The following is a 57,671-nucleotide window of genomic DNA, read 5'->3' on the forward strand; positions in this document are numbered from 1 at the left end:
GAACCGCTTGAATAAGCAATTTCCTACACTTTAATTTCATATTTCAGCTTATTTCATTCATTTTAAATCTCGACAGCGTAAAACAAACAAAAACAAAAAAACTTGTTTTTCATATACATAGAGAGGAATTCTTAATCTATTGAATTTAATATTCAAAAAAATGAATTCTTCACTGATTTTAAAGGGAGGGATACCAAGATAAATAGTCATAACCGGATCGCTCGCTGAATAATCCTCTTCTTGTCCCAGATCATGGCATTGTGCCAGACCCGCCAGCACAGGCCTGTGCCGCAAGCTGTCAGTGACATACCTTTTATATGGATATGCACAAAACCAGCATCTTGGTCATGCATTTTTCACCGACCCTGCCACACCCTCTTTTCAAACTTTTTTCATTAGTTGAATTTATTTCGCAACCTTGCGTCACAGGCCGACTCGACTTAACTCAGAAAGTGATCCGGATCACGCCCTGTTCTGTCACCAAGGAGATAGTCATGAAGATCAAGTCCCTGTTTCTGCTTGCCGCCCTGGTTCTGCCCGCAACACCGTCACTGGTCAGCGCGCAAGGCGCCCCCGCCATCCCCATGGTGGTCTGCCATGTGGACAAGGCCCCCCAGATGCTGGTCCCCGAGTATGTGTGTCAGTGGTACGGAGGTCGTCAGCACTACTGAGTGTGACAGCCAGGAGGAGCCCGGCTCCTCCTGGCTTGTCATGCATCAACCCCCTCCTATACTCAAGGCAGCTATTTTTCATAGGGATAGGGGACTGTCATGATCCTGCTGGTCGGTGGTGAGAAGGGTGGGAGCGGCAAGAGTTGCCTGGCTCAGAATCTGGCAGTCGACCTCAGAACCCGGTTTCATGGCGAAGTGTTATTGGTCGATTGTTACCCCCAGCGCACCACCTCCGACTGGATCCAGGAGCGCAATGACAACCCGGATCTCCCCCAGATCAACTGCGTGCAGCTCTACGGCAACATTCGCAACGACCTGCTCAGCCTGAAGAACCGCTACGACTACGTCATCGTCGACTGCGGTGGTCAGGATAACCGGGCTCTGCGCTCCACCATGGCGGTGGCCACCCATGCCCTGATCCCGCTTAGACCCAAGCGCCGCGACCTCAAGACGTTGCCGCACATGGAAGACCTCATCACCACCTGCAAGATGGTCAATCCCACCCTCAAGGCTGCCGTTGTACTGACCCAGTGCCCTGCTCTGCCCAACCAAGTAAAACGCATTCTGGAGGCCAAGGAGGTCTGCTCCTCGTTCGGGGTCGATGTACTGAACGCCATCACCTACAGCCGCAACGTCTATGACGACAGTGAAGAGAAGGGCCTCTCCGTCATGGAGATCGAGCCAGATGGCAAATCGGCCGAAGAGATCCGGACCATCGCCAAGGAGTTTTTGGAGCTGGAGGTGTGAAATGGGCCTTGCCGACCTGAAGAAGAAGCACAATCTGCATCATCAGAAGAAATTCACCATCGACGAGTTTATCGAGGATGCGGATTTCTACGCCAAGGGCAAACCCAAAGTAGTCAGTCTTGAGCTGAGCCTGCATCGGGATGAAGCCCTGACGGCGCTCGCCTTTATCGAGCGTGGCGAACACCTGAAACCCAGCTATAAAAAGGCAACTTTCTCCCTGAGTACAGCGGCCATCGACGAGCTGGGCAACCTGACCCAGCAGGACGGCATGAACAAATCCCTGCTGTTGCGCCTGTTCACCCACTATTTCTCCTCTCTTAGCCCGGAAGAGCGCCAAACCATCTATGAGCGGCTGCAAGAGCACAACTGAATCTCACCGTATTGGCAGCCATTCTCATCCCCCTGCTCCCCTTTAATGACTCCCTCTCCACTTCCGGAACCCGAGTTAAATGGAGTGTGAGACATTCGCCGTTGTCTGCGTAAGCCAGGCGCCTGAAAAGACCCCGCGATAGTCGGAAGACAGGATCGAAAAACCTGAACAATAAATTACTAAAATAATGATTTTAAAAACAAAAAAACCATAAAGGTTTCCTTCGTAACCAGATCGGTAGAAACGTTTTTCACACTGCCGTTGTCGTCCCTCCTGAAATCCTTATAGTTACTCTTGCACGGACGCAATGAAGTCGGTCAGGAAGACTGGCTGCCAGGGTTGGGCAAATGGACTCACCACAGGATGTGGTAAAGGACACCTCCCGGGACGGAGAAAGTGCGACGGGAACGGATGACTCGTCAGGCCATGATGGCTAATGGACACCCCAAAGGATTGGGAAGGGGAAACCTAAAGGAAGAGGTATAGTCAGGGATTGCAGGGAGCAACTTCGTTCAAGGATATGAGCGATAAGACTATCGGGGGCGACGCAAGTCGCCCCCATCTTTTTTGGCTTTTTTTTACCTCGGCCACACCATACCGCTATTACGCCAGTCGGAAGTGCCCCACGATTTCTCTCAGCCGATCATAAGTCTTCTGCATCGACGCCGAGCTTGCCACCGTCTCTTCCCCGTTGCTGGTCAACTGACGGATCACCTCGGCAATGGCACTCATGTTGCGATTGATCTCTTCCGCTACCGCACTCTGCTGCTCGGCCGCCGTTGCAATGTGGCTGATGAGATCGTTGATCTCCACCACTTCGCCCGCCATCAAGTCCAGCGACTCGTTTACCTTGGTGGTGTTTTCGGCCGCCCCCTGACAACTCTGCTTGGTGTTGCTCATGGCATCCACCACAGTCTGAGTTCCCCGCTGCAAGCTGGCCAGCATGGTCTGGATTTCGGCCGTGCTCTTCTGGGTGCGAGCCGCCAGCGAGCGCACCTCGTCCGCCACCACCGCAAAACCCCGTCCCTGTTCACCGGCGCGAGCCGCCTCTATGGCAGCGTTGAGCGCCAACAGGTTGGTTTGTTCGGCAATGCTGCCAATTACCCCAAGCACTGAACCAATCTGCTGTACATCCTGCTGCATGGCTTCGATGGATCGCGCCGTCGCCGCCACCTCGTCCACCAGCGCCATCACGCTGGCCATGGCCTGATCGACTACCTGACGGGATTGATCCGCCAGCTGCTGGCTCTGGCCAGTGAGCTGGGCCGTGCTGGCGGCACTCTCCGAGACGGAAACCGCAGTGCGACTCATCTCGTTGATGGCCGTCACCACCTGTTCGGTCTCGCGCACATGATCCGCCAGCAAGGATTGAGCGGCACCGGTCTGGTTGGCCAATCCTTCGATGCCGGTATTGAGCTGGCCACTCGCCCCCTGCACCTCTCTCATCATCTCCTGCAGACGCTCGATGAAGCGGTTGATGCCGGCCGAGATCTGGCCCAGGTCATCCTTGCTCGTCACCGCCAGTCGGCGGGTCAGGTCGCCGCTGCCGCGAGAAAGCTCCAGCACCAGATCCCGCAACGAGAGGATGGGACGATAGGCCACATTGAGCGCCAGCATGGCCAGCACCAGCACCAGTACAGCCACCGCCAGCAGGGCCATGACAATCTTGCCGTTGAGTGCCTGGGTCATGGCGCGGATATAGTCGAGATCGACATAACCGGTCAGGGTCCAGCTGCTGCCACGAATATCCAGCTGATTGGGGCGAGACTCGCTCTCTCCCTGCGGCTTGCTGCTGTAGAGCACATTGCCCTGACCGTCAGCAAGGGAGAAGTAGCGCCCTTCCCCGCTCACTTTCTCCAGCAGACGCTTGAACTCGCTCATGTCGAGGTAATAAAGGTAGGCAGAATCGGCACCGCGCGGCACCAGTATGGTAATGACCGGCTTGCCATCCACCTGTTGTAACGGGCTGATGGTGATCTGGTTGTTGGCTTCGGGGATCAGCTTGCGCAGGGCATCCACCTTGGCCGCATCGTTGATGACACCGCCTACGTCGAATGCCATGTCGCCAATCACCTTGACGATGTTGTGAAATCCGGTCTCTTGCAGGGTCTTCTTGACGTTGGTCACACCGAAGTTGAGGTTGGCCGCCAGCAGGATTTTCTGATTGATGTCTCCCGCCAGCTTCTCTTTGACGAGCGCTATCTGTTCATTGATGTTCTGGGTGGACTGGGTTCGAATGTAACCACTTATAAAGTGATTCACACTGAACCAGGCGGTGCCGATGGTGACCAGAATGGCCAATAGCAGCAAGAGGTAAATCTTGACCTTGAATGGCATGGGTTCCCTCCAGAAGGGAGGGCCGGCATTGCCAACCCTCCCTGCCAATTGTTATTTCTTCTTGGCGTACTTCATGGAGTCCAGAGCCACCGCCAGTATGATGATGCCGCCCTTGATGATGAACTGCCAGTAAGGGCTGACTCCAATATAGGTCAGGCCGTAGTTGATCAGGGTGAAGATAAGCACCCCTGTGATCACGCCGGCAACCGTCCCCACACCACCGGCGAACGAAACCCCACCCACCACGCAGGCTGCGATGGCATCCAGCTCGTACATGAAGCCCAGGTTGTTGGTGGCACTGCCTACACGGCCCGCTTCCAGCATGCCGCCGAAGGCGTAGAAGACACCGGCCAGGGCATAGATCATGACCAGGTTGACCGCCACATTGACGCCGGAAACCTTGGCCGCCTCGGGGTTGCCACCGATGGCGAAGATGTTTTTGCCAAAGCGGGTCTTGTTCCACAGCACCCAGACAAAGACGCTGGCGATGGCCGCATAGAAGGTGAGATACGAAAGCTTGAACCCTCCTATCCGGATAAAGCCCTATGCGAAACTCGAGAAGCGGGGGTCAAAACCGGCCACCGGCGAGGCACCCACGGAGTCAAAATAGAGGGAGTTGATGCCGTAGACGATGATCATGGTGCCCAGGGTGGTAATGAACGGGGTTACGTTCAGATAGGCCACGATCAGACCGTTAACCAGCCCGATCAACGCCCCCACGGCACACACCAGCAGGATCACCACGGGAATAGGCACTTCCCCCAGGCTGGGAAACACCTTGTTGACGTTGGTCAGCGCCTGCAACATGGTCGCCGCGATCAGCGCCGCCAAACCGACCTGACGACCGGCCGAGAGATCCGTCCCCTGGGTGATGATAATGCCCGCCACCCCCAGCGCTATGATGACCCGCACCGAAGACTGGGTCAGGATGTTGCTGAAGTTGGTGAGGCTCAGGAAGGAGGGCTCCTGGATCACTATGACCATGAGCAGCACCAGCAGCACCAAATAGATGGCGTTTTCCTTGAGCGCCTGCATCAGATTGAAATTTTTAGCCGACTCCATAAATGTCTTCCTGTCTCTAGAGGTACAGAGATGCCAGGCGCAATATCTCGCTCTGGTCAGTTTCTTTGGTGTTGACGATCCCGGCGACCCGGCCATTGCTCATCACCATGATGCGATCCGTGATCCCGAGCAGCTCGGGCATTTCAGACGAGATGATGATGATGCCCTTGTCCTTCTTCGCCAGCTCCAGGATGAGCTGGTAGATCTCGAACTTGGCCCCCACGTCGATGCCGCGGGTCGGTTCATCCAGCATCAGGATCTCCGGCTGGGTCAGCAGCCAGCGGCCGATAATGACCTTCTGCTGGTTGCCACCGGAGAGGGAGCCGATCTGCGTCTGCTGGGTCGGCGTCTTGACCCGCATGGCGTCGATGACCCACTGGGTGTCGCTCTTCATCTTGTTGTTGCTGAGCAGCCCCATGGAGCCCTTGTAGCTGTCCATATTGGCGATCAGGGAGTTGAAGGCGATATCGAGGCGCGAATAGATGCCGGTGGAGCGGCGCTCTTCCGTCACCAGGGCGAAACCGTTCAAGATGGCCTCGTGCGCCGTATGATTCGCCACCACCTTGCCGTGCAGCTTGATGGCACCCGCACTGTGATCGCGAATACCGAACAGGGTTTCTACTATGTCGGTGCGCTTGGCCCCCACCAGCCCGGCGATGCCGAGGATCTCCCCCTTGTGCAGGTTGAAGGTCACGTCCTGGATGGAGGGCTGGTTTTTGGCCGTCAGATGTTCGACCTCGAGGATCACCTCTTTGGGCTGGTTGGTTTTTTCCGGGAAGCGCTGGGTCAGCTCGCGACCGACCATCATGCCGATGATCTGATCCATGGTCATGCCCTTGAGCGGCTGGGTTGCCACCCACTGACCATCCCGCAATATGGTGATCTCGTCACACAACTGGAAGATCTCTTCCATCTTGTGGGAGATATAGACGATGCCGCAGCCCTTCTCTTTCAGCTTGTTGATGATCTTGAAGAGGTGGTTTACCTCTTTCTCGGTCAGGGAGGAGGTAGGTTCGTCCATGATGACGATCTTGGCGTCATAGGAGAATGCCTTGGCGATCTCGATCATCTGCATCTGGTACACGGAGAGCGTGCCCACCTTGACCTTGGGATCGATATCGATATCCAGCTCGTCAAAGATGCGCTTGGTATCGTCATACATCTTGCCGTGGTCGACAAACCAGCCCTTGGTGGGATAGCGACCTAGCCACATGTTGTCCATCACGGTGCGCTGCAATACCAGGTTGAGTTCCTGATGCACCATGGAGACGCCATTTTCCAGCGCCTCTTTGGAGGAGGTGAAATTGACCTCCTGCCCCTTGAAGAAAATCTTGCCCTGATCCTTTTCATAGATGCCGAACAGGCACTTGAGCAGCGTGGATTTCCCTGCCCCGTTCTCGCCCATCAACGCATGCACAGAATGAGGACGGACCCGTAAATTGACATTATCGAGTGCCTTGACGCCGGGAAAGCTTTTACTGACGTCAATCATCTCCAACAGCCATTCTGATTGTTGCTGTGTTGTCATATCAGCCATCACATCTGGTTGAAAAAAGGGCAAGGGGATCTCCCTTGCCCTGGAGGAGGGAGTTACTCGAATTGAGACAGGTTGTCTTTATCCACACCCACGTAGGCAACACGTACGACCTTGTCGACGATAGTCCACTGGGTACCTTCACCGGCCGGCTTGCCTTCAGCCAGATTCTTGGTCAGCTCGAAGGTGGCCTTGGCCTGGTTGGCTGCATCGTTCAGCACTGTACCCGCCATGGCACCGCTCTTGACCATGGCCAGCGCCTCGGGCAGCGCATCGACGCCGAACACCGGAATGGCGGTCTTGCCCTGGGCTTTCAGTGACTCGACGGCGCCCATTGCCATGCCGTCATTGTTGGCAATGACCACTTCAATCTTGTTGGCGTTGGGGCCGGAGATCCAGGCATCCATCTTGTCCTTGGCCATGGCGGTATCCCACATACCTGTATCCATGTGCAGCTGCTCCGTCTTGAGACCGCCATCGTTCAGGGTCTTGACGACGTAGGAGGTGCGGGCTTCGGCATCCGGGTGGCCCGGCTCGCCCTTGAGCAGCACGAACTGGATGACGCCATCCTTGTTCAGATCCCACTCGGGATGAGCTTTCCAGTGTTTGGCGATCAGCTGACCCTGAATGATGCCTGACTCCTTGGAGTCGGTACCCACGTAGTAAGCCTTCTCATAGCTGGCCAGATCGGCAGTGCTCGGCTCCTTGTTGTAGAAGACGACCGGAATATCTTCGCCACGGGCCTTCTCAATCACGACAGGGGCAGCCGCCGGGTCAACCAGGTTGATCGCCAGGGCCTTCACGCCCTTGGCCAGCAGCACGTCGATCTGATCGTTCTGCTTGGACTGGTCATTCTGGGAGTCATTCATCAGCAGCTCCACACCCGGGTTTGCCGCTGCTTCCTTCTCGATGGCCTTGCGTACCACAGCCATAAAGTTGTCGTCGTACTTGTAGACGGTAACCCCCAAACGGGTTTCGGCATGGGCAGTGGCCCCTGCCATCAGGCTCATCAGTACGGCGGCAACTGTCGTGATTTTTTTCATTGTTATGCTCCGATCTCTCTATCTGTTTTTGTAGGGAATGCTGTACACCAATTGAACTGGCGCCAGCCTAATGTAATCAGTTTGTTGTATGTCGGTCTGTGATCATGGCAACAAAATGAAAACGTTTACACTCTGTTACATAGCAATAAATTCATTAAAAATCATGGTGTTGAAGTTAAACCCGCTTGGTGGGGACCTGAACGTGCCTTTTCGCTACCTATAAGCAGGTCAGATTCAGCGTAGAACACAGTTCCAATAGTAGCTCCCTGGCTGCAACCAATATTCCGGTCGCACGCTCTGGCTCCAGGAGTCATCGCCACCCACCCCCATATGAAAACTATCGAGACAGAGGTGCAGGCCTCCCTGCGCCACCAGATCGGTCTGATGGCGCGCCAGGGTCAACTGCTGCTGACTGTAGCGACTGACGCTGAAGTGGAACTGCCCTTCGAACGTCAGGTCCCCCAGCAACAGTTGGCGGGTCTCACAACGCAGTCCGTTGTCGGTCGGGAACACATAAGGGGTGTGCAGAGCCGCCAGAGGCAACTGCCAGCAACCGAGATCTGCGCCAAGCAGGCGATCCGGATAGTTCTCATGGGGGCCGCGGCCCAGCCAGCTCACCTCATTGAACTCATGGTTCACTCCTTCATCCAGCCAGAGCCTGGCACCGATGCGGGGCAGCGATGGCATGTCTGCGGCGACCTCCACCCTGATGGTGAGTCCCATGGCACCATCGGCGCCAAAGCTGTGCTGCCAGTGGGTCGATAGCTTGAGCGCCTCGTTGACGAAGTAACCGTGAGTGACCACCACACAGCCCTGATGAGCATTGACCTCCAACCCGAGACAGCGATGCTGCAGATGGTTGAGCCCTGCCCTTTCCCAACGGGCAATCCAGGCGTCGGGATCGGCGTGATCCGCTTCGCTGGTGCCTATGTCGTTGTCCAGCGGCGCGCGATAGAAGTGATCGGCAATAGCCCCCCGCAGTCGTTCGCGGCCATGTTTCTGCCAACTACGGATGCGGCCGCTGCTTTTGTCCAGTTGCCACTCGCTGCCAGCCGCACAGACAAGCCAGTGATCCGGCAGCTCGCTTATCGCGGCAGGGTTAAACGCCGCCGGAATAGCCATGGGCGTTGGCAGCATAAATTGCTGGTGCGCCACCTCATGCTCCGGCTCGGCCCAGGCCGTAGCTGCGGGTTGCACTATGGCCAGCTCCAGCCAGGCTGGGGGAGCCTGCCGCAAAGGCTGGCAGCGTATCCAGCAAGGTCAGCGCCACACTGGCCCGAGGCGCGAGTGTGAGTGGGCATTCCCCCTGCAGCACGACAACCCCGTTCTCGCACAGTCGCCAGCGCAGCAATTCGTTATCCGTGGTACGGAACAGGTATTCACTGTCGATCCCCACCACCAGGGGATGCTGGCTCAGCAATGTCAGCTCGAAAAATTGCTGGGCCCGCTTTGCCTCGAACAGGGCGGGATGGGGCGTCCTGTCCGGAAACAGCAGGCCGTTGCAGCAGAACTGGCGATCGTTGGGCTGGTCGCCGAAGTCACCGCCATAAGCCCAATAGTGGCGGCCATCGCCGGTCTGCTTGTCGAGTCCCTGATCCACCCAATCCCACACGAAGCCACCCTGCAGCCTGGGATGATCGCGAAACGCCTGCCAATAGTGGGCAAAGCCCCCCAGGCTGTTACCCATGGCATGGGCGTATTCACACAGGATGAGTGGCCGGGTCTCGCCCGGCAGGCCGATCCACTTGGCCAGCGCCCACTTGGGCACGGCCGGGAAGGCTTGATCCTGATGGGTACGGGCATACATGGGGCAGATGATGTCGGTAGCGGCCGTGTCTGCCCCGCCCCCTTCGTACTGGACCGGACGACTCGGATCACTGCGCTTGAGCCAGCCATACATGGCGTCGTGGGCAGGGCCATAGCCGGATTCGTTGCCCAGTGACCAGATGATGATGGAGGGGTGGTTGAAGTCGCGCGCCACCATGCGGGTGACCCGCTCCAGAAACGCGCCACTCCAGGCGGGATCCTGCGCCAGTCGCCCCATGGGCACCATGCCGTGGGTCTCCAGGTTCGCCTCGTCCACCACGTAGAGACCGAGCCGATCGCACAGGCGATAAAAGTCAGGATGATTGGGGTAGTGTGAGCAGCGCACCGCGTTGAAGTTGTGCTGTTTCATCAACCGCAGATCCTGCTCCATGGCGGCAGGGGTCATCACATGGCCCAGGGCTGAGTCGTGCTCGTGGCGGTTGGCGCCGCGAATGAGCAGAGACTGGCCATTGACCCGCAGCAGACCGTCACGGATCTCCACCGCCCGGAAGCCCACGTCATGGGCCTCGCTCTCGATGGGCTCGCCCTGTTCATCCAGCAGGGTCAGTCGATAAAGGTGGGGCGTCTCGGCGCTCCACTTGTGCGGCGTCGCTACCTCCAGCCATAGCTCGGCTCTGTCTGTGTAAGCGCCCTTCTCGTCGATGGCGTCTGTGCCCAGCAGCTGGCGCCGGTCGGCGATCAGCGTCTCACTGAAATAGAGCTTGGCCTCCACCGCCAGCCCGGTGCCCTCATTGACTTGCAACTCCACCTTGAGGCGAGCATCCCGATAACAGGCATCCAGCACGGGTGTCAGCCGCACGTCCATCAGATGGCGCTCGGGTTTGTGCAGCAGGCTGACGGAACGGAAAATCCCGCCGAGGCGCCACATGTCCTGATCTTCCAGATAGGAGCCATCAGACCAGCGCAGCACCAGCACCGCCAACCGGTTGCGACCGACATTGAGGTATGGGCTCAGATCGAATTCGGCAGGCAGCCGGCTGTCTTGGGAATAACCGATCCAGCGGCCGTTGCAGAACAGGTAGAAGGCGCTGTCCACCCCGTCGAAGATGATGCGGGTCTGGCCGCTGACCAGCCAGTCGGCGGGCAACTCGAACTCGCGGGAGTAACAGCCGGTTGGATTGTCTGCCGGTACCCTGGGCGGATCACAGGGGAAGGGATACTTGATATTGGTGTAGATGGGGCCGTCAGTGGCGGGACGCGACGCCGGATAGGCGGCATCCAGCTGCCAGTTACCGGGCACTGAGATGGCACAGGCATCCGCCAGATCCTGCTCTAGCCACTGCTCAGGCACGAACTCCGGTGCCTCGAAGAAGGAGAAACGCCATTCGCCATCCAGCAGCAACCGTGACGGTGAGGCGAGAGCGGCACGGGCATCCGCCTCGCTGCGCCAGCTGAACAAAGGGGTATGAGCAGCCAGACGATTCACCGATGTAATCGCCTGGGTCTGCCAATCCTGACGGGCCACTATCTCCCTGAGCATCTTTTTCTCTCCCTGCATCGACGCTGAAAACCTATGCAGTGTAGGGGAGTTTTGCCTGGGGATCGGCGATCTTGCTCACACAGATCTAAACGATTACACCAATTGTGTTAAGTAAAGCAGGGTAAAAAATCGCTAAATGAAGGTAAAAATGAGCGCAGCCGGATCGCCCACCTGAAAAAGGGCGATCCGGGATAGGAAACTGACGGAAACAGGAGGGATCAGGCTCGAACGGGTGCCACAGAGTGACGATTGATAAGCGTCGGGGTGTAAATGCGGCTCTGCACAGCTTCACTTTCACCCGCCGCCAGCTGCAACGCCAGCTTGGCTGCCTGGGCCGCCATCAGCTCGATGGGATAACGCATGGTGGAAAGCTTGGGCCTCAGGTATCGGGCGTAGATGATGTCATCGAAGCCCACCACCGAGACCTCCTCAGGCACCTTGAGGCCGTTGTCAGCCAGCACGGAGATGGCCCCCGCAGCCATGGCATCGTTGTAGGCAACCACGGCCGTGATGGGCTGCCCTTTGGCCAGCAGGTTGAGCATGGCGCGCTCCCCCCCCTCCTCGTTGGGCATGCCGCTCTCGACCAGCTCGGGATCGGCGCGCAGCCCAGCCTCGGTCAACGCATCCTGGTAACCCTGCAACCGCAAGGTAGCATCCTCGATGGCGTGGTCCGAGCTGAGAAAAGCGATATGCCGGTGGCCCAGCTCCAGTAGATGCCGGGTCGCAGTGGCGGCCCCCTGTCGATTATTGAGAGCGATGCAGCGCCCCTTCAAGGCAGGAATATCGCGATTGATCAGCACCATGCCGGGCACCCGCAGGGCGTAATCGATCAACTCCTCGTCACTCAACGCCTTGCTGTGTACCACCAGCGCCTCGCACCGCTTGCCGATCAGCAAGTCGATGGACTCGCGCTCTTGCTGCGCCCTGTGAAAACCATTACCCATCAGCAGGTGCAATCCCTGCTCCACCGCCACCGCAGCGACCCCCTTGATCAGGGCACCGAAGAAGGGATCTGCCACGTCACCCACCAGCACGCCCATGGTGTCACAGGTCTTGCTGACCAGTGCTCGGGCGTTGGCGTTGGGGGTATAGCCCAACTCGGCCATGGCTTTTTGTACCACCTCGCGAGAAGCAGCACTGGCCTTGGGTGAGTTGTTCATCACCCGTGAAACCGTTGCCACAGATACATTGGCCAAACGGGCGACATCCTTGATGGTACTCATGCTGTTTTCACTTATTTCACAGTTCAAGACGGAGCCATTATACCGGGCATCATCAGTGATGACAGGGGAAAAAGCCAAGTCGTGTCATTTATGACCACACGCGCAAGTGTAATCGTTTACACGCTTTTGTTAAGCAGTTCACAGTTTGCTCGTCAGAGGCTCGGCTAAACTCCTTCACAGGCTTTTTTCAGCATGGAGAAGAGGATGAAAGTACTGGTCACCGGCGGCTGCGGCTATATTGGCAGCCACACCTGCCTGGCCCTGCAGACCGCAGGGATGGAGCCTGTAGTGGTGGATAATCTCTGCAACAGCAAGGTGGGCGTGCTGGCCCGCATCGCCGCCATCAGCGGGCGTGCCCCCCTCTTCTATCAGGGGGACATACGTGACCCAGCACTGCTGGATCGCATCTTCGCCGAACAGCAGATAGCCGCCGTGATCCATTTTGCCGCCCTCAAGGCGGTCGGTGAATCGACTCGCCTTCCCCTCGAGTACTATGAAAACAACCTCGCTGGCACCCTCACCCTGTTGCAGGCGATGAAACGCGCGGGGGTCAACAGCCTGGTCTTCAGCTCCTCGGCCACCGTCTATGGTGATCCGGCCAGCACGCCCATCCGGGAAGATTTCCCCCGCAGCGCCACCAATCCCTATGGTCGATCAAAACTGATCATCGAAGAGATCCTCGAGGATCTGCAACGAGCCGAACCGCACTGGAGCATAACGCTGCTGCGCTACTTCAACCCGGTCGGGGCCCACGAGTCCGGCACCATGGGGGAAGATCCCCAGGGTATCCCCAACAATCTGATGCCCTTTCTGACCCAGGTCGCCATCGGTCGTCGTGACTGTCTCTCTGTCTTTGGAAACGATTACCCCACCATAGATGGCACTGGCGTGCGCGATTACATCCATGTGATGGATGTCGCCGAGGGGCATGTCAAAGCACTGCAGCATTGCGCCCGACAGGGCGGCGTACATATCTACAACCTGGGCACGGGCCAGGGCCAGAGCGTACTGCAGATGATCGCGGCGTTCGAAGCCGCCTCCGGTCAACCGCTACCCTGCCGCATCGAACCAAGACGCCCTGGCGACATCGCCGAGTGCTGGGCCGACCCGAGCAAAGCAGAGCGCGAGCTGAACTGGCGCGCCAACCGGGATCTCGCAACCATGTGCGCCGACAGTTGGCGCTGGCAATCCAGAAATCCACAGGGGTACGAGGCGTAAGCATGCACAGCGCCGCTCGCCCTCTCTTCCAGGCCCCCGTTGGCGGCCACCCCATCCATTTCATCAGGTAATGAGGAGTGATGATGTTCAACCCTGTTGATCACCCCCACCGTCGTTTCAACCCGCTGACCGGTCAATATGTGCTGGTCTCCCCCCACAGGGCCAAGCGCCCCTGGCAGGGTCAGGTCGAGAAGGTCAGTCAGGCGCCGAGCCAATCCCACGATCCGGATTGTTTCCTCTGCGCGGGCAACCAGCGCGTCACCGGCGACAAGAACCCGGACTATCAGGGCACCTTCGTCTTCACCAACGACTTCGCCGCCCTGATGCAAGACACACCGGCCACCCGCGGCGACCAGGACCCCCTGCTGAAACTGGAAGCCGCCCGCGGCACCAGCCGGGTCATCTGCTTCTCGCCGGATCACGGCAAGACACTGCCCGAGCTGCCGCGGCCCGCCATAGAGGCAGTGATCACCACCTGGATGGAACAGGTGGCCGAGCTGTCGAGCCAGTGGCAATGGGTGCAGGTGTTTGAAAACAAGGGTGCCGTCATGGGCTGCTCCAACCCCCATCCCCATGGCCAGCTCTGGGGCAGCGACTTTCTGCCCAACGAGATCGCCCGCGAAGAGCAGCACCAGCGCGACTGGCTGGCCGAGCACGGCCGCCCGCTGCTGGTCGAATATGTGGAGCGGGAGCTGGCAGATCGCAGCCGCATCGTAGTGGAAACAGCACACTGGCTGGCAGTCGTTCCTTTCTGGGCCGCCTGGCCGTTCGAAACTCTGCTGCTGCCCAAGACCCATGTGCCCTCCCTGCTGAGCCTCACCCCCGAGCTGCAGCAGGATCTGGCGGTGGCGCTCAAGGAGCTCACCAGCCGTTACGACAATCTGTTCGAGTGCAGCTTTCCCTACTCCATGGGCTGGCACTTCGCCCCGCCCCATTCAGACTGCCCCGAGGCCTGGCAACTGCATGCCCACTTCTATCCGCCGCTGCTGCGCTCCGCCACAGTGCGCAAATTTATGGTGGGCTTCGAGATGCTGGCAGAGACCCAGCGCGATCTGACGCCGGAACAAGCGGCAGAACGACTTCGCGCACTCAGTCCAATCCACTACAAACACACCAGCCAAGCCAATGAGGAGGCCCTATGACCCCCAGCCAACGCGTCAGCGCCGTTTTTGTCGAGCAGTTCGAACAGCAACCTGACCTGCTGGTGCGCGCCCCCGGCCGCGTCAATCTCATCGGCGAGCACACCGACTACAACGACGGTTTCGTACTGCCCTGCGCCATCGACTACGAGACCTGCGTCGCCATCGGCCTGCGCAACGACAGTCAGGTGCAGGTGATCGCCGCCGATTACGACAACCAGCGCGACCGGTTCGACCTGCACCAGCCCATAGAGCACCACCCCAGCCAACGCTGGAGCGACTATGTACGCGGTGTGGTGAAGTACCTGCAGGAGCGCGGCCAGGCCTTGCACGGCCTTAATCTGGTGGTCTCGGGCAATGTGCCGCAGGGGGCAGGCCTTTCATCGTCCGCCTCGCTGGAAGTGGCCATAGGCCAGGCTTTCAAGGAGGCGCTGGGGCTTCACATCAGCCAAGCCGAGATTGCCCTCAACGGTCAGCAGGCGGAGAACCAGTTCGTCGGTTGCAACTGCGGCATCATGGATCAAATGATCTCCGCCAGCGGCAAGCAGGATCATGCCCTGCTGATCGACTGCCGCTCGCTCGAAACCCGCCTCATCCCCATGCCATCCGATCTGGCGGTGCTGATCGTCAACTCCAACGTGCGCCGCGGTCTGGTGGACAGCGAGTACAACACCCGCCGCCAGCAGTGTGAAACCGCCGCCCGCCACTACGGGGTCAAGGCACTGCGGGATCTGGACTTGACTGCACTGGAAGCAGGCAAAGCCGGGCTGGATGAGGTCTGCTACCGCCGCGCCCGCCACGTGGTGGGCGACAATACCCGTACTCTGGCCGCCGCCGATGCGCTGGAGTCCGGCGACCTGGTACGCCTCGGCCAACTGATGGCCGAGTCCCACGCCGCCATGCGCGATGACTTCGAAATCACCGTGCCCCCCATCGACGGTCTGGTGGAGATCATCAAAGCCAGGCTTGGCCGCGAGGGCGGTGTGCGGATGACAGGTGGCGGCTTCGGTGGCTGCGTGGTTGCCCTGCTCCGCCCGGCGCAGGTCGCCGAGGTGATTGCCGCCGTCGACGCCGAGTACCCGGCCCGCTTCGGCATCAAGGCCGACAGCTATGTCTGTCGCGCCAGTGCAGGAGCGGGCAAGCTATGACAGCCTTCACACACCATGACGGCATGCACCCGATCATCACGACTGACAGTCATGTCTGCCGTACCCATACAAGCACAGGAGCGGGCAAGCCATGACACCATTCGAGTTGGAAAATGAAGAAGGGCTGCGCCTGCGCGGCCTCGATTTTGGCGCCACCCTCACCTCCCTCACCCTGCCGGTGGCAGGCTCAAGGCGTGAAGTGCTGCTGGGCTGCGCCGATGAAGCCTATCCCGCACAACAGGTGTGGCTGGGCGCCGTCGCGGGCCGTTTTGCCAACCGCATCGGCGGGGCAGAGCTGGTGCATGATGGCCAGCACTGGGCTCTGGATGCCAATCAACCGCCTCACTGCCTGCACGGTGGACAGGAGGGGTTTCATCACAGGATCTGGCAGATCAAGGAACAGGAATCGGATCGGGTCAAACTCGTCCTGCTGTCAAAGGCAGGGGATCAGGGCTTTCCCGGCAACTTGCGGGTGACGATGGAGTATCGACTGGAACAGTACGACCTAGTGGTGGAGTTCAGAGCCAGCACCGATGCCCCTACTCCGATCAGCCTCACCAGCCACGCCTATTTCAATCTGGATGGGGGCAGCAAGGGCGGCGATGTGCGCGACCATGCCATCAGTCTCAATGCCGACTACTTCCTGCCTACCGACGGCAGCGGCCTGCCGCTGGCCATTGCGCCAGTGGAAGGTCCCTTCGATCTGCGGGTTGCACGCCCCATGGGCCTGGATTGGCTGAGCCACCCCCAGCAACGGCAGGCCAAGGGGTACGATCACGCTTTTCTCCTCAATGGTCCTGAACAGGGGCGAGCAGCGCAGGTGGTGTCGGGGGATAAACAGCTGACGATGGAGGTCTATACCAACCAGCCTTCGTTGCAGTTCTACACCGGCAACTGGCTGGCCAGCACGCCGAACCGCAGCGGTCAGCCCCATCAGGATTACGACGGCTTCTGCCTTGAAGCGCAGCAGCTGCCAGACAGTCCCAACCGGCCAGCGCTTGGTGATCCCTGGCTGCTGCCGGGCCAGCACTATCATCACCAGACCCGTTACCGTTTTATCCCCGCAGACTAAAACAGGTGCTGGTGGCGTCATTCTCCCGACCTCCCCTCTGACAACGAGGCGCTTTGTTTGCGCCCTTTCTTCCGACAAGGGTGGGGGCTTTGGCCAACGACACCGGGCATGACAGCACACTGACAGTTATCGAGCCGATTCAGGAGTCTTTATGGATGACAACTACCTAGCCGCCCCCGACCGTTACCAGCGCCAACCCTATCGATCCGTCGGCCGCCACGGCCTGCGCCTGCCCAGCATAGGGCTGGGGCTGGGGCACAACTTCGGCGAGGGGAGCGATCCCGCCAGGGTGAAAGCCATGGTGCATCAGGCATTCGATCTTGGCATCACCCACTTCGATCTCGCCAACAACTACGGGCCGCCCCCCGGCTCTGCCGAGACCTGCTTCGGCGGCGTGCTCAAACGCAGTCTGGCTCCTTACAGAGACGAGCTGATCATCGCCAGCAAGGCGGGTTATGTGATGTGGGACGGCCCCTACGGCGACGGCGGCAGCGCCAAGTATCTGTTTGCCAGCCTGCATCAGAGTCTGCGCCGGCTCGGACTCGACTACCTGGACATCTTCTATCACCACAGGCCGGATCCCCGCACCCCGCTGGAGGAAACCTGCCAGGTACTGGCGCTCATGGTGCGTCAGGGCAAGGCGCTCTATGTCGGCCTTTCCAACTATCCGGCCGAACTGGCCGCCCGGGCGGCGAACCGGCTGGCCGAACTCGGGACCCCCTGCCTGGTCAATCAGCTCAAATACTCACTGTTCCAGCGGGAAATAGAGGCCGAAACCCTGCCGGTCTGCCGCGAGCAAGGCGTTGGCGTGGTGGCCTTTTCGCCACTGGCTGGCGGCCTGCTCAGCGACCGTTATCTGGCGGGCATACCGGCGGATTCCCGTGCCGCCAGCGGTAGCCCCTTTCTCAAGCCGGAACAAATCACTCCGGACAAGCTGGCCAGGATCCGGGCCCTGCACACCCTGGCGCAGCAGCGAGGACAGGATCTGTCACAACTGGCGCTGCAGTGGGTGCTGCGCGATCCCGTGGTGAGCTGCGCCCTGATTGGCGCCAGCAGCCCCGAGCAGATAGTGAACGCTGTCGATGCCCTCGCCTTACCCCCGCTGGATGAGCCGTTGCAACGGCAGATAGAGACGACCCTGGCCTGACTCTCTCGCGCCGCCGCTCTTGCAAGGGGGAGGAGCCACTGTTGCATCGGCGTGGACAAGAGGGGCGTGACAGCGGCACCTTCCCCGAGATATGGGCCCCCTCCCCTGGCAAAGGGATCTGGCAACCCTGTATGACGACAGTCCCTCACAGCGCCCCAATATTTTCTGGTTGCCTGCCCGGTTTTCCTCCATCATTGGCCACCCCGACCCAGCTCGGGGTTGACCTTATCCGGACCAATCAACCAAGAGATCTGAACCATGACAGAGTCTTACGCCCTGTTTGTCGCCTTTGTGCTGGGCATAGTAGAGGGCCTGACCGAGTTTCTGCCCGTTTCCTCGACCGGCCACATGATCATCGTCGGCCACCTGCTGGGCTTCGAAGGGCCCAAGGCCGCCACCTTCGAAGTGGTGATCCAGATGGGCTCCATTCTCGCTGTCGTGGCCGTCTTCTGGCGCCGCCTGTTTGGCTTGATTGGCATCCACTTTGGCCAGAAACCACCTCAGGATCACGCCACCCTCTCCCTGGTGCACATCATCCTCGGCATGCTGCCCGCCGTGATCATCGGCTTGGGAATTCACAGCTGGATCAAGGCCAACCTGTTCGGACCGGAAACCGTGATGTACGCCCTGGTTGCCGGCGGCATCTTGCTGATCATCGCCGAGAAGTTTCGTCCGACGGTACGCTCCGAGACCCTGGATGACATCAGCTACAAGCAGGCGTTCGGCATAGGTCTGTTCCAGTGTCTGGCGCTCTGGCCCGGTTTCTCCCGCTCCGGTGCCACCATCAGCGGCGGCATGCTGATGGGGATCAGCCGTCAGGCAGCTGCCGAGTTCTCCTTCATTCTGGCGGTGCCCATGATGGTGGCGGCAAGCGGGCTGGATCTCTACAAGAGCCGCGACCTCCTCTCCATGGCCGACTTTCCCATGTTTGCGGTGGGGTTCATCACTGCCTTCGTGGTCGCCATGATTGCCATCAAGACCTTCCTGGCGCTGATCCGTCGCCTCGACTTCATCCCGTTCGCCATATACCGCTTCATCGTAGCCTTCGCCGTCTACCTGGTGTTTGTTGCCTGATGACAGGCAAATAGCCGAATGAAAAAGGGACCTTTCGGTCCCTTTTTCTATTGCTGCCCCACCTCAATAGAGACGATGGGTGATGCCGTTGAGCAGCCGCGACAGTCCCTTGGTGAACTGGACCGGCGCATCCTGCACCGTGTAGCAGAGGCAACCATCCGGCGTATGCGGGCTGTGGGCATGGCTGGCATCGCGCCAGATGAAGTCCCCCGCCTGATAGCAGGTGTCACCATCCTGCATGTTGCCCGCCAGCAACAGGGTCAGCTCATAACCCTGATGGGTGTGCTCGGGGATACGACCACCGGCCTCGATGTGAAGCAGACTGGCGCGGGCCCCCATTTCGTCCAGCGGCAAACTGTGCTGGCGAATGGCACCGATATGGCGCCACTTGGGGGCATGGTGACGGGCAAGTACCCTGGGCAGGCGGTATGAATGGCCGGCTACCTGCAATTCGGGGGTGGACGACGCCGGTTGGCCGAGCTCGGCCTGGCTAGCCACTGGCTGCTGCAATATGCCGGCCAGAACGGCGTCGAGTCCGGCTGGCATGGGCTCGCTCACCTCGGCTGGCTGCTCGGTCGGCTCCAGATACTGGCGAGCCAGTTCCTCTTCGCAGGCTCGCAGACTGGCAGCACACTCGGGGCAGAGCTCACAATGGGCAGAGACACCGACGGCCAGCGGCAGGGGCAGCTCGTCGGCAGCGAAGGCGCGCAACATGGCGTGAGTCGGATGGGTTTTAATCATGGCCTTGCTCCACTTGCTCTTTCAATTTCTGTAATGCCAGTCTGAGGCGAGATTTGATGGTGCCAAGAGGCACGCCGAGTCGCTCCGCCAGCTCCTGCTGGGAGAACTCCTGCAGATAGATGCCGCGCACCACCTGCTGTTGCGGTTCCGGCAGGGTGGCAAGATAGTGCGCCATCTGGCGGGTCAGCACCGCATCCTCACCACCGCTCAGGTGCTCCTCTTCCGCTCTGAACTCCAGCATGGGCCACAACTCCTCGGCGCAGAGATCCTCCTTGCTGGCGCGGCGGCGGCGCAGCATGTCGAAGCTCTGGTTGCGCATGACGGTGTAGATCCAGGTGGTTGGTGCCCCCTTCTCGGGGTGGTAGAGACGAGCCTTCTGCCACACCAGCAGCATGGTCTCCTGTACCAGCTCCATGGCGTTGGCCTCGCTGCCGAGGTGACGCAGGCCGTAGCTGCGAATGCGCGGCGCAAAGTGAGTGAACAGAGTGGCAAACGCGGCCTTGTCGGCATGTTCGGCCACCCGGATGAGAAGAGACTTCAGATCGCCATCTGGATTGTCCATGGGGGGCGATATCCTGCGCAGAGTCGATTGGGGTTGGCCAGTATATGCCATTGCGCCATACCTTGAATGTTGTGGTCATCACCATTACGCCTGACGCGGAAAAAGGATCACCCGTGGGTCGCACATTCGCGCTCAATGAGTGGCAACCAGCAGGCCCCTCAGCAGGGAAAGCGCGGGCAGGTTGTTCTCCGCCGCCAGCAGCCACTGCTTCTGCTCCACGGGAATAGGCAACACCTCCAGCCAGCGCTGGGCCACCCAGCTGGCATCATCCCAGTCGGGGTTGTGGTAGAGAGCCGCATACTCCGGGTAGTCGTTGAACACCTCCTGCAATGCACTGACCAGGGAGTGCTGGTCGGCATTGAGTCGTCCTGTCTGCCAGAGCGGCAGCAGTTCCACCTCGCCGACTCTCAGCCCGTCGGACTCCTGCCACAGATCGGCGATCCTGACCCGTTCCATGCCGAGCACTGTAATGCCCAGCAGACCGTCCGGCAGTTGATCGAAATCGACTATTCGCACCCGGGTGGCGATGGGGTACATGTTGCGCAGCGCATCGGGCTGACGGGGGTCGAGCATGCAGAGCACAAAGCCCTGATCTCCCGCCTCGGCGATCATGCGCTGATATCTGGGCTCGAAGATGCGCAGCGGCATGATGCCACCGGGCAGCAGGTGAGCCGAGAGGGGAAACAGCGCCAGTTTCATCAGGTTATTCCTCTGTTGGAGATGCTTCTTGATACGACGGCCGCACCAGAGCAGATCATTGAGTGCCAGTTGGAATAGAAAAACCCTTAACAATCAGGGGAAAATAGCCTGGACAACCCGATTCGATATGCAGTAGAAATGGATAAGCACCGCTTATCCCAGTGAATATTCTGGATAGTGGTGGCAAATGCAGTGAAATATCCGCCCGACCAACTCTGGCGGGCCGTCCCTATAGTTTTCTCGGGCCGATGCGGGTAAAATTCACGCCCTTATATATCAGTCATTTTTCGACGCGCAACCTTGGTGGTCAGTTATGAAAGAGCATATTCATCATCTACTTGAACAAACGGTAGCCAATCTCAAGTCAGCAGGCGTCTTGCCGGCGGACCTGGAAGCCCGGGTGCAAGTAGACCGATGCAAGGAGAAGGCTCACGGTGATCTGGCCACCAATCTGGCCATGCTGCTGGCCAAACCGGCCCGCAAGAATCCCCGTGAGCTGGCCGCTGCCATCATTGAAAACCTGCCCGCCTCGGATCTGATCGCCAAGGTCGAGATCGCCGGTCCCGGCTTCATCAACTTCTTCTTCGACCAGCGCTGGCTGGCCGGCCAGGTGGAAACCATGGTGACCAGCGCCAACGCCAACGTGAAGCTGCCGACGCCGCAAACCGTGGTGGTGGACTACTCGGCGCCGAACGTCGCCAAAGAGATGGCGGTGCACCACATCCGCTCTACCGTGCTCGGTGATGTGGCAGCTCGTGCTCTGGAGTTCCTCGGCCATAAGGTTGTGCGCGCCAACCACATTGGTGACTGGGGTACCCAGTTCGGCATGCTGATCGCCTATCTGGAGAAGATGGCCAACGAGCACGCCAGCGACATGGCGCTCAAGGATCTGGAAGCCTTCTACACCCAGGCCAAGCGTTGCTACGACGAAGACGAAGCCTTCGCCGAGCGTGCGCGCAACTACGTGGTCAAGCTGCAAGGTGGCGATGAGTACTGCCGCACCATGTGGAAGAAGCTGGTCGACATGACCATGGAACAGAACCAGATCAACTACGACCGCCTGAATGTCTCCCTGACCAACAAGGACATCATGGGCGAGTCCATGTACAACGACATGCTGCCGGAGATCGTTGCCGACCTGAAAGCCAAAGGGCTGGCGGTCGAGAGCGAAGGCGCCACCGTTGTCTTCCTGGACGAATTCAAGAACAAGGATGGCGAGCCCATGGGCGTCATCATCCAGAAGAGCGATGGCGGTTTCCTCTACACCACCACCGACATCGCCTGTGCCAAATACCGTTATGAAACCCTGGGCGCCGACCGGGTCATGTATTTCATCGACTCCCGTCAGCACCAGCATCTGATGCAGGCCTGGACCATCACCCGCAAGGCGGGCTATGTACCGGAATCCGTACCGCTCGAGCACCACGCCTTCGGCATGATGCTGGGCAAGGATGGCCGTCCCTACAAGACCCGCTCCGGTGGTACCGTCAAGCTGGTTGACCTGCTCAATGAAGCGGAAGAGCGCGCGACCGCCCTGCTGGAGAGCCGCAACAGCGACCTTTCTGCCGAAGAGAAGGCCAACGTGGTCAACGCCATCGCCATGGGCGCGGTGAAGTATGCGGATCTCTCCAAGAACCGCACCACAGACTACATCTTCGACTGGGACATGATGCTGTCATTTGAAGGCAACACTGCGCCCTATCTGCAGTATGCCTACACCCGCATCCAGTCCATCTTCCGCAAAGCCAACATCGATGCCAGCACGCTTATTGGCAACGTGACCCTGAACGAAGAGGCGGAAGAGGTACTGGCCCAGAAGCTGATCCAGTTCTCCGACGCGGTCAACGGCGTTGCCGACAAAGGCATGCCGCACCTGCTCTGTACCTATCTGTACGAGCTGTCAGGCAACTTCATGACCTTCTACGAAGCCTGTCCGATCAACAAGGATGGCGTCGATGAAGCCACCCGCCAGAGCCGCCTGCTGCTGTGCACCGCCACTGCCAAGGTCCTGAAACTGGGTCTGGGCGTGCTGGGCATTCATACCCTGGAGCGCATGTAATAGATGGCAACCCGGGATTACGTCGGCAACAGCCCGAGAAGACGGGCCGGTGGTCGTAACACCAAGAAAGCGGCACCTCGCCGCTTTCCTGTTATCCCGGCACTGCTGGCCGGGGCGCTGCTGGCGGGTTTCGGCGGCTTCCTTTACATGATCAATGGCAAGGGCAGCGATGCCCCCACCATTGAAGAACAGGTCAAGGCCAACAAGCCCAAAACGCAGAACAATGCTCTACCCCAGGAGAAGTGGAGCTATATCGAACGGCTTGAAAACAAGCAGGTCGATGTCATAGCGCCACCTCCCCAGCCGGGTGTGTTGCCGCCGCCACCGGCGGAGACGCTCACCCTGCAGCCGGAGAAACTGCCGCAGCCGGTGCCGACCGACATCCCCCAACCGGGTACGCCCATTGGTCAGGTGCAGCCCTACAAGCCGCAACCGGTTCAACCGGCCAAACCCGCCCCTGTGGCCAGCGCCCAGGAGCAGGTGATCGATCGTCAGGCGGACCGGGAGCGGATGGAGCGGGAGATCCGTGCAGAACTGGAACGTGAGCGGGCCGCTGCGCCCAAACCACAAGTTGCGGCAGCCACGGGCGACGACAGCGGACGCTACATGATGCAGTGCGCCGCCCTGCGTTCGCAGGATTCTGCCGAATCGCTCAAGGCCCGTATCGCCTTCACCGCCGGGCTCTCCTCCAGCCTGCAAGTTGTCAACGGGGCCGGTGGTGCCGTCTACAAGGTGATGGTGGGTCCGTTCAGCGGCAAGGCAGCCACAGATGCGGCCAACCGCAAGCTGCAAAGCGCTGGCATCAGCGGTTGCATCCCCAAGAAGGGGTGAACCCTGTCAGGGGAACCTTGAGAAAGGGCCGGGTCGACAGACCCGGCCCTTTCTCTTTTCTGCGCCACCAAGTCTCGATAGAGGTCGACCCGCTTCGGATACTCCCCCAGGGTTGAAAAGCCAGGCAGGCATCCCCATCTTTCTTGCCATGCACAGTCAGGCCGTTATTCGGCTCAAGCGAGGTAAGTAAAGTGACTACCATAGTTTCAGTTCGCCGCAACGGTCAGGTCGTGATCGGTGGTGATGGCCAGGTATCCCTCGGCAACACCGTCATGAAGGGCAATGCCCGCAAGGTTCATCGTCTCTATAACGGCAAGGTGCTGGCGGGTTTCGCTGGCGGTACTGCCGATGCCTTCACTCTGCTCGAACGCTTCGAAGCCAAACTGCAGGCCCATCAGGGTAATCTGGAACGCGCCGCCGTGGCGCTGGCCAAAGACTGGCGCACCGATCGCGCCCTGCGCCGCCTCGAAGCCCTGCTGGCGGTCGCCGACGAACACAAATCCTTCATCATCACCGGCAACGGTGACGTGGTGCAGCCGGAGCAGGATCTCATCGCCATCGGCTCGGGCGGCAACTTCGCCCAGTCCGCGGCCATCGCCCTGCTGGAAAACACCGAGCTGGATGCCAAAACCATAGTCGAGAAGTCCCTCAAGATTGCGGGCGACATCTGCGTCTTCACCAACGGCAACCACACCATAGAAGTGCTGGATTATTCAGCTAAATAAGCCAGCCAAGTAACCCATTTTCGAAGGGGTGGGCCCTGCCCGCCCCGGATACAGGAACGCCATCATGTCCGAGATGACCCCGAGAGAAATCGTCCACGAGCTGGACCGACACATCATTGGTCAGGCCGATGCCAAACGCGCCGTCGCCGTTGCCCTGCGCAACCGCTGGCGCCGGATGCAGCTCGGTGAAGAGATGCGCCATGAAGTGACCCCGAAAAACATCCTGATGATAGGCCCGACCGGTGTCGGTAAGACCGAGATCGCCCGTCGTCTGGCCAAGCTGGCCAACGCGCCCTTCATCAAGGTGGAAGCGACCAAGTTCACCGAGGTGGGCTATGTGGGCAAGGAAGTGGACAGCATCATCCGCGACCTGACCGATGTCGCCATCAAGCTGGTGCGCGAGACCGAGATGGAGAAGATGAAATACCGCGCCGAGGAGGCCGCCGAAGAGCGCATCCTCGACGCCCTGCTGCCCAACCCGCGCAACACCTGGGGTGAGGAAGAGAAAGCCGACAACTCCAACACCCGCCAGATTTTCCGCAAGAAACTGCGGGAAGGTCAGCTGGATGACAAGGAGATCGAACTGGAGCTCTCAGCCTCCCCGATGGGCGTCGAGATCATGACACCGCCGGGTATGGAAGAGATGGCCAACCAGCTGCAGGGGCTGTTCCAGAACCTGGGCCAGAACCAGAAGAAGAAGCGCAAGATCAAAGTCAAAGAGGCCATGAAGGCGCTGATCGAAGAGGAAGCCGCTCGTCTGGTCAACCCGGAAGAGCTGAAGCAAAAAGCCATAGCAGCGGTCGAGAACAACGGCATCGTCTTCCTCGACGAGATCGACAAGATCTGCAAACGCGGCGAGAGCTCCGGCCCGGATGTTTCCCGTGAAGGGGTACAGCGCGACCTGTTGCCGCTGGTGGAAGGCTGTACCGTCAACACCAAGCACGGCATGGTCAAGACCGACCATATCCTGTTCGTCGCCTCCGGCGCCTTCCAGGTCGCCCGCCCGTCGGATCTCATCCCCGAGCTGCAGGGTCGTCTGCCGATCCGGGTCGAGCTGACCGCGCTCACCACAGATGACTTCGAGCGTATCCTGACCGAGCCGAACGCCTCCCTGACCGATCAGTACAAGGCGCTGATGGCCACCGAAGGGGTCAATATCGAGTTCACCAAGGACGGCATCCGCCGTCTGGCCGAAGCGGCCTGGCAGGTCAACGAGCGCACCGAGAACATAGGTGCCCGTCGCCTGCATACCGTGATGGAGCGACTGATGGAAGACATCTCCTTCGATGCCTCCGAGAAGTCCGGCGAGACCTTCGTGATCGACACCGACTACGTCAACGCTCACCTCGGCAAGTTGATTGAAGATGAGGACCTGAGCCGCTTTATCCTGTAAGCGAGTCTCGGCACAGCACTGACTATTCTGGACGCCTCCACTATGGAGGCGTCTTTTTTGTGTCTCATGATCCTCACACCACCGCAAGCGCCTCCTCTCGTCTGCGCCCCACCAGCCATAGCGCCAACCCTGTGAGCAGGCCGGTCAGGGCAAAGGTAACCTGAGTACCGAACACCAGATCGGTCGGCATGGCCATGCTCAGATTGTGCGTCCCCACCAGAGTGGCAAACAGGCCACCGAGCCCGGCCGCTCCCGTCAGTTGGCCCAGATTGCGCGACAGGGTCAACAAGCCCGCAACGGCCCCCCGTGCCTGCTCACTCGCCCCACCGACCACGGCACTGTTGTTGGCGGTCTGGAACAATGCATAACCGGCCGTCAGCAGCAGTATGGGCAGCAGATAGCCGAGCGGACCATATCCCGCCGTCAGGGTTGCCAGTCCAAGGGCTGCTATGACCATGACAGCCAACCCCAGCCGAACGACCCATAGCACGCCAAACCTGTCCACCAGCCAGCCGGCAGGCATACCCGTCAAGGCGGCCAGCAGGGGTCCCCCCGAGATCATGAGCCCGACCGTCGCCATATCGAGGTCAAACACACCGCGCAGGTAAAAGGGGCCGATCAGCAATGTCACCACCATGACGCTGGCCACCAGGGCACTGGCGAGCAAGCCGCCCCTGAGCCTGGGTTCGGCCAACAGCACCAGTGGCAACAGGGGAGAGGGGTCGAGGCGCTCGCGGCGAATGAACAGTGCAGTGACAAGCAGAGCCCCCGCCCACAACCCCAGCGCCAAAATCCCTCCCGAGGTCAGCGCCAGCCCGTAGCAGAGCAGCGCCATCACCAGCATCGACAGACTCGCCAGGTTCACCCTCTCTCTTTGTGGCAAAGCGCCCTCAGGTGGCAGACCCAGCATGCCGGCACCCAGTGCCAACAGGCTGACGGGCACCAGCAACAGAAAGGGAGCCTGCCAGCCAAACGCACCGATCAAGAGGCCACCGAACGAGGGGCCAAGGGCTGTGCCACAGGCCGACAGGGTACCGAGCAGTCCCATGCTCCAGCCACGCCGCTCTGGTGGCACCAGCTGCCCCACCATGGCGAGCGCCAGAGAGAGCATGCAGGCAGCACCGGCTCCCTGCAGGACGCGCGCCGCAATCAGCCAACCTATGGTGGGAGCTAGGGCGCACAGCAGGGACGCCAATGCAAACAACGCCATGCCCCAGAGCAGCAAACGCCGCCGGCCAAACCTGTCCCCAAGCCTGCCAGCCACCACTGTCAGGCAGGTGATCCCCAGCAGATAGGCCACCAGTACCCATTGCACGCTGGCAAAGGGGACGGCAAATACCTGCCCCAACGCGGGCAGTACCATGTTGGCCATGCTCCCCGCCAGCATGGGCAACAGGGTGGCAAGACCGAGCGCCAGCAGGCCAGCACGGCGGGCAAAAGGCGTCGGGATTGTGATGGAATGTGACATGGGCATGACCTCCGGCGAACTATGATGCCGACAAGGCTAGTCAGAGCGTGTATCTGGCGGAAGACGCACGGCTTGCAACTTATAGCTGCACGGCACGCCATATGAAGAGCCGGATTCTCGCGTATGATGAATCCAACCGACCGCCATCAGGTTGGTCACCCCTAACACCCTGCTCGGCGAGGGCACGACCATGACCACCCCCGATTTCAATCTGCTGCTGACCCTGGATGCGCTGCTCGATGAGGGCAGCGTGGCCGGGGCGGCCAGGCGGCTGAAGCTCAGCCCCTCCGCCATGAGCCGGGCACTGGCCCGCCTGCGTGACACCACTGGGGATCCGCTGCTGGTGCGCGCGGGCCGGGGGCTGGTGCCAACACCACGCGCCCTGGCCCTGCGCGAGCGGGTCAGCCAGCTGGTGCAGGAGGCCGAAGCCGTACTGCGCCCCCAGCAGGAGATAGATCCGGCCCACCTGGTGCGCACCTTTCGTCTCAGATCCAGCGACGGTTTCATGGAGAGTGTCGGAGCGGCCCTGCTGGCGCGGCTCGCCGCCGAGGCGCCCGGGGTGCGGCTGCATTTCATAGCCAAGCCCGACAAGGAGAGTCACCCCCTGCGCAGCGGTGAGCTGGATTTTGAAACCGGCGTGATCGGCACTAATACGGCGCCCGAGCTGCGCACCCAGGCGCTGTTTCAGGATCGCTTTGTCGCCGTGGTACGACCGGGCCATCCACTGTGCGAGGGGCCCCTGACCGCAGTCCGCTATGCCGCCGCCCGCCATGTGCTGGTGTCGCGGCGCGGGCAGGAGCACGGCCCCATCGACGAGGCGCTCGCCGCCCTGAAGCTGGAGCGAGCCATCGCCACCCTGGTGCCGGGGTTTGCCACTGCACTGGCGCTGGTGCGGGGCAGCGATCTGGTGGCGACAGTGCCCGCCCTGCACTGCGCCTCCCTGCACGCCGATCTGGTGACTCTGCCTCTGCCCTTTCCCTTGCCCGGGATCACCCTGGCCCTGCTCTGGCACCCGCGGCTGGACGCCGATCCGGCCCACCGCTGGTTGCGCACCGTCATCCGCGAAACCTGCGCCCGCGCCCCCTATCAGGCCACACAGAAAGAGCGGTGATCTGCGCCGCCATAATCCGCCGCACTACCCAGACGCCGACAGTGAAAGCACCTTTGCCGAGGTGTTTTCTTTCATTATGCCTGGCCAGACGGGCTACCCCTCTTGCCCCGTGACAGCCAAAGCCCAGAATGCACCACTGGTATACCTATTTATGTATAACTTTGAATTGTATCGAATTACCCCTGAGGAGATATATAAATAGACACTTGATTTGCATCAATCGTCCCGTCCCTGCGACTGGGTAGCCTAGCCTCAGAATGATGTTTTATTACTCCAAACTAGAGGCAATCATGAGCAAAGTCAGGCTGGCCGTCATAGGGAACGGCATGGTGGGGCACCGCTTCATCGAAGAGTTGATCGAGCGGGCCGATCCGGACCGGTTCGAGATCACCGTCTTCGGTGCAGAACCGCGTCCCGCCTACGATCGTGTCCATCTCTCCTCCTACTTTTCCCACCACACCAGCGAAGATCTCTCCCTCGTCAAACCCGGTTTCTACGAGAAGCACGGCATCCGCCTGCTGCTCGGCGAAGCGGTGAAAAAAATCGACAGGGCGGCCCGCGAAGTGCATTCCAACAAGGGCACTGTGGTCGGCTACGACAAGCTGGTGCTGGCCACCGGCTCCTACCCCTGGGTGCCGCCCATTGCGGGCAGTCAGCACCACGAGTGCTTCGTCTATCGCACCATAGAGGATCTGAAAGCCATCCGCAGCGCCGCCAAGAGCGGCAAGAGTGGTGTTGTCATTGGAGGCGGCCTGCTCGGCCTGGAAGCGGCCGGTGCCCTCAAGGCGCTCGGCCTCGAGACCCATGTGGTGGAGTTTGCCCCGGTCTTGATGGCGGAACAGCTCGACGGTCAGGGTGGCCAGCTGCTGCGCCGCAAGATCGAATCCATGGGGGTGCAGGTTCACACCAGCAAGAGCACCAGCGAGATTCTGATGCACGGCGGTCGTGACGCCCAGCATCGCCTCGCCTTTGCCGACGGCAGCACGCTTGAAGTAGATGTGGTGGTCTTCTCCACCGGCATACGCCCGCAGGACACCCTCGGCCGTTACTCGGAACTGGCCATAGCCGAGCGCGGCGGCGTAGCTGTCGACGATCACTGCCTCACCTCCGACCCCGACATCTATGCCATCGGTGAGTGCGCCGCCTGGCAGGGTCGCTTCTTCGGCCTGGTAGCCCCCGGCTACAAGATGGCCCAGATCACCGTCGACCATCTGCTCGGCGGCGACAGCCGTTTCGAAGGGGCGGACATGAGCGCCAAGCTCAAGCTGCTCGGCGTCTCCGTCGGCTCCATCGGTGATGCCCACGGCCGCACCCCTGGCAGCCACAGCTATGTATTCCAGGACGATCAGGCCGGCGTCTACAAGCGTATCGTGGTGAGCGAAGACAACAGCCGCCTGCTCGGCGCCGTGCTGGTTGGCGATGTGGATGACTACGGCAACCTGCTGCAGCTGATGCTCAACGCCATGCCGCTGCCCGCCCACCCGGATACCCTGATCCTGCCCGCCTATGCCGGTGCCAAGCCGACCCTGGGAGTGGATGCCCTGCCGTCCACCGCCCAGATCTGCTCCTGCTTCGACGTATCCAAGGGCGACATAGCCCAGGCGGTCGCCGAGGGCCACACCACCCTGGCCGCCATCAAGCAGCACACCAAGGCCGGTACCGGCTGCGGCGGCTGCGTGCCGCTCATCAGCCAGGTGCTCAACGCCGAGCTGGTGAAGCAGGGCATAGAGGTCAACAACCACCTCTGCGCCCACTTCCCCCACTCCCGCCAGGAGCTGTTCCACCTGGTCAAGGTGGAAGGGATCAAGAGCTTCAACGAGCTGCTGGCCAGACACGGACACGGCTATGGCTGCGAGGTGTGCAAACCCACGGTCGGCTCCATCCTCGCCTCCTGCTGGAATGGCTATGTGCTGAACCCGCTCAACACCCAGCTGCAGGACACCAATGACATCTTCCTCGGCAACATGCAGAAGGACGGCAGCTACTCCGTCATCCCACGCATGGCCGGTGGTGAAGTGACCCCGGAAGGCCTGCTGGCGGTGGCCGAAGTGGCCCGCGACTACAAGCTCTACACCAAGATCACCGGTGCCCAGCGCATCGGCCTGTTCGGTGCCCAAAAAGATGATCTGCCCGCCATCTGGCGGAAATTGCTGGCCGCGGGCTTCGAGACAGGTCAGGCCTACGCCAAGGCGCTGCGCATGGCCAAAACCTGTGTCGGCAGCACCTGGTGCCGCTTCGGTGTGCAGGACAGCGTCGGCCTCGGGGTCTTCCTCGAGAACCGCTACAAGGGCATTCGCACCCCCCACAAGATGAAGTTCGGTGTCTCCGGCTGTACCCGCGAATGTGCGGAAGCTCAGGGCAAGGATGTCGGCATTATCGCCACGGACGCAGGCTGGAACCTCTATGTGGGCGGCAACGGCGGCATGAAGCCGCGCCACGCCGACCTGCTGGCCTCCGACCTGGATCGGGAGACCCTCATCAAGCTGATCGACCGCTTCATGATGTTCTACGTCACCAGCGCCGACAAGCTGCAGCGTACCTCGGTCTGGCTCGGCAACCTGGAGGGCGGGGTCGACTACCTGCGCGAAGTAATCGTCGACGACAAGCTGGGACTGAATGCCACCCTGGAGCGCGACATCCAGGTGCTGATCGACAGCTACGAGTGCGAGTGGTCCCGCACCCTGAATGAAGAGGAGCAGCTCAAGCGCTTCAGCCACTTCATCAACAGCGGCAAGCGTGACCCGGACGTACAGTTCGTCAGCGAGCGCGATCAGCACAGGCCCGCCACTCCGGCAGAGCGCATTCCCGTCTACCAGATCGAAGTGGAGGCAAAGTGATGAAATTAGCCTGTCAGCTCAATGACATTTTTCCGGGCACCGGCGTCTGTGCCCTGCTGGAAGGGCGCCAGAATATGCCTGTTTCGCTCGATGTGGAGGTTCAATCATGAAATTCGCCTGCCAACTCAACGACATCCTGCCGGGAACCGGCGTCTGCGCTCTGATCGAGGGGCGTCAGATCGCCCTGTTCCGCCCGAGCGCGGCGGCCGAGGTGTTCGCCATCGACAACCGGGACCCCTTCTTCGCCGCCAACGTGCTGTCGCGGGGTCTGATCTGCGAACACGAGGGCGCGCTCTGGGTTGCCAGCCCGCTCAAGAAGCAGCGCTTTCGCCTGAGCGATGGCCACTGCTTCGAGAATCCGGCCATGTCGATTGCCTCCTATGCCGTAGAGGTACGCGATCAGCAAGTCTGGGTCGCCGTTTAACTCCATGAATATCGGGGCTGCCCGCGGGCGGCCCCCTTAAAGAGAACACCTATGTATACCGAGACCATTAACAAATGCGCCGCCAATGCGGCCCGCATCAACCGCTTCGAGCGCAGCGACAAGCTGGGCTTCTGGCTCAGCTCCGCCATGGCGGGGGCCTATGTGGGCCTGGGCATCATCCTTATCTTCACTCTCGGCAATCTGGTCGACCCCAGCATTCGCCCTCTGGTGATGGGAGCCACCTTCGGCATAGCCCTGACGCTGGTGATCATCGCCGGCTCCGAGCTGTTCACCGGCCACACCATGTTCCTCACCTTCGGGGTGAAAACAGGCAAGATCACCATGACCGATCTGCTGCGCATCCTGCCCCAGACCTGGGCAGGCAACCTGCTCGGCTCCATCGCAGTGGCGCTGATCTACTCCTACGGCGGCAGTCTGCTGCCGGATGCGGGCAGCCTGGCCCACAAGGTGGCGCTGGCCAAGACCCAGGCACCGGCCCTGACCCTGTTCATGAAGGGGATCCTCTGCAACTGGCTGGTTTGCCTCGCCATCTGGATGGCGCTGCGCACCGAGGGTGCCGCCAAGTTCATCGCCATCTGGTGGTGCCTGCTGGCCTTTATCGCCTCCGGTTATGAGCACTCGGTCGCCAACATGACCCTGTTCGCCCTCTCCTGGTTCGGTGCCCATTCCGAGGCCTACACCCTGGGTGGCATAGGCCACAACCTGCTGTGGGTGACCCTCGGCAATACCGTCTCCGGCGCCCTCTTCATGGGACTGGGCTACTGGTATGCCACCCCGAAAGCGGATCGTCCGGTCGCAGTGACCGACGCCAACGCCGCCGCCAGCCAGACCCAAACCGCCTGATCCGGAGGCCCCATGGACTACTTGCCCATCTTTTGCCGACTCGACAACAAACCCGTGCTGCTGGTTGGCGGCGGCGAAGTCGCAGAGCGCAAGGCGCGCCTGCTGCTGGACGCCGGCGCCCGGCTGACTGTGGTCTCTCCCGCACTCGACCCCGAACTGGCAGCCCTTGCCACCAGCGGGACGATCGACTGGCTAGCTGCCGAGTTCGAGCCGGCACACCTGACGGGCAAGTGGCTGGTGGTGGCCGCCACCGACAGGCGTGAAGTCAATGCGCTGGTCTACCAGAGCGCCAACCAGGCGGGCATCTTCGCCAACGTGGTGGACGATCCCAAACGCTCCAGCTTCATCATGCCGTCGATCATCGACCGCTCACCGCTGATGGTGGCCATCTCCTCCGGCGGCAAGGCCCCTGTGCTGGCCCGATTGCTGCGCGAAAAACTGGAGGCCCTGCTGCCCCAGCACCTGGGCGCTGTGGCCGCCTTTGCCGGCGGCCTGCGGGCGCGGGTCAAGGCCCGCTTCGCCAGCATGGGAGAGAGGCGCCAGTTCTGGGAGCGGCTGCTTAGCGCCGATCGGCTCGGTCAGGCGCTGGCACGGGGTGACAAGGCATCGGCCAACCAGCTGGCCGACACTCTGTTTGCCGAGGAGACAGGTGCCAAGGGGGAAGTGATCCTGGTGGGCGCAGGCCCGGGGGATCCCGGTCTGCTCACCCTCCACGCCCTGCGCCACATGCAACAGGCGGACCTGGTGGTCTATGACCAGCTGGTCTCCGATGAGGTAATGGCGCTGGTGCGCCGCGATGCCAGGCGTATCTTCGTCGGCAAGCAGGCGGGCAACCACTGCGTTCCCCAGGAGGGCATCAACCAGCTGTTGCTGGAAGAAGCCAGCAAGGGGCAGCGGGTGGTGCGGCTCAAGGGGGGAGACCCCTTCATCTTCGGCCGGGGCGGCGAGGAGCTGGAGACGCTGGTCGGCAGCGGCGTGGGCTTCCAGGTGGTGCCGGGGATCACGGCGGCGAGCGGCTGCGCGGCCTATGCGGGCATTCCTCTCACCCATCGCGATCACGCCCAGAGCGTGCGCTTCGTCACCGCCCACGGCAAGGGTGGCACCCAGGATCTGGACTGGCCCCTGCTGGCTCGGGATCAACAGACTCTGGTGTTTTACATGGGACTCTCATCGTGCGCCACCATACGCCAGAAGCTGACGGCTCACGGCAAGGCGGGCACAACGCCGGTGGCGCTGATCGAACGGGGCACCCAGCTAAACCAGCGGGTCATCCGCGGCACCCTCGACCAGCTGCCGGAGCTGGCCGTCGGGGTCGAGAGCCCGGCTCTTATCATGGTGGGCTCAGTGGTAACCCTGGCCGACAAGCTCGCCTGGTTCGGCCAGACCAACCATGGGGTGCAAGCCGCCGCACTGGCCTGAACCCGCAATCTGCCAGTCTATTCAGACCGCCGCCATCATGGCGGCGGTTTTTTATGACGTCTGACGGCACTCATGGTCATAACCTCCTGTTTTGAGTCTGGTATCCTATGGGGAGGTCATCCGGCCAACCGATTTCAGGAATTCCGTTTCATGTCTCACCCCGTCAAGAACAGCGCCAAACAGCGTGAAAAAGACAGAAGGCGCATCCTCACCCTGCTGCTGGCCGACGATGCCCTCACCGACAGCCTGCTCGACCCCCAGTCGGCACAGGATGCGGCGCAGCGCGACCAGACTGGCGAAATCATCCGTCTGGTGAACCGACTGCCCGCCGCCGACGTCGCCGATACCCTGGAATCCCTGCCGCCGGACGAGCGCCACGCGCTGTGGCAGCTGGTGAATGAAGAGAAGCATGGCCAGATCCTGGTCGAGGCATCGGAGACGGTGTGGGACAGCCTCATCAACGGCATGAGCGACAAGGCGCTGCTGCACGCTCTGCGCTCCCTCGATATCGATGATCAGATCTATCTGGGCCAGTACCTGCCTCGCAACCTGATGGGCCGCCTGCTCACCTCCATGGCCCCGCCCCAGCGCGACCGGGTACGGGACGTGATCCGCTATGGCAAGCACACTGTCGGCGCCATGATGGACTTCGAGATCATCACGGTGCGAGCCGAGGTGAGCCTGGCGACCGTGCAGCGCTACCTGCGCCTGCGCGCCAAGATCCCCGTCAACACCGACAAACTGTTCGTCATCGACAGGCGCAACCGCTTGCAAGGGGAGCTGCCCCTCACCACTTTGCTGCTGCACAAACCGGATACCCTGGTCGCCAACGTCATGGAGCGGGATCCCGTTACCTTCGACCCGGAAGACAACGATGAAGCGGCGGCCCGAACCTTCGAGCGGGATGACCTGATTTCCGCGGCCGTGGTGGATGCCAAGGGCAAGCTGATGGGTCGCCTCACCGTCGCCGAGGTGGTGGACCTGGTGTATGAAGAGAGTGACACAGACCTGCGCCGCATGGGGGGTATCAGCGAAGATGAAGACCTGTTCGCCCCGGTCAGCAAGGCGGTCAAGACCCGCTGGGCCTGGCTCGCCATCAACCTCTGTACCGCCTTCGTTGCGTCACGGGTCATAGGCCTGTTCGAGCACACCATCTCGCAACTGGTGGCGCTGGCGGCCCTGATGCCCATAGTCGCGGGGATCGGTGGCAACACCGGCAACCAGACCATCACCATGATAGTCCGAGCGCTGGCACTGCAGCATATCCAGGCGGGCAACATCTCCTTCCTGCTGTGGCGTGAGCTGGGAGTAGCCCTCGTCAACGGCCTGGTATGGGGCGGCACCATGGGGGTCGCGACCTATCTGCTCTATCAGGATCCGGCGCTGGGTGCCGTGATGACGCTGGCCATGATGATCAACCTGCTGGTCGCAGCCCTGATGGGGGTCATGATTCCCATGACCATGACCCGTCTCGGCCGGGATCCCGCAATAGGCGCCAGCGTGATGATCACCGCCATCACGGATACCGGCGGCTTCTTCATCTTCCTCGGGTTGGCCACCCTGTTCCTCATCTAGGAACGACCAGCCTCAAACAACAAAGGGAGCCACTATGGCTCCCTTTGACTATCCCGCCCGGCGCAGGCAGCTACACCCGGTACTTGGCCACCGCCTGGTGGAGCAGCTTGGCCTGCTCGGTCAACCCATGGCTGGATTTGGCATTCTCCTCCGCCATCAGACTCGACTCCTGGGCGATATCACGGATGTTGGTCACGTTGCGATTCACCTCGTTGGCCACCAGGCTCTGCTGCTCGATGGCGGATGCGATTGACTGTGTCATTCACCCGCGAGATGGGTCTGTCTATGCTGCGTCCCAGCAGTACGCTCATGACGCCAATCAGCACTATGATCACTCCGCCACACACCAGCATCAAACTGTTGAGGCGGGAGGTCTGCCGTACCAGCTCGTCGGCGATGTGCTGGCCGACAGCCGCAAAGCCCTGCTCGGTCTGATGCACCAGATCCCGCATCTGGTTGCGCAGTCCCTCATCCTCTTTCAGTCCCAGCACCTGCATCCCCTGCACCAGGGCAACGAAGTCCTGCCGGTACTGCTGGCTGGCCTGCTCCAGCTTGCCACGGTCAGCCTCCGGCAATGCTGCCAGATTATCCTGGAAGCTCTTGTGCAGGGTCTGGAAACGCTCCAGATACTGGATGTCAGAGCGCAGCATGAAGTCTTTCTCCGCCCGTCTCAGTTGCAGCATAGTGACGAGCAGCCCTTGCTGATCCAGCTGTTTGAGCCCCTCTTCAACCTGATGCACCGCCGCTCTCAAGCGGCCATAAAGCCCATCTTCCGGCCCCAACCCGATAGTCTGCTGCTGGGACACCAGATCGTTGAAGGCCTTGCCATAGAGCCCCATCTGCTGATCCAGCCTGGCCAGTTCACCGTGCACGACGCTGATGTTGTCATCTGTGCTCAGAGTCCGGTTGAGGGTGTGGAAATCAGCCAACTCTTTATTGAAGCGCTCGACGAAGGTCAGATCCTTGCGGATCAGAAAATCCTTCTCGGCACGCCGCAGGTTCAACATGGCGATTTCGAGCCCGTCCACATTGCGTTGGGCTTCAGCCAGGTGGCGGCTTACCTGGCTGGAGTAGAGGAACAGAGCGCTCAGCACCAGCATGGCAACGGCCACCAGCGCGGTATTCAGGATCAATTTATGACGGATCAACACTATGGGCCTCTCACAAACAAGGGATAGACTGCATTGAGCTTATGCAGAAAACGTTATCCCTGTTGTTGTTCAAGGAATATTCATTGAAATGCCAGTCCCACTCCTTATACTGGTTCCACCTGTTTCCAGCGGTGGATTTGACACAATGGAATACAACACTTCAGAACTGTGCGACATCTATCAGGACATGGTGGATGTGCTCGAACCCATGCTCTGCTCCTTCGGCGGCCGCGCCTCTTTCGGCGGCGTCATCACCACGGTGAAATGCTTTGAATCAAACGGTCTTATTCGTGAGCTCGTCAAAGAGAACGGCGTCGGCCGCGTGCTGCTGATCGATGGCGGTGGCTCCATGCGCCGTGCCCTGATCGACAGCGACATTGCCACCACGGCCGCCGAGAACGAGTGGGAAGGGATCGTCTGCTATGGCTGCGTGCGCGAAGTCGACATCCTGGAAGATCTGGATATCGGCATCCAGGCACTGGCGGCCATTCCGGTCGGCGCCGACAGCAAGGACGTGGGAGAGACGGATCTGCCGGTCAACTTCGGTGGCGTCACCTTCCTGCCGGATGATCATCTCTACGCAGATACCACAGGGGTGATCCTCTCCCCTGAGGCACTCGATATCGAGTAAGCCGAAATCAACATGACGATGGGAGCCTTGGCTCCCATTTTTTATGGCTGAAACTTGCTGAAAAAAAGACAAAAAAAGAGGGCCAGAAGAACTGGCCCTATAACTGGAAGCAATGTGAGCAATGTCGTGCCTTCACAAGAAGTCCATCACGTTGGAACGAATGAAGTCTTTCCCGGAAAACAAGTTAACAATAATCATTCTCATTTAACTAAGCAACCCTTATTTTCCGAAAGTGCAAAAAAATTGACCACCGCTGGGGTGGTCAATCTCGTCAGGCTTGGCGCGTCGCCGTTTGCAGACCGGCCAATCCGGCCTCACCCACCAGCTTGCGGCTGAGGTAACGCAGCAAAACACCGTAGAGCGGTACAAACAACCCAAGGCTTATCAGCAGCTTAAATACATAGTCCACGGTGGCGATCTCGACCCAGTGATCGGCCATGAAGGGATCCGTGCTGCGCCAGAAGGCGATGCTGAAGAAGGCGATGGTATCCACCAGATTGCCAAACAGGGTCGAGGCAGCTGGCGCCACCCACCAGGCCCTGAGCAGCCGCAGCCGGTTGAACACCACCACATCCATGAACTGGCCCACCAGATAGGCCATGAAACTGGCCAGAGCGATGCGCGCCACGAACAGGTTGAACTCGGCCAGATTACCGACCCCCTGGAAACTGCCTTCGAAAAACAGTACCGAGAGGACATAGGACACCGTCAGCGCAGGCAGCATGACTGTCTGGATAATCTTGCGTGCCAGGCCGGCACCGAAGATTCGCACCGTCAGGTCGGTGGCCAGAAAGATGAACGGGAAGCTGAACGCCCCCCAAGTGGTGTGAAAGCCGAAAATGGTGATCGGCAGCTGCACCAGATAGTTGCTGCTGGCAATGATCAGGATATGGAACAAAGAGAGACGCACCAGCGCCGTGCGGTGCTGAGCAGGGGTCAAATTCATATTGTGACCTTTTTGGTTAATGGGGTTAGGGAACCCATACCGCCACCATTGGCGATAATTGAGGGGCGAGATTATACGCCCCCCAACTGATAGTTCAATCTTTATGCTGCTGATTCGGCCAGCGGCCATTGTCGCCTAAGGGTCAAGACCATAGGCCCCAAACCGATAGTTCAATCTTTATGCAGTCGGCCAAGCCAGATCACCACCTCGCGATCTGCCGGCTGCACTGCCGCCAGCCAGCAACCGCTGTAGTGCTCATATTCCAGCCTGAGCTGACTCCCTTCAAATTCCAGCCGCCAGCTGTGACGATCGGCGCCCCACACCTTGTCGACAAGCCCTAACTCCCACTTCTGCAGCAAGCCCTCAGCCAGCGCCGGAAAGGTATCCCAGCAGAGTCCCGGGCAATCCAGCATCACAACGCCTTGTTCCAGTTCGATGCGATTCACGCGCCAATTCATGGTTTATTCCTCAGCTACTGCAAGAAAGCTCACCACCGCAATACCACTGGGGGACGGGCGTAGCCAGATCTGCATACTCGGGTTGTTCATCATAGGGCTGCTGCAAGGCAGCAAGCAGCCGCTCGAACTGGGTCATATCCCCACCCTCGGCGGCATCTATCGCCTGCTGGGCCAGGGCATTGCGCAGCACGTACTTGGGATTGATGGCATCCATCTGTGCCTTGCGGACGGCATCCTCGCCCCCCTCCCGGGTCAGCCTGACCCGATAAAGTTCAAGCCATCCCTGCCAGAGGTCAGGATCCGGCAGCAAGGCCAGCAGAGAGGCAGGCCACTCACCCGTTCCTGTCACCTCACCCAGCCGGCGCAGGAAGAGGTGATAATCCACCCCCTGGCTCGCCAGCAGCTGGAACAGCTGGCGGAACAGGGCGGGATCTTCCTCCTCCCACTGCGTCAGCCCAAGCTTGGCTCGCATCAGCTCGGAGTAGTGCAGCATCAGCTGATGTTCGTACTGGGCCAGCGAGGTGGCCAGGGCGTCGCCGTCGACATGCCCGGCCAGCGCCTGAGCCAGCTTTTGCAGATTCCAGTAACCCACCGCCGGTTGCTGATCCAGTGCATAGCGACCATCCGGATCCGAGTGGTTGCAGACAAAATCCGGCACATAGGCATCGATGAAACCGTAGGGACCGTAATCCAGGGTCAGTCCGAGCAGGGACATGTTGTCGGTATTGAGCACACCGTGGCAGAAACCCGCAGCCTGCCACTTGGCGATGAGTCGTGCCGTGCGGCGCACGACTTCGGCAAACAGCTCGGCGCCGTTTTCCAGTTCGGGGAAGTGGTAACGCAGCAGATAGTCGATGAGAGCCGGGATCTTCTCCCCCTGACCACTCCAGGCAAAGTATTCGATGTGACCGAAGCGCAGATGGCTGGGCGCGGTACGCAACACGGTTGCGCCCGTCTCTTCCTGCTCCCGGTAGACAGGCTCCTTGCTGCCCACCAGCACCAGTGCGCGGGTGGTAGGAATACCGAGGGCATGGAGCGCCTCTGAGGCGAGATACTCGCGGATGCTGGATCGCAGCACGGCTCGGCCGTCACCGAAGCGGGAGAAGGGCGTCTTGCCCGCCCCTTTCAGGTGCAGATCCCAGCGCTGGCCATCGGTGGCTAGTTGTTCCCCCAGCAACAGGGCGCGGCCATCACCGAGGCGCGGGCTGTAACCACCAAACTGATGGCCCGCATAGACCTGCGCCACAGGCTGCATGCCGGGCAGCGGCTGCCCCAGACCACAACAGGCAAGCCAGTCTGTGTCACTGACACCATCCAGCCCCAGCTCGGCCAGCAGGCCACGATTGAGATGCAGCAACCTGGGTTCACGCAGTGGCTGGGGGACGACAGGCTCACAAGCCCAGGGCAATTCAGTGGCAAAAGTGTTGATCAGCTTCATGGTGGTGCGATTCGTCCCTGCGTATGCTCGTGTCACTCTTTATACCGCCGTCGGCCGAGTTCGGCTAACGGGCGATTGCGCTATTTCATTTCAAGGAGAAGAAGATGCAAAGATGGGTGTATGCCCTGCCGCTGCTGGCACTGGCTTGGGGACATCTGGCCAAGGCCGCCGATATCGAAGCGGGCAAGGCCAAGGCGGCGGTCTGTGCTGCCTGTCACGGGGTAGAAGGCAAGGCACTGATCCCCCACTATCCCCATCTGGCTGGCCAGAACCACGCCTATCTGGTGAAACAGCTGAAAGCCTTCAAGGATGGCAGCCGCCAGGAGCCCTTGATGGTGCCTTTTATGGCCCCCTTGACCGAAGCAGACATGGAAAATCTGGCTGCCTTCTATGCCAGCTTGAAATAACCCGCCTTATCCAGGCGACCCAACCCTCATCTTGCCCTGAGTTGGAGGTGAAAAATTTCGCCTCCCCTCCCGCCCTTCTGAGCGGGAGTCAGGGTCATTGCCTACCGCCGACAGTAGTCGATGATAAGGTCCATAAAGGCTTCGCCGAAGCGCTCCAGCTTGCGATGCCCGACGCCATTGATGGCGAGCATCTCAGCCTCGGTCATCGGCATCAGCTGAGCCATCTCCACCAGAGTCGCGTCATTGAACACCACGTAGGGCGGCACCTCTTCGTCTTCGGCGATCTGCTTGCGCAGACCGCGCAGCTCCTTGAACAGTCGTTTGTCGTAGTTGGCGTTGTCCAGCAGGCCGTTGCGCTTCTCCTTGCGACTGGAGATGGGTTGCAGCCGCGGCACCGCCAGTTCCAGCTTCATCTCGCCACGCAGCACGGGGCGGGATGCCTCGGTCAGCTGCAGCACCAGATTGCGGGTGATGTTCTGGGTCAGCAGCCCCTTGTGGATCAGCTGGCGGATCACGCTCATCCAGTACTCGTGGCTCTGATCCTTGCCGATGCCGTAGGTCGACAGCTTGTCGTGGCCGTGATCCTTGATGCGCTGGTTGAGAGAGCCGCGCAGCACCTCCACCACATAGCCCACCCCGAAGTTCTGACCCACCCGCCAGACGCAGGAGAGCGCCTTCTGGGCATCTTCGGTGCCGTCGTAGCTCTTGGGCGGATCCAGACAGATGTCGCAGTTGCCGCACGGCTTGTCGTTGTATTCACCGAAGTAGTTGAGCAGCACCTGACGACGGCAGGTCTGCGCCTCGGCAAAGGCCGCCATCACGTTGAGCTTGTACTGCTCAACCTGCAACTGCTGCGGGTTTTCTATGTTGTCGAGCAGGCGCCGCACCCGGCCTATGTCGGCGGGGTCGTACAGCAGCAGCGCCTCGGCCGGGGTACCGTCACGGCCGGCCCGGCCCGTCTCCTGATAGTAGGATTCGATGTTCTTGGGGATGTCGTAGTGCACCACGAAGCGCACGTTCGGCTTGTCGATCCCCATGCCGAACGCCACCGTTGCCACCACTATCTCGATGTCATCCTTGAGGAAGGCATCCTGGGTCTGCTGGCGCTGGGCCAGGGGCAGACCGGCGTGGTAGGGCGCGGCCTTGCTGCCGTGGCGGGAGAGGCGCTCGGCCACCTCCTCCACCCGATTACGACTGGAGCAGTAGACGATGCCGCAGTTGCCCTTCTGGCTCTGCACGTAGCGCAGCAGCTGCTCCGCCGCCTTGAACTTCTCCACCAGGCTGTAGCGGATATTGGGCCTGTCGAAGCTGGCGGTATGGATGAAGGGATCATTGAGCTCCAACCGGTGCAGCATATCGCTGCGGGTCGCCTCGTCGGCGGTGGCTGTGAGCGCCACCACGGGCACCTGGGGGAACCACTGCTTGAGCCGCCCGAGCGCCGCGTATTCCGGCCGAAAATCGTGCCCCCACTGGGAGACACAATGGGCCTCGTCGATGGCGAACAGGCCGAGTGGCAGCTCCGCCAGCCGATCCATGAACTCGTGCTGCAACAAGCGCTCGGGGGAGACGTAGAGCAGTTTGATCTCGCCGCGACGCATGGCGGCAAAGTTCTGGATCATCTCCTCCCGGCTCAGGGCCGAGTTGATGTAGATGGCCGCCACACCGTTGGCCCGCAGGCTGTCGACCTGATCCTTCATCAGCGAGATAAGAGGAGAGACCACCACGCCCAGCCCGGGTCTCAGCAACGCCGGTATCTGGAAGCAGAGTGACTTGCCGCCACCTGTGGGCTTGAGCACCATGGCATCGCGTCCCGCCACTATCTGCTCGATGATCTCCAGCTGGCCCGGCCGAAATTGCTGGTAGCCGAATACCGCCTGCAACAGGGCAAGAGGGGTATCGGGCAAGGTTTCGGCAATGACGGTCATGGGCTCTCCTTTGGGGTCGCCATTCTAAAGCAGCCGCCGCTCACAATAAACCTGCCATTGCGACTGTTAAGGAAGTGTTGCAGACTGGCTGGAGTTTTTACTCGGCTTTGATAACAGGGATCGGTATCAGAGAATGAAACACATACTGAAGAAGATGGCGCTCAGTGGCATTGCCAACCTGTTCGCCGAGCGGATGCCGTTCAACAAGCTGATTGGCATGCAGGTGACCCACTACGACTTTGACAAGGTGGAGCTGCGCATCAAGATGGATGACAAGCTGATCGGCAACCCCTTCCACAACATCTTGCACGGCGGCGTCACCGCCAGTCTGCTGGATGTGGCCGGCGGCATGATAGTCGCCGCCTCCTGCATCGACGAGCTGGAAGACTTCTCCCCCAACTACCTCAAGGAGCGATTCTCCCGCCTCGGCACCATCGATCTGCGGGTGGACTACCTGCGCCCGGGCCGCGGCAACGAGTTCATCGCCACCGCCCACATCATCCGTGCTGGCAGCAAGGTCGCCGTCGCCCGAATGGAACTGCACAACGAAGAGGGCACCCACATCGCCTTCGGTACCGGAACCTATCTGGTGGGCTGACCCCACCTATTGCATAAAAATCACGCTGCTAATCTGATTTTAATCATTAGAATCGTTACCCCCTCTGCCGCCCACGGGTCCATACTGAAATTCGGGATTGTGTGCAGAGGGAGGATTGCAGGCGATGAGTGCGAAACTGGCCACCAAACCATCCAGAGCCTTGTTGACACAGCTCGAGTCCATGCTCGACGAGGTGCAGACACCCGAGTGTCGCCACTGGCTGGAACAGGAGCTTGAGGGATACTCTCTCTGTTCGCACCTGCCCTGGTATCGCATCGTAGCCTGTCGGCAACGCGGTCACTTCTTGGATCTGAAGACGGGAAAATATTTGACCTGTCACATAAACAGTCAAACGCTAAGCCAACGCGATCTGGCCCAGATTCAGTTCATTTATGCCCGTGAACCCGCCGCCCATTATCTACTGCAACGCAATTCCGGTATTGAACCCTGGCCAGAACAGCTGCTGGAAGATTATCAGGAGCAGTTGATCCCCGGCCATTTATGCCTGCAAGCCTGGCATGAGCCCGTGTCTTCATTACGTTCACAACTGATGGAGGGAATCGAACATTTCATTAGTGAGTACCCCAAGCACGCGGCCTTGCAACCTCAACACAGCTTCAAGGCATTGCGGCATCAGCATTGGCATATCTGAGTAAGCGCCTGGCGCGCAAGGAGGGCACCATAGACAAGACCCATAGCGAGATTGCCACAATCTAGAGTGCCGGAGTCAGGATCAGACTCCCCCCATGGGCCACCGAGCGGTGGCCCTTTTAATGGCTGCGCAACACGACGGCAAGAAGAGACAAGAGGAAAGAGAAAAGAAAAGCTGTCTCGGTATCGATATGCCTCGGTCACAACCAGCAATATTTCTCGTACCGAGGATCAGCAAAATCCAGATGCGAAAAGGCCGCTCATTGAGCGGCCTTTTCTAATATGGTCGGTGTGAGAGGATTCGAACCTCCGACCCCTTCGTCCCGAACGAAGTGCGCTACCAAGCTGCGCTACACACCGATGTCTGCGGGGCGAGAATTTACCTAAAGCCCTGACATGACACAAGCCTTTTTTACGTTTGACAGGAAAAAAGTGGCCATTGGTTCAACTATTCAACGCTTTGGCCCAGGGTTCACAGAAAGGGTGCACCGCTGTGACATTTTTCCAACCTACCTCAGGAAAACTGAAATTCGGCCGGGCCCAGCAAACGGCGCTGCCAATCAGCCACCACACCATGTTCCAGCCAGTTAGCCGCATGCTGGCGCCAATTGGGGGAAAGCGCCGGGTTTTCCAGCAGCAACAGCAGATCCGCTTCGTGGCGCACCTGGTTGAACAATATGTCGGCGGTGCGCTTCACGGTCAGAGCAGGATAGGGTCTGTCGACCAGCTCCATCGTCTCCTGCGGTGCGACCGTGCCCTCCTCCAGCACCCGCAACAACCAGCCACAGCGAACACTGAGTTGCATCACCTGAGAGAGCTGGGGGTAACCAAAGCGCAGGTTCAGTTTGAAACAAGGGGACCTGGGCTGGCTTATCTGGATCAGCGCCTCACCGAGCCGATAGACATCACCAATACAGGCCTGCTCCTCGGTCAACCCAAGGCCGGACAGATTCTCGCCAAAAGCGGCTGGTTGCCAGGGTGTGCGGGGCGCAGCAAGGCCCATGGCGGTTTGCCAGTTGTGCCACCAGGGGTAGTGATCGGCAGGGTAGTAGTGCAGCGCCCTATCCGGGCCGCCATGATGACGTGGGTCACTTTGCTCATCACCACCCAGGCCGCCAAAACCGCACCAGAGCGGTATGGTAGTGGCTTGCTTGTTGATGGCACTGACCAAGCCCGGTACCAGTTCGGTACCCTGGCCACTAAAGATGAAGATCCGCATTCTCATCCTCCAGATTGACGAGAGAATGCGGATATTAGCACGAGGTCAGGCGACTGCCTGCATCTGGGTGGTCATGGCGATCTCGGCGCGGCGACGCTTTTCCGCCCTAGCCATCAGATACCAGCTGCTGAAGGTGAACAGCGACACTGACAGCAGGATCAGGCTGGCCACAGCGTTGATCTCGGGTTTCACCCCGAGCCGCACTGCCGAGAAAACTTCCATCGGCAAGGTGGTCGCGCCCGGCCCCGAGACAAAGCTCGCCAGCACCAGATCATCCAGCGACAGGGCAAACGACATCATGCCGCCCGCCGCCAGCGAAGGAGCGATCATGGGGATGGTGATCAGGAAGAACACCTTCCAGGGCTTGGCTCCCAGGTCCATGGCCGCCTCCTCGATGGAGAGATCCAGCTCCCGCAGTCGCGCCGACACCACGATCGCCACATAGGCGGTACAGAAGGTGGTATGGGCAATCCAGATGGTCAGCATGCCACGCTCGGCAGGCCAGCCCACCAGTTGCGCCATGGCGACGAACAGCAGCAACAGCGACAGACCCGTGATCACTTCGGGCATCACCAGGGGTGCCGTCACCATGCCGCCGAACAGAGTCCGGCCACGGAAGTGCGGGATCCGGGTCAGCACGAAGGCAGCCACAGTCCCCAGGGCCACGGCAGCAACCGCAGTGTAGAGCGCTATCTCCAGCGAGCGCAGCACGGATCCAATCAGCTGCTTGTTATCGAGCAGGCCGAAGTACCACTTGAGGGACCAACCTCCCCACACCGTCACCAGCTTGGAGGAGTTGAAGGAGTAGATCACCATGATGACCATGGGCAGGTAGATAAACAGCAACCCCAGCCACAGCATCATCTTGGCAAAACCGAAACGTTTCATACCTTGCCCTCCAATTCCTTAGCCTGGTTGCGGTTAAACAGGATGATGGGGACTATCAGCACCGCCAGCATCACTACCGCCAGGGCAGAGGCCACCGGCCAGTCGCGGTTGTTGAAGAACTCCTGCCACAGCACCTTGCCGATCATCAGGGTCTCCGGGCCACCAAGCAGCTCCGGGATCACGAACTCACCCACGACCGGGATAAACACCAGCATGCAGCCGGCAATGATGCCGTTCTTGGAGAGGGGCACAGTGATCCGCCAGAAGCGTGTCAGGTTGCGGGCACCGAGATCGGAGGCTGCCTCCAGCAGACTCTGGTCATGCTTGACCAGATTGGCATAGAGCGGCAGCACCATGAACGGCAGGTAGGAGTAAACGATGCCGATGTAGACAGCCAGGTTGGTGTTGAGGATCTGCAGCGGTTCGTCGATGAGGCCGATGCCCATCAACAGGCTGTTTAGCAGGCCGTTGTTGCTGAGGATCCCCATCCAGGCGTAGACCCGGATCAGAATAGCGGTCCAAGTTGGCATCATGATGAGCAACAACAAGACCGTCTGGGTCTCCTTGTTGGCGCGCGCTATGGTGTAAGCCATGGGATAGCCGATCAACAGACAGAGCACTGTGCTGATGAAGGCTATCTTGAGAGAGCCGATATAGGCTGCTATGTAGAGCTCATCTTCCTGCAGCAACAGGTAGTTGCCCAGGTTGAGCAGTATGGTGAGCTGATTGTCGGCCCAGCTCACCACGTCGGTATAAGGCGGGATCGCCACGTCCGCTTCGGCGAAGCTGATCTTCACCACTATGATGAAGGGCAGCAGGAAGAAGAGGAACAGCCAGAAGAACGGAATGCCGATCACCAGCTGGCGCCCACCCAGTCGCTTCAGTCGTCTCAATGCCTTCATGATTGCAGCACCACGCCGCTGTCATCTTCCCAATAGAGGAACACCTGGTCATCCCAGGTTGGCCGCTTGCCGTGGCGTTCGGCATTGGCGATGAAAGCCTGAACGATTTTGCCCGAGGGCAGCTGGATATGATAAACCGAGTGACCACCCAGATAGGCGATGTCATAGACCTCACCCTTGGTCCAGTTGAAGTCCGGATGCTCGATCTCGGTCGGTTTCTGGGTACTCATCAGCAGTTTTTCCGGCCGCAGCGCGTAGGTCACCTTCTTGTTCTCGGCGCGGGAGCTGATGCCGTGGCCCACGTAGATGGGCTGTTCCAGATCGGCGCAAGCGATGGTGGCATGGTCCTGCTCATCCTCCACCAGCAGGCCGTCAAACAGGTTGACGTTGCCGATGAACTCGCACACCAGCCGACTAGCCGGGGTTTCGTAGATATCCATCGGGCTGCCTATCTGCTCGATGCAGCCGAGGTGCATGATGGCGATCCGCTCGGCCATGGTCATGGCCTCTTCCTGATCATGGGTCACCATGACGCAGGTTACGCCGACCCGCTCTATGATCTCCACCAGCTCCAGTTGCATCTGTGAACGCAGTTTCTTGTCCAGCGCCCCCATGGGTTCGTCCAGCAGCAACAGCTTGGGGCGCTTGGCCAGGGAACGAGCCAGAGCGACCCGCTGACGCTGACCACCGGAGAGCTGATGTGGCTTGCGGCGCGCATACTGGGCCATCTGCACCAGCTTGAGCATCTCTTCCACCCGCGCATCCACCTCCGCCTTGGGCAGGCCATCCTGCTTGAGGCCAAAGGCGATATTCTGCGCCACCGTCATGTGGGGGAACAGGGCATAGGACTGGAACATCATGTTGATGGGACGTTCATAAGGCGGCATGTCGGTGATGTCGACGCCATCGAGGAACAGCCGCCCCTCTGTGGGGCGCTCGAATCCCGCTAACATCCGCAGCAGGGTCGATTTGCCGGAGCCGGACCCTCCCAGCAAGGCGAAGATCTCCCCCTTGTGGATGTTGAGGGACACGTTGTCGACCGCCAGCGTTTCATCGAACTGCTTGCTTACCCGATCTATTTTGACCAGCACTTCTTTGCGCTGCTGGTTGCCCTCGAGGGCTTTCTTGTAGGCACTGGAGGCTATCGCCATTACCAAACTCCCAAACGTGATACCGGCCTTTGGCCGATCCATAAAACAATCTGGCGCCCCGGGGTGGGCGCCAAGGTTAGGTTCCGGACTTGATCTTGGTCCAACTCCGGGTGATCAGACGCTGCACCGCCCGGGGATGCGCTTGCTGCACATAGAGCCGTTCCAGCACCGCCTGGGGTGGATAGACTGACTCGTCATCTCGCACGCTCTCGTCCATGTACTCTCCCGCCTTGGCATTGGGATTCGCATAGCCCACATAGTTGCTGACCTTGGCGATCACTTCGGGCTGGAGCACATAGTTGATGAGGGCATGCGCCTCTTTCACATTGGTGGCATCCGCCGGGATAGCCATCATGTCAAACCAGAGATTGCCCCCCTCTTTCGGGATGCTGTAGGCAATATTGATCCCCTTGCCCGCCTCGTCGGCACGGGCCGCTGCCTGCAATATGTCGCCGGAGAAGCCCGCCGCGACACAGATGTCGCCATTGGCGAGATCGCCTATGTACTTGGATGAGTGAAAATAGGTCACATAGGGCCGCACCTTCAGCAACTGTTCCTCGGCACGCTTGATATCTTCCGGCTTATGACTGTTGGGATCGAGTCCGAGGTAGTTGAGCACGGCCGGGATCATCTCGTCCGCAGAGTCGAGGAAGGCAACACCGCAGCGGGACAGCTTCTGCATATTTTCCGGTTCGAAAATCACAGCCCAGGAGTCAATCTTGTCGACTCCCAGCACATCCTTGATCTTGTCGACGTTGTAACCGATGCCGTTGGTTCCCCACAGGTAGGGGACTGCGTATTGGTGACCCGGATCCACCTTGTCGAGCTGCTTGAGCAAGACGGGATCCAGGTTGACCAGATTGGGCAGCAGGGCGGGATCCAGCTTCTGGAATGCGCCTGCCGTGATCTGCTTGGCCAGGAAGTTGTTGGAAGGCACCACCAGATCGTAACCAGTGCGTCCGGTCAGCAACTTGCCTTCCAGGGTCTCGTTGGAGTCAAACACGTCATAGACGGTCTTGATCCCGGTCGCCTGCTGGAAATCGCTGAGGGTGGTTTCACCGATATAATCGGACCAGTTGTAGAAATGAACCACGGGGGCGGCATGAGCCAGGCTTGCCAACCCCAGGGCCAGGGTCATAGTCACTGTCTTGGTTGTGTGCACGTATCAGTCCTCATCTGTTTTGGTATGCCAGCTGCGCATCCATACGCGCCGTTCAACCTGTCGGGTTGTCACCACCCTCCCGGCCGAACTGCAGACCGGGAGGGGTACTCGTCACTTACTTGCCAGACTTGATCTTGGTCCAGCTGCGGGTCATCAGACGCTGCACCTTGGCCGGCAGATCCGGGAAGGTATAGATCTTCTGCAGCGTCTCGGCGTTGGGGTAGATACCCGGGTCGGTACGGATAGCCTCATCCACCAGGGGCGTCGCGGCCTTGTTGCCATTCGGGAACTGCACAAAGTTGGTGATGCTGGCGATCACCTCTGGCTTCATCAGGTAGTTGATAAAGGTGTGAGCCGCCTCCGCATTCTTGGCATCAGCCGGAATGGCGATCATGTCAAAGAAGCTGCCCGCCCCCTCTTTCGGAATGGTGTAGGTCAGCGCCACGCCGTTGTTGGCTTCCGCCGCCCGCGCCTTGGACTGCTGCAAGTCACCGGAATAGCCGACCGCGACGCAGAGGTTGCCGTTGGCCAGATCCGAGATGTACTTGGAGGAGTGGAAATAGGCGGTATAGGGGCGGATGGAGAGGAACAGTGCCTCTGCCTGCTTCAACTCGTCCGGCTTCTGGCTATCCGGTTTGAAGCCCAGATATTGCAGGGCGGCCGGCAGCATTTCGGTCGGTGAGTCGAGGAAGGAGACACCGCACTCCTTCAACTTGGCCATGTTCTCCGGTTTGAACACCAGATCCCAGGAGTTGACCGGCGCATCCTTGCCCAACACGGTTTTTACCTTCTCGGCGTTGTAGGCATAGCCGATGGTGCCCCACAGGTAAGGAATGGAGTACTGGTTGCCCGGGTCACTCGGTTCGAGCGCCTTCAACAGGTCGGCATCCATATTTTGCCAATTGGATAGTTTGGACTTGTCCAGTTTCTGGAACACGCCCGCCTTGATTTGCTTGGCCAGGAAGGGGTTGGACGGCACGACTATGTCGTAACCTGAACTGCCCGCCAGCAACTTGGCTTCCAGCACCTCGTTGCTGTCGAACACGTCGTATACCACCTTGATGCCCGTCTCTTTCTGGAAGTTTTCCAGGGTCTCCGGCGCGATATAGTCGCTCCAGTTATAGACGTGCAACACCTTCTCGTTGGCCATCGCACCGGTACTTGCCATGACCAGCGCCACAGAAGCGGCAATCATTCCCGTTTTGAAAGACATCGTCCTTGTCTCCTAAGCAAATTATATGCGCAAGCCAACCTGCCCAGCCCCCGCCTACCCTTTCAGCTTTGCCGCCGTCAGATCCAGACTGAGCCTGGCCAGATTGACCAATTCATCCACCTGTTCCTCGGTGATGACCAAGGGGGGCGATATGATCATGGTATCGCCGACCGCCCGCATCACCAAGCCATTGTTAAAGCAGAATTCCCGGCAGGTCATGCCGGCTTGCAGCCCAGCCGGGAAGCGGCTGTTGGTCTGCTTGTCCTGCACTATTTCCAGCGCGGCCACCAGGCCTTTGCCACGGGTTTCGCCCACCAGCGGATGGTCTGCCAGTTCGCGCCAGCGGCGCTGCAAATAGGGGCCGATAGTATCATGAATTCGCTTAACTATGCTTTCGCTTTGCATAAGCTTAATGTTGGCAATGGCGACGGCGCAGGCCACCGGATGACCGGAATAGGTGAAGCCGTGGTTGAATTCGCCGCCCTCCTCCACCAGCACCCTGGCAACGCGATCCCCCACCATCACGGCCCCCATGGGCAGATAACCTGAGGTGATGCCCTTGGCCAAGCACATAAGGTCCGGCTTGATGCCGAATCCCTCGCTGGCGAACCAGTGACCGGTACGGCCAAAGCCGCAGATCACCTCGTCGGCAATGAGCAGGATGCCGTAGTGATCGCAGATACGCTGGATCTCGGGCCAGTAGCTGTCGGGCGGAATGATGACGCCGCCGGCGCCCTGAATGGGCTCGCCGATGAAGGCGGCCACCTTGTCCACCCCCAGTTCCAGGATCTTCTGCTCCAGCTGGCGGGCACGCTCCAGACCGAACTCGTGGGCACTCATGCCCTGCCCCTCGCCGAAGTGATAGGGCTGATCGATGTGTACTATGCCGGGAATAGGCAGGCCGCCCTGGGCGTGCATCCCCTTCATGCCACCCAGACTGGCACCCGCCACGGTGGAGCCGTGATAGGCGTTGTGGCGGCTGATGATCACCTGCTTGTCCGGCTGCCCCTTGCTGGCCCAGTAGTGGCGCACCATGCGCAGCACTGTATCGTTGCACTCGGAGCCAGAACCGGTGAAGAAGACATGATTGAGATGGGGCGGAGTCACCTCGGCCAGCAGGGTCGCCAACTCGATCACAGGAGGGTGTGCGGTCTGAAAGAAAAGGTTGTAGTAGGGCAGTTGCTGCATCTGTTTGGTGGCAGCCTCCACCAGCTCCTGACGACCGTAGCCCATGTTGACGCACCAGAGTCCCGCCATACCGTCCAGAATGCGACGCCCGTCGGAGTCTTCCAGATAGATGCCTTCGGCCCTGGTGATGATGCGGCTGCCCTTCTGGTTCAGCGCCTGAAAATCGGTAAAGGGATGCAGGTGGTGGCTGGCATCCAGCTGCTGCCACTCACGTGTCGTGTCGTGTGCTGCATTGTATTTGCTCCTCGGTTCCTTCGATTTAAGCGGGACTCTTTCGTCAATCAATCCGGGTGGCAGACGCTCTTTCAGTCACTGCCACTCTCAGGTGGCATGCTGCCACCTGGCTCGCTTTCTGGTGTCTTCGATACAAGGACAGGAGAGGCCGGGTCTGGCCTCCCCCGCAGTAAGGGCTGGCACGCCCCCGGAATCACACGTTCAGCAGCAGGAACTCCCGTTCCCAGCGGCTTATCACCCCGAAGTAGGTCTCGTACTCCTTGCGCTTGACAGCCACGAAGGCGCGGATAAAACGCTCCCCCAGCATCTCCTTGATGGGCTCGCACTGCTCAAGATGGCTCAGGGCCTCTTCCAGCGAACGGGGCAGACTGTAAGGCAGGTCATAGGCGCTCGACTTCATTTCCGGCAACGGCTCCAGCTTTTCCATCATGCCGAGGTAGCCGCAGGCCAGGGTCGCAGCCAGTGCCAGATAGGGGTTGGCATCGGCGCCAGCAAAACGGTTCTCTACCCGGCGGGCACTGGCATCGGAGAAGGGCACCCGCAGGCCACAGGTGCGGTTCTCTACACCCCACTGCACGTTGCGCGGCGCGCTCTCGCCAAAGGTGAGCCGACGATAGGAGTTGACGTTCGGCGCCAGCAAGGCAGTCACGGCTGGCGTGTATTTCTGCAGACCAGCGATAAAGTGCATGAACTGCTCGCTATTGCCGCCATTGTCCGTGCCGAACAGATTGCGACCGTTCACATCTTCCAGGCTCTGGTGGATGTGCATGGCGGAGCCCGGCTCGTCGCTCATCGGCTTGGCCATAAAGGTGGCATAGATGCCGTGACGGTGAGCCGCTTCCCGCATGGTGCGCTTGAACAGGAACACCTGATCGGCCAGATCGATGGCATCGCCGTGCAGGAAGTTGATCTCCATCTGGGCGGCGCCAGATTCGTGGATAAGGGTGTCCACTTCCAGTTCCTGCGCCTCGCAGTAGTCGTACATGTCCTCGAAGATGGGGTCGAATTCGTTGACCGCATCGATGCTGAACGACTGGCGGGCAGTCTCCGGGCGGCCATTGCGGCCAATGGGCGGTACCAGAGGATAGTCGGGGTCTTCGTTGCGCTTGACCAGGTAGAATTCGAGCTCGGGGGCGACCACCGGCTTCCAGCCCTGTTTCTCATAAAATGACAGGACCCGACGCAGCACCGAACGCGGCGCTATGTCGATAAGGTTGCCATTGATGTCGAAACAGTCGTGGATCACCTGAGCGGTCGGCTCCAGCGCCCAGGGCACGAAACGAATGGTGTTGGGGTCCGGGTAGAGCTGCATGTCCCGCTCCAGCGGGTCTATCATGCTGTCGTCATCCGGGTACTCGCCGGTCACCGTCTGGGTGAAGATGACCTCGGGCAGCCGCATGCCCCCTTCGCGCAAAAATTTGTTGGCTGGAATGATCTTGCCTCGGGCATTACCGGTGAAATCCGGAAACAGGCACTCCACTTCCGTGATGCGATTGCTCTCCATCCAGCCCTTGATACTGTCCATGTTAAACCCCGACTTTACGATTGCCATTGGCAAGGGTGTCTAGTATATGGAACACCCTTGTTATCAACTTGTAATCAACAACACCATAAAAGCCCGCCGTTAAGGCTGATGTCAAGCGGTGGTGTTTAAAAAATTATAAATAACGGTGCATATAATGACCATGTCGGCACCAAATACTAAACACCTTGGCTCACCCAGGACCCACTGCAAGGCCGATGCCAACGAGGGGGCAGGATCCCCCATGTTCTCAGTCAGACCCTGTCCGAATCAGGTCATTTTTTTGCAAGGGCGCACAATCCTTATCCTATTTGCTTTGCATGCCTGCATTTTTTTGGTACAAGGCCCGCCCTGATTTGCACTCTCCTGCTTGGATTTGGTGCAAATTCAGGACACAGGGCTTGGTCTGCAGGCAGACAGCCCCCATAAACAGGGATAATTGGGTTAGTAACTGACTGGTAGTAAACCGTATGTGTGATTTCATGACTAAAGACCAACTGGCCTTTTACAAGGGGCAGATCGAGCGTCAGATCCTCGAACTCGAAGATCGCCTCAACTCCCAGGCCAGCCAGGCCATCGCCACCGATACCAACGAGATGGCTGATGAAATTGACCGTGCCAGTATCGAGGAAGCCCGTCGTCTGGAGCTGAACCGCATCGAGCATGACAAGTTGCACCTGCGCAAGCTGCAGGGTGCGTTAAGGCGTATCAACGAAGGGGATTTTGGTTACTGCGAATCTTGCGGTGACGAGATTTCTCTCAAGCGGCTGCAGGCTCGTCCCGAGTCCCGCTTCTGCGTTGAATGCCAGAGTACCAAGGAATTCAACGACACTCACGTGTACCGTCGCGTTGCCTGATTCTTCTGTTAGACTCCGGGCAAGTCCCGGATTCTACAGGAGAGCAGAGAGTGAAATGGTTCCTCAGACTGTGCTTGTGTCTGCCGTTGCTGGCACAAGCACAGACCCTCACGGTCAAGGTTCCCAGCCGACCAATCAACGATCTCGACAAGGAATATCAACTCAAACTGCTGGAACTGGCGCTGACACATGCCGGACAGCCGTTTCGCATCGAGCAGGTCGAACTCAACCTCAACCAGTACAGCCTGCAGCAACAGCTGAGCAAGGGAAAGACCATCAATGTATTCTGGATGGGTACCTCCAGCGCACTAGAATCCTCCCTCATTGCCGTCCCGATCCCGCTGTTTCGCGGTCTGGAAGGCCTGCGCCTCTCCTTCATCCACAGCGACGCTCAGGAGAAGTTCAACCGGATCAATTCGCTGGCCGATCTCAAGCAATTGAAAGCGGCACAAGGTGTGGGCTGGGCTGACAACAAGATCCTGGAAAACGCCGGTATCCCGACTTATTCCGGTCGCTACAGCACGCTGTTTCGTCTCATAAACGACGGCGACAAGCTCGATTTCTTCCCGCGCAGTCTGGTGGAGATCTTTGCCGAGCGCAGCGAACTGGTGGCGCAATACCCCAATCTGGTCATCGATCAGCGCCTGCTGATCCGCTATCCCTTTGCCGAGTTCTTTTTCGTCTGCCCCGAGTACCCCAAACTGGCCAAGGCGATCCAGACAGGGCTGGAACGGGCCTATGCCGATGGCAGCTTCATGACCTTCTTCCGTGAGAATCCCAAGATCCGTGAAGCCCTCGCCAGCGCCAATCTGGCGAAGCGGGTCACCATTCAGCTCCCCAACCCGGACATGACCCCCTTGCTCAACAGTATTCCAGCCCAATATTGGGAGTATCCTCCGCGGTAACAGTGTTAGAACGGCATGCGCGTTGAGCGGCACTGACATCACCGCCGGGATTATCCCCCGGCCATCAGGGACTGGGGGCAGACAGCCCTCTGAGGCAAGCGGGGTCGTGGCAGCCAGAGTGCCGGGATCGCGCCTTGCCCGCTGCTGACAACCCAAGGAAACCATATGCGAAACATGAATACAGGCCTGCTGCTGGCGTGCTGTCTGATGGCAATGCCGGCCCTGGCCGACAAGGCCGACCCTATCGGGGAGGTGAGTACCGCCTTCAAACTGTTCGGCCCCAACCACAAGATCCTGGTGGAAGCGTTCGATGACCCCAAAATCGCCGGCATTGCCTGCTACCTGGCACGCCCCAAAACCGGTGGCGTCAAAGGCGGGCTGGGACTGGCGGAAGATCCCTCTCACGCCTCGCTTTCCTGCCATCAGACTGGCCCCATCTCACTGCCTGCCAAGCTGAAGGCAGGGGAGGAGGTGTTCGATGTCAGCACCTCACTGGTGTTCAAGGAGCAGAAAGTGGTGCGTTTTTACGACGAAAAGCGCAATACGCTGGTTTATCTGACCTACAGCACCAAATTGGTAGATGGTTCGTATAAAAGCGCAGTGAGTGCGGTTCCCATCATGCCATGGGGCTGAATCGGCCCCATTTATCCCGTGATGACGGCCCACATTTGTTGTAATTTAACTACATCATTATTTGCGGAGAGCACACCATGAAAGTCGCCGTTTTCAGTACCAAGAGCTACGACAAGGAACACTTCAATCAGGCCAACAGCCAGTATGGCTATGAGCTGGAGTTCTTCGACGTACGGCTGGAGGCCAAGACAGCCCGGTTGGCCCACGGCTTCCCCGTGGTGTGCCTGTTCGTCAATGACGACGCCGACCGGGAAGTGCTGACCGAGCTGGCGGCCAACGGCACCAAGGTCATCGCCCTGCGCTGTGCCGGTTACAACAATGTGGATCTGGCTGCCGCCAAGGAGCTGGGGTTGAAAGTGGTACGGGTCCCCGCCTACTCCCCCGAAGCCGTTGCCGAACATGCGGTGGGGCTGATGATGACCCTAAACCGCCGCATTCATAAAGCCTATCAGCGCACCCGCGATGCCAACTTCTCGCTGGAGGGGCTGGTCGGCTTCAATATGCATGGCCGCACCGCCGGCATTATCGGCACCGGCAAGATCGGCATCGCCACCCTGCGCATCCTCAAGGGCTTTGGCATGCGTCTGCTGGTAAGCGATCCCTACCCGAGTCAGGCGGCCATCGACTTGGGTGCCGAGTACGTGGATCTCGACACCCTGTTCCGCCAGTCCGATGTCATCAGCCTGCACTGCCCGCTGTTCAAGGAGAACTATCACCTGCTGAACAAGGAGGCGTTCGCCAAGATGAAGGATGGCGTTATGATCATCAACACCAGCCGGGGCGGCCTGCTCGACTCCAACGCCGCCATAGAGGCACTCAAGACCGCCCGTATCGGTGCCCTGGGGCTGGACGTCTATGAGGAAGAGGAAGACCTCTTCTTCTCCGACAAGTCCAACGAGGTGATCACCGATGACGTGTTCCGCCGCCTCTCCGCCTGTCACAACGTGCTGTTTACCGGCCATCAGGCCTTCCTGACCCGCGAGGCACTGCACGCCATCGCCGATACCACCCTCGGCAACCTCAAGGCCATAGAGAGCCTGGGCCATAGCGACAACGAGGTGGAGTAATCCTCTCGCACCCGTAGCCATGAACGACAGAGGGAGCCCTTCCCTCTGTTTTCCACACAGACATGCTCCCCCTTATGTATTTCCCCCTGCGACCTCAATATCCGGGGTGCCGGGTTGTGAGACCCGACGTCATCGGGTAGGCTACCTGCCCTTTTTTATTCAGGAGTCTGGCTGCCCATGTTTATCGGATTTGATTACGGTACTTCCAACTGTGCCGTCGCCGTGATGGAACAAGGCAGCCCCAGGCTGCTGACTCTGGGCGGTTCCCGCTATCTCCCCTCCACGCTGCACGCCCCCCACAGAGACGCCATCGCCGGCCTGCTGGCCGAAGGGCTGGCACCGGCCCAGCAGGCCGAATACCTCAAACTGCGCGGCCCTGTGGTTACCCGTGCCCAGGCGGTACGCCGCCAGATGCGGGAAGAGGGGCTGATCGACGAACTCAGCTTCGGCGCTGCGGCGCTGGAGCGCTATCTGGAGGAGCCGGACGATGGCTATTACATCAAGTCGCCGAAATCCTTCCTCGGCGCCTACGGCCTCAAGGTTCCCCAGATCGCCCTGTTCGAAGACATCGTCTGCGCCATGATGCTGCACGTACGCCGCGAGGCGGAGCAGCAGCTTGGCACTCAGGTACGCCGCGCCGTGATAGGTCGACCGGTCAACTTTCAGGGGCTGGCAGGGGAAGAGAGCAACAGGCAGGCCATCGCCATCCTGACCGAGGCGGCCCG

Annotated in this window: 49 protein-coding genes, 1 tRNA gene and 3 pseudogenes (1 of these 53 only partly in view); 28 read left to right on the plus strand and 25 right to left on the minus strand. The window is 59.8% G+C overall.

Annotated features, from left to right (window positions below; translation table 11 throughout):
* The first annotated feature begins 494 nt into the window (after positions 1-494).
* The 3 genes from AXW79_RS23360 (at position 495) to AXW79_RS15895 (ending at position 1,788) form a co-directional block, all read left to right on the plus strand.
* Positions 495-671, plus strand: a complete 177-nt coding sequence (locus AXW79_RS23360; RefSeq protein WP_005318424.1) for a hypothetical protein — start codon at positions 495-497, stop codon at positions 669-671.
* Between the two features lie 99 nt (positions 672-770).
* Positions 771-1,418 carry a division plane positioning ATPase MipZ gene (locus AXW79_RS15890; protein ID WP_005318422.1) on the plus strand — a complete coding sequence of 216 codons (648 nt, stop codon included), beginning with the start codon at positions 771-773 and terminating at the stop codon, positions 1,416-1,418.
* Position 1,419: 1 nt separating this feature from the next.
* On the plus strand, positions 1,420-1,788 hold the full coding sequence (locus AXW79_RS15895) for a hypothetical protein (protein ID WP_005318419.1): 369 nt from the start codon (positions 1,420-1,422) through the stop codon (positions 1,786-1,788).
* Positions 1,789-2,391: 603 nt separating this feature from the next.
* Here the strand turns inward: AXW79_RS15895 and AXW79_RS15900 are convergent.
* The 6 genes and pseudogenes from AXW79_RS15900 to AXW79_RS15925 form a co-directional block, all read right to left on the minus strand.
* A complete protein-coding gene (locus tag AXW79_RS15900) occupies positions 2,392-4,125 on the minus strand; it encodes a methyl-accepting chemotaxis protein (protein WP_005318417.1) in 1,734 nt (577 codons plus the stop codon).
* Between the two features lie 51 nt (positions 4,126-4,176).
* Positions 4,177-5,187: pseudogene (mglC, locus tag AXW79_RS15905) on the minus strand (galactose/methyl galactoside ABC transporter permease MglC).
* A gap of 16 nt (positions 5,188-5,203) precedes the next feature.
* Complete coding sequence (gene mglA, locus AXW79_RS15910; RefSeq protein WP_005318415.1) at positions 5,204-6,724, minus strand: galactose/methyl galactoside ABC transporter ATP-binding protein MglA; 1,521 nt, start codon at positions 6,722-6,724, stop codon at positions 5,204-5,206.
* A 53-nt stretch (positions 6,725-6,777) separates the two neighbouring features.
* Positions 6,778-7,764, minus strand: coding sequence for a galactose/glucose ABC transporter substrate-binding protein MglB (mglB, locus tag AXW79_RS15915; protein ID WP_005318413.1), 987 nt, complete (start codon positions 7,762-7,764; stop codon positions 6,778-6,780).
* 234 nt (positions 7,765-7,998) lie between these two features.
* Positions 7,999-11,071: pseudogene (locus tag AXW79_RS15920) on the minus strand (beta-galactosidase).
* A 218-nt stretch (positions 11,072-11,289) separates the two neighbouring features.
* Positions 11,290-12,294, minus strand: a complete 1,005-nt coding sequence (locus AXW79_RS15925) for a substrate-binding domain-containing protein (protein WP_011898254.1) — start codon at positions 12,292-12,294, stop codon at positions 11,290-11,292.
* Between the two features lie 204 nt (positions 12,295-12,498).
* Between AXW79_RS15925 and galE the strand changes: the two genes are divergently transcribed.
* The 6 genes from galE to bacA all read left to right on the plus strand — a co-directional run bounded on the left by galE (position 12,499) and on the right by bacA (position 19,092).
* Entirely contained in the window at positions 12,499-13,512 is a 1,014-nt protein-coding gene (gene galE / locus AXW79_RS15930; protein ID WP_005318411.1) for a UDP-glucose 4-epimerase GalE, read from the plus strand.
* Between the two features lie 83 nt (positions 13,513-13,595).
* Complete coding sequence (locus tag AXW79_RS15935) at positions 13,596-14,654, plus strand: UDP-glucose--hexose-1-phosphate uridylyltransferase (RefSeq protein ID WP_034282629.1); 1,059 nt, start codon at positions 13,596-13,598, stop codon at positions 14,652-14,654.
* A complete protein-coding gene (gene galK / locus AXW79_RS15940; RefSeq protein ID WP_005318407.1) occupies positions 14,651-15,799 on the plus strand; it encodes a galactokinase in 1,149 nt (382 codons plus the stop codon). The genes AXW79_RS15935 and galK overlap by 4 nt, the downstream gene beginning before the upstream one ends.
* A 91-nt stretch (positions 15,800-15,890) precedes the next feature.
* Complete coding sequence (galM, locus tag AXW79_RS15945; protein WP_005318405.1) at positions 15,891-16,871, plus strand: galactose-1-epimerase; 981 nt, start codon at positions 15,891-15,893, stop codon at positions 16,869-16,871.
* 151 nt (positions 16,872-17,022) lie between these two features.
* Positions 17,023-18,018, plus strand: coding sequence for an aldo/keto reductase (locus AXW79_RS15950; protein ID WP_005318403.1), 996 nt, complete (start codon positions 17,023-17,025; stop codon positions 18,016-18,018).
* Positions 18,019-18,276: 258 nt separating this feature from the next.
* Positions 18,277-19,092, plus strand: coding sequence for an undecaprenyl-diphosphate phosphatase (bacA, locus tag AXW79_RS15955; protein ID WP_005318402.1), 816 nt, complete (start codon positions 18,277-18,279; stop codon positions 19,090-19,092).
* Between the two features lie 63 nt (positions 19,093-19,155).
* Here the strand turns inward: bacA and AXW79_RS15960 are convergent, their stop codons facing one another.
* The 3 genes from AXW79_RS15960 to AXW79_RS15970 all read right to left on the minus strand — a co-directional run bounded on the left by AXW79_RS15960 (position 19,156) and on the right by AXW79_RS15970 (position 21,094).
* The gene (locus AXW79_RS15960; RefSeq protein ID WP_005318399.1) at positions 19,156-19,833 is read right to left on the minus strand and encodes a ChrR family anti-sigma-E factor; all 678 of its coding nucleotides are present in this window, start codon (positions 19,831-19,833) and stop codon (positions 19,156-19,158) included.
* Positions 19,826-20,395: a sigma-70 family RNA polymerase sigma factor gene (locus AXW79_RS15965; protein ID WP_005318397.1), complete on the minus strand. Its 570-nt coding sequence runs from the start codon at positions 20,393-20,395 to the stop codon at positions 19,826-19,828. Before AXW79_RS15965 ends, AXW79_RS15960 begins: the two co-directional genes overlap by 8 nt.
* A 132-nt stretch (positions 20,396-20,527) precedes the next feature.
* Positions 20,528-21,094 (minus strand): LON peptidase substrate-binding domain-containing protein, encoded by a 567-nt coding sequence (locus AXW79_RS15970; protein WP_005318395.1) that lies wholly within the window; start codon positions 21,092-21,094, stop codon positions 20,528-20,530.
* Positions 21,095-21,407: 313 nt separating this feature from the next.
* Here AXW79_RS15970 and argS point away from each other — a divergent pair, with 313 nt between their 5' ends.
* The 4 genes from argS (at position 21,408) to hslU (ending at position 26,102) form a co-directional block, all read left to right on the plus strand.
* A complete protein-coding gene (gene argS, locus AXW79_RS15975) occupies positions 21,408-23,153 on the plus strand; it encodes an arginine--tRNA ligase (RefSeq protein ID WP_005318393.1) in 1,746 nt (581 codons plus the stop codon).
* A 3-nt stretch (positions 23,154-23,156) separates the two neighbouring features.
* The gene (locus tag AXW79_RS15980; RefSeq protein WP_005318391.1) at positions 23,157-23,984 is read left to right on the plus strand and encodes an SPOR domain-containing protein; all 828 of its coding nucleotides are present in this window, start codon (positions 23,157-23,159) and stop codon (positions 23,982-23,984) included.
* A 191-nt stretch (positions 23,985-24,175) separates the two neighbouring features.
* The gene (hslV, locus tag AXW79_RS15985) at positions 24,176-24,709 is read left to right on the plus strand and encodes an ATP-dependent protease subunit HslV (RefSeq protein WP_005318389.1); all 534 of its coding nucleotides are present in this window, start codon (positions 24,176-24,178) and stop codon (positions 24,707-24,709) included.
* A 64-nt stretch (positions 24,710-24,773) separates the two neighbouring features.
* Entirely contained in the window at positions 24,774-26,102 is a 1,329-nt protein-coding gene (hslU, locus tag AXW79_RS15990) for an HslU--HslV peptidase ATPase subunit (RefSeq protein WP_005318386.1), read from the plus strand.
* 73 nt (positions 26,103-26,175) lie between these two features.
* Here the strand turns inward: hslU and AXW79_RS15995 are convergent, their stop codons facing one another.
* Positions 26,176-27,570: an MFS transporter gene (locus AXW79_RS15995; RefSeq protein ID WP_005318384.1), complete on the minus strand. Its 1,395-nt coding sequence runs from the start codon at positions 27,568-27,570 to the stop codon at positions 26,176-26,178.
* 190 nt (positions 27,571-27,760) lie between these two features.
* On the opposite strand from AXW79_RS15995, the gene AXW79_RS16000 reads away from it, so the two are divergent.
* From AXW79_RS16000 to mgtE, 6 genes are all read left to right on the plus strand, one after another.
* Positions 27,761-28,681, plus strand: a complete 921-nt coding sequence (locus AXW79_RS16000) for a LysR family transcriptional regulator (RefSeq protein ID WP_011898251.1) — start codon at positions 27,761-27,763, stop codon at positions 28,679-28,681.
* Between the two features lie 290 nt (positions 28,682-28,971).
* Positions 28,972-31,518, plus strand: a complete 2,547-nt coding sequence (nirB, locus tag AXW79_RS16005) for a nitrite reductase large subunit NirB (protein WP_005318379.1) — start codon at positions 28,972-28,974, stop codon at positions 31,516-31,518.
* Between the two features lie 106 nt (positions 31,519-31,624).
* A complete protein-coding gene (gene nirD, locus AXW79_RS16010) occupies positions 31,625-31,942 on the plus strand; it encodes a nitrite reductase small subunit NirD (protein WP_005318375.1) in 318 nt (105 codons plus the stop codon).
* 51 nt (positions 31,943-31,993) lie between these two features.
* Complete coding sequence (nirC, locus tag AXW79_RS16015; RefSeq protein WP_005318373.1) at positions 31,994-32,806, plus strand: nitrite transporter NirC; 813 nt, start codon at positions 31,994-31,996, stop codon at positions 32,804-32,806.
* A gap of 12 nt (positions 32,807-32,818) precedes the next feature.
* A complete protein-coding gene (gene cysG / locus AXW79_RS16020; RefSeq protein WP_005318371.1) occupies positions 32,819-34,225 on the plus strand; it encodes a siroheme synthase CysG in 1,407 nt (468 codons plus the stop codon).
* 150 nt (positions 34,226-34,375) lie between these two features.
* Positions 34,376-35,800, plus strand: a complete 1,425-nt coding sequence (gene mgtE, locus AXW79_RS16025) for a magnesium transporter (RefSeq protein WP_005318369.1) — start codon at positions 34,376-34,378, stop codon at positions 35,798-35,800.
* Between the two features lie 70 nt (positions 35,801-35,870).
* On the opposite strand, the gene AXW79_RS23995 is transcribed toward mgtE, so the two are convergent.
* Both AXW79_RS23995 and AXW79_RS16030 read right to left on the minus strand, forming a co-directional pair.
* A complete protein-coding gene (locus AXW79_RS23995) occupies positions 35,871-35,996 on the minus strand; it encodes a hypothetical protein (protein ID WP_005318366.1) in 126 nt (41 codons plus the stop codon).
* Positions 35,997-36,039: 43 nt separating this feature from the next.
* Positions 36,040-36,951: pseudogene (locus AXW79_RS16030) on the minus strand (chemotaxis protein); the annotation flags it as partial.
* Between the two features lie 145 nt (positions 36,952-37,096).
* Between AXW79_RS16030 and rraA the strand changes: the two are divergent.
* Positions 37,097-37,582 (plus strand): ribonuclease E activity regulator RraA, encoded by a 486-nt coding sequence (gene rraA / locus AXW79_RS16035; RefSeq protein ID WP_005318362.1) that lies wholly within the window; start codon positions 37,097-37,099, stop codon positions 37,580-37,582.
* Positions 37,583-37,853: 271 nt separating this feature from the next.
* Here the strand turns inward: rraA and AXW79_RS16040 are convergent, their stop codons facing one another.
* From AXW79_RS16040 to AXW79_RS16050, 3 genes are all read right to left on the minus strand, one after another.
* Positions 37,854-38,528 carry a 7-cyano-7-deazaguanine/7-aminomethyl-7-deazaguanine transporter gene (locus AXW79_RS16040; protein ID WP_005318359.1) on the minus strand — a complete coding sequence of 225 codons (675 nt, stop codon included), beginning with the start codon at positions 38,526-38,528 and terminating at the stop codon, positions 37,854-37,856.
* 170 nt (positions 38,529-38,698) lie between these two features.
* Positions 38,699-38,986, minus strand: a complete 288-nt coding sequence (locus tag AXW79_RS16045; RefSeq protein ID WP_005318356.1) for a DUF3630 family protein — start codon at positions 38,984-38,986, stop codon at positions 38,699-38,701.
* A 10-nt stretch (positions 38,987-38,996) separates the two neighbouring features.
* Positions 38,997-40,424 carry a protein adenylyltransferase SelO gene (locus AXW79_RS16050; RefSeq protein ID WP_005318354.1) on the minus strand — a complete coding sequence of 476 codons (1,428 nt, stop codon included), beginning with the start codon at positions 40,422-40,424 and terminating at the stop codon, positions 38,997-38,999.
* 104 nt (positions 40,425-40,528) lie between these two features.
* Between AXW79_RS16050 and AXW79_RS16055 the strand changes: the two genes are divergently transcribed.
* Positions 40,529-40,831, plus strand: a complete 303-nt coding sequence (locus tag AXW79_RS16055) for a c-type cytochrome (RefSeq protein ID WP_005318352.1) — start codon at positions 40,529-40,531, stop codon at positions 40,829-40,831.
* Positions 40,832-40,932: 101 nt separating this feature from the next.
* Here AXW79_RS16055 and recQ read toward each other — a convergent pair whose 3' ends face one another.
* Positions 40,933-42,756, minus strand: a complete 1,824-nt coding sequence (gene recQ, locus AXW79_RS16060; protein ID WP_005318348.1) for an ATP-dependent DNA helicase RecQ — start codon at positions 42,754-42,756, stop codon at positions 40,933-40,935.
* Positions 42,757-42,889: 133 nt separating this feature from the next.
* Here recQ and AXW79_RS16065 point away from each other — a divergent pair, with 133 nt between their 5' ends.
* Positions 42,890-43,354 (plus strand): thioesterase family protein, encoded by a 465-nt coding sequence (locus AXW79_RS16065; protein ID WP_005318346.1) that lies wholly within the window; start codon positions 42,890-42,892, stop codon positions 43,352-43,354.
* A gap of 124 nt (positions 43,355-43,478) precedes the next feature.
* Positions 43,479-44,006, plus strand: a complete 528-nt coding sequence (locus AXW79_RS16070) for an AbiTii domain-containing protein (protein ID WP_005318344.1) — start codon at positions 43,479-43,481, stop codon at positions 44,004-44,006.
* 282 nt (positions 44,007-44,288) lie between these two features.
* Here AXW79_RS16070 and AXW79_RS16080 read toward each other — a convergent pair.
* The 9 genes from AXW79_RS16080 to AXW79_RS16120 form a co-directional block, all read right to left on the minus strand.
* Positions 44,289-44,365 (minus strand) — tRNA-Pro (locus tag AXW79_RS16080).
* 154 nt (positions 44,366-44,519) lie between these two features.
* Complete coding sequence (locus AXW79_RS16085; RefSeq protein WP_005318340.1) at positions 44,520-45,224, minus strand: MOSC domain-containing protein; 705 nt, start codon at positions 45,222-45,224, stop codon at positions 44,520-44,522.
* Between the two features lie 45 nt (positions 45,225-45,269).
* Positions 45,270-46,112, minus strand: coding sequence for an ABC transporter permease subunit (locus tag AXW79_RS16090; RefSeq protein WP_005318337.1), 843 nt, complete (start codon positions 46,110-46,112; stop codon positions 45,270-45,272).
* Entirely contained in the window at positions 46,109-47,014 is a 906-nt protein-coding gene (locus tag AXW79_RS16095) for an ABC transporter permease subunit (RefSeq protein WP_005318334.1), read from the minus strand. Before AXW79_RS16095 ends, AXW79_RS16090 begins: the two co-directional genes overlap by 4 nt.
* Entirely contained in the window at positions 47,011-48,165 is a 1,155-nt protein-coding gene (potA, locus tag AXW79_RS16100) for a polyamine ABC transporter ATP-binding protein (protein ID WP_005318332.1), read from the minus strand. The genes AXW79_RS16095 and potA overlap by 4 nt, the downstream gene beginning before the upstream one ends.
* A gap of 76 nt (positions 48,166-48,241) precedes the next feature.
* Positions 48,242-49,303: a polyamine ABC transporter substrate-binding protein gene (locus AXW79_RS16105; protein WP_005318330.1), complete on the minus strand. Its 1,062-nt coding sequence runs from the start codon at positions 49,301-49,303 to the stop codon at positions 48,242-48,244.
* Positions 49,304-49,442: 139 nt separating this feature from the next.
* Positions 49,443-50,540 (minus strand): polyamine ABC transporter substrate-binding protein, encoded by a 1,098-nt coding sequence (locus tag AXW79_RS16110; protein ID WP_011898245.1) that lies wholly within the window; start codon positions 50,538-50,540, stop codon positions 49,443-49,445.
* 54 nt (positions 50,541-50,594) lie between these two features.
* Complete coding sequence (locus AXW79_RS16115) at positions 50,595-52,013, minus strand: aspartate aminotransferase family protein (protein WP_005318327.1); 1,419 nt, start codon at positions 52,011-52,013, stop codon at positions 50,595-50,597.
* A gap of 142 nt (positions 52,014-52,155) precedes the next feature.
* Positions 52,156-53,487 (minus strand): glutamine synthetase family protein, encoded by a 1,332-nt coding sequence (locus AXW79_RS16120; protein ID WP_005318324.1) that lies wholly within the window; start codon positions 53,485-53,487, stop codon positions 52,156-52,158.
* 467 nt (positions 53,488-53,954) lie between these two features.
* Here AXW79_RS16120 and AXW79_RS16125 point away from each other — a divergent pair, with 467 nt between their 5' ends.
* From AXW79_RS16125 to yegD, 5 genes are all read left to right on the plus strand, one after another.
* Entirely contained in the window at positions 53,955-54,341 is a 387-nt protein-coding gene (locus AXW79_RS16125; RefSeq protein ID WP_005318322.1) for a TraR/DksA family transcriptional regulator, read from the plus strand.
* Positions 54,342-54,391: 50 nt separating this feature from the next.
* Positions 54,392-55,246 (plus strand): hypothetical protein, encoded by an 855-nt coding sequence (locus AXW79_RS16130; RefSeq protein ID WP_005318320.1) that lies wholly within the window; start codon positions 54,392-54,394, stop codon positions 55,244-55,246.
* A 174-nt stretch (positions 55,247-55,420) separates the two neighbouring features.
* A complete protein-coding gene (locus tag AXW79_RS16135; protein ID WP_005318317.1) occupies positions 55,421-55,879 on the plus strand; it encodes a CreA family protein in 459 nt (152 codons plus the stop codon).
* A 77-nt stretch (positions 55,880-55,956) separates the two neighbouring features.
* Positions 55,957-56,946 carry a 2-hydroxyacid dehydrogenase gene (locus AXW79_RS16140; RefSeq protein WP_005318315.1) on the plus strand — a complete coding sequence of 330 codons (990 nt, stop codon included), beginning with the start codon at positions 55,957-55,959 and terminating at the stop codon, positions 56,944-56,946.
* Between the two features lie 177 nt (positions 56,947-57,123).
* Positions 57,124-57,671: the start of a molecular chaperone gene (gene yegD, locus AXW79_RS16145; RefSeq protein WP_005318313.1), read on the plus strand. The gene runs 814 nt beyond the window's last position; the window shows 548 of its 1,362 coding nt (coding positions 1-548); the start codon lies at positions 57,124-57,126; the stop codon falls past the right edge of the window.

Origin of the sequence: Aeromonas salmonicida subsp. salmonicida (assembly GCF_001643305.1) — a bacterium.
Taxonomy (GTDB): Bacteria; Pseudomonadota; Gammaproteobacteria; order Enterobacterales; family Aeromonadaceae; genus Aeromonas; species Aeromonas salmonicida.

Coding starts and splice junctions, on each gene's coding strand:
- nirB (WP_005318379.1), top strand. CDS start 28,972: ATGAGCAAAGTCAGGCTGGCCGTCATAGGGAACGGCATGGTGGGGCAC.
- AXW79_RS16125 (WP_005318322.1), top strand. CDS start 53,955: ATGTGTGATTTCATGACTAAAGACCAACTGGCCTTTTACAAGGGGCAG.
- galK (WP_005318407.1), top strand. CDS start 14,651: ATGACCCCCAGCCAACGCGTCAGCGCCGTTTTTGTCGAGCAGTTCGAA.
- AXW79_RS16110 (WP_011898245.1), bottom strand. CDS start 50,540: ATGTCTTTCAAAACGGGAATGATTGCCGCTTCTGTGGCGCTGGTCATG.
- AXW79_RS15895 (WP_005318419.1), top strand. CDS start 1,420: ATGGGCCTTGCCGACCTGAAGAAGAAGCACAATCTGCATCATCAGAAG.
- AXW79_RS16140 (WP_005318315.1), top strand. CDS start 55,957: ATGAAAGTCGCCGTTTTCAGTACCAAGAGCTACGACAAGGAACACTTC.
- nirC (WP_005318373.1), top strand. CDS start 31,994: ATGTATACCGAGACCATTAACAAATGCGCCGCCAATGCGGCCCGCATC.
- AXW79_RS16105 (WP_005318330.1), bottom strand. CDS start 49,303: ATGACCCTGGCCCTGGGGTTGGCAAGCCTGGCTCATGCCGCCCCCGTG.
- rraA (WP_005318362.1), top strand. CDS start 37,097: ATGGAATACAACACTTCAGAACTGTGCGACATCTATCAGGACATGGTG.
- AXW79_RS16045 (WP_005318356.1), bottom strand. CDS start 38,986: ATGAATTGGCGCGTGAATCGCATCGAACTGGAACAAGGCGTTGTGATG.
- AXW79_RS15965 (WP_005318397.1), bottom strand. CDS start 20,395: ATGGACAATCCAGATGGCGATCTGAAGTCTCTTCTCATCCGGGTGGCC.
- mglB (WP_005318413.1), bottom strand. CDS start 7,764: ATGAAAAAAATCACGACAGTTGCCGCCGTACTGATGAGCCTGATGGCA.
- AXW79_RS16095 (WP_005318334.1), bottom strand. CDS start 47,014: ATGAAGGCATTGAGACGACTGAAGCGACTGGGTGGGCGCCAGCTGGTG.
- AXW79_RS15970 (WP_005318395.1), bottom strand. CDS start 21,094: ATGAAACTGGCGCTGTTTCCCCTCTCGGCTCACCTGCTGCCCGGTGGC.
- hslU (WP_005318386.1), top strand. CDS start 24,774: ATGTCCGAGATGACCCCGAGAGAAATCGTCCACGAGCTGGACCGACAC.
- galM (WP_005318405.1), top strand. CDS start 15,891: ATGACACCATTCGAGTTGGAAAATGAAGAAGGGCTGCGCCTGCGCGGC.
- AXW79_RS16000 (WP_011898251.1), top strand. CDS start 27,761: ATGACCACCCCCGATTTCAATCTGCTGCTGACCCTGGATGCGCTGCTC.
- AXW79_RS15900 (WP_005318417.1), bottom strand. CDS start 4,125: ATGCCATTCAAGGTCAAGATTTACCTCTTGCTGCTATTGGCCATTCTG.
- galE (WP_005318411.1), top strand. CDS start 12,499: ATGAAAGTACTGGTCACCGGCGGCTGCGGCTATATTGGCAGCCACACC.
- AXW79_RS16055 (WP_005318352.1), top strand. CDS start 40,529: ATGCAAAGATGGGTGTATGCCCTGCCGCTGCTGGCACTGGCTTGGGGA.
- AXW79_RS16090 (WP_005318337.1), bottom strand. CDS start 46,112: ATGAAACGTTTCGGTTTTGCCAAGATGATGCTGTGGCTGGGGTTGCTG.
- AXW79_RS16070 (WP_005318344.1), top strand. CDS start 43,479: ATGAGTGCGAAACTGGCCACCAAACCATCCAGAGCCTTGTTGACACAG.
- mglA (WP_005318415.1), bottom strand. CDS start 6,724: ATGGCTGATATGACAACACAGCAACAATCAGAATGGCTGTTGGAGATG.
- AXW79_RS15935 (WP_034282629.1), top strand. CDS start 13,596: ATGTTCAACCCTGTTGATCACCCCCACCGTCGTTTCAACCCGCTGACC.
- AXW79_RS23360 (WP_005318424.1), top strand. CDS start 495: ATGAAGATCAAGTCCCTGTTTCTGCTTGCCGCCCTGGTTCTGCCCGCA.
- cysG (WP_005318371.1), top strand. CDS start 32,819: ATGGACTACTTGCCCATCTTTTGCCGACTCGACAACAAACCCGTGCTG.
- AXW79_RS15950 (WP_005318403.1), top strand. CDS start 17,023: ATGGATGACAACTACCTAGCCGCCCCCGACCGTTACCAGCGCCAACCC.
- mgtE (WP_005318369.1), top strand. CDS start 34,376: ATGTCTCACCCCGTCAAGAACAGCGCCAAACAGCGTGAAAAAGACAGA.
- AXW79_RS15995 (WP_005318384.1), bottom strand. CDS start 27,570: ATGTCACATTCCATCACAATCCCGACGCCTTTTGCCCGCCGTGCTGGC.
- nirD (WP_005318375.1), top strand. CDS start 31,625: ATGAAATTCGCCTGCCAACTCAACGACATCCTGCCGGGAACCGGCGTC.
- AXW79_RS16040 (WP_005318359.1), bottom strand. CDS start 38,528: ATGAATTTGACCCCTGCTCAGCACCGCACGGCGCTGGTGCGTCTCTCT.
- AXW79_RS15890 (WP_005318422.1), top strand. CDS start 771: ATGATCCTGCTGGTCGGTGGTGAGAAGGGTGGGAGCGGCAAGAGTTGC.
- AXW79_RS16085 (WP_005318340.1), bottom strand. CDS start 45,224: ATGCGGATCTTCATCTTTAGTGGCCAGGGTACCGAACTGGTACCGGGC.
- AXW79_RS16065 (WP_005318346.1), top strand. CDS start 42,890: ATGAAACACATACTGAAGAAGATGGCGCTCAGTGGCATTGCCAACCTG.
- AXW79_RS16135 (WP_005318317.1), top strand. CDS start 55,421: ATGAATACAGGCCTGCTGCTGGCGTGCTGTCTGATGGCAATGCCGGCC.
- AXW79_RS15980 (WP_005318391.1), top strand. CDS start 23,157: ATGGCAACCCGGGATTACGTCGGCAACAGCCCGAGAAGACGGGCCGGT.
- recQ (WP_005318348.1), bottom strand. CDS start 42,756: ATGACCGTCATTGCCGAAACCTTGCCCGATACCCCTCTTGCCCTGTTG.
- AXW79_RS15925 (WP_011898254.1), bottom strand. CDS start 12,294: ATGAGTACCATCAAGGATGTCGCCCGTTTGGCCAATGTATCTGTGGCA.
- AXW79_RS16120 (WP_005318324.1), bottom strand. CDS start 53,487: ATGGACAGTATCAAGGGCTGGATGGAGAGCAATCGCATCACGGAAGTG.
- bacA (WP_005318402.1), top strand. CDS start 18,277: ATGACAGAGTCTTACGCCCTGTTTGTCGCCTTTGTGCTGGGCATAGTA.
- potA (WP_005318332.1), bottom strand. CDS start 48,165: ATGGCGATAGCCTCCAGTGCCTACAAGAAAGCCCTCGAGGGCAACCAG.
- AXW79_RS16050 (WP_005318354.1), bottom strand. CDS start 40,424: ATGAAGCTGATCAACACTTTTGCCACTGAATTGCCCTGGGCTTGTGAG.
- AXW79_RS15960 (WP_005318399.1), bottom strand. CDS start 19,833: ATGATTAAAACCCATCCGACTCACGCCATGTTGCGCGCCTTCGCTGCC.
- argS (WP_005318393.1), top strand. CDS start 21,408: ATGAAAGAGCATATTCATCATCTACTTGAACAAACGGTAGCCAATCTC.